We start from the raw sequence: 57671 nt of genomic DNA on the forward strand, positions 1-57671 counted from the left end.
CGGGCGGCCCGGCCCGCGCCCCCGCACGCACCGCTGCCGCGCTCCCGGGCCGCCTCCCTGCGCATTCCCTCCCTGGGCATCGACGCGCCGGTCATCGGTCTGAGGCTGGACCGCGAACGACGGCTCACCGCGCCGCCAGTGGACGATCCGAAACCCGTCGGCTGGTACACGGACGGACCCACGCCGGGCGAACGCGGCACGGCCCTGGTCGTCGGCCATCGCGACACCCGGACGGGACCCGCCGTCTTCGCCCCGATCGAACGGATCCGTACCGGAGCGCGTGTCGAGGCGCGGCGCGTGGACGGACGGACCGCCGTCTATACGGTGTATGCCGTACGCACGTACGCGAAGGCCCACTTCCCCGACCAGGAGGTGTACGGCGACCGGGGGCGCCCCGAACTCCGGCTGATCACCTGCGGCGGCGCCTACGACCACAAGGCCGGATACGTGGCGAACGTCATCGCCTTCGCCCACCTCACGGAGATCCGGGAGCGGGCCGGCGCCCGCTGAGACGGACCGCGGGACGGCGGGCCGGGGACGGACCGGGGGCCGCCGGTGCCGGACCCCGGTCCGACCGGTATCCGATCGTCCGTTTCCGCCCGTACCGAACCCGCCCGTCCGATACCGCCATGTGTCTTCCCCCGGACGTGTGCGGTCCGTTAGCTTCCGTGACTCAAGGTCCCGTACGACCCGTACGGGACGACCGGCCGCGGAGCACCAGCGCCTTGCACGCCCCCGGGGGCACCTGTCATGACACGCGCCATCTCCCTGCACCACGTCAGCAAGTCCTACGCCCGCGGGCCCCGTGTGGTGGAACGGCTGTCGCTGGACATCCGGCCCGGCGAATTCCTCGTGCTGCTCGGCCCCTCGGGCTGCGGCAAGTCGACCGTGCTGAGGATGATCGCGGGACTCGAGGAGGTCAGCGAGGGCGAGGTGCGGCTGGACGGCGAGTACGCCAACGACCTGCCGCCCTCCGAACGGAACATGGCGATGGTCTTCCAGAACTTCGCCCTCTATCCGAGCATGACCAGCCGCGACAACATCGGCTTCCCGCTGCGCATCGAGACACCCGGAGCGGACCCCCGGGCCCGGGTGGACGCCACCGCCCGGATGCTCGGCATCCAGGACCTCCTCGACCGCTTCCCCAACCAGCTCTCCGGCGGCGAGCGGCAGCGCGTCGCGATGGGCCGGGCGATAGCGCGCCACCCCTCCGCCTTCCTGATGGACGAACCGCTGTCCAACCTCGACGCCAAACTCCGCAACCACCTGCGGGCCGAGATCTCCAAGCTCACCAGGGACCTGGGCGCGACCACGGTCTACGTCACCCACGACCAGGCCGAGGCCATGTCGCTCGGCGACCGGGTCGCCGTGATGCGCGGCGGGGTCCTCCAGCAACTGGGCACGCCCCGCACGGTCTACGGGCTGCCCGCGAACGTCTTCGTCGCCGCCTTCATCGGCACCCCGCGCATCAATCTGCTGCGCGGAATCGTCCGGGCCCCGCTCGACGGCGCCATGACGATCAGTCTCGGCAAGCAGTTCCTGCGTCTGCCCGAACCCCTGTGCCTGGACCACCAGTTGCTCCGGGTGCAGCAGGGCCGCGAGGTCATCGTCGGACTGCGCTCGGAGGCCGTGCGGCTCGCCCGGGCGTCCGAGGCCCGGCCGGGCGAGGTGGCGATCACCGGTCTGGTCGAGCACGTGGAGTTCCAGGGGCACGAGGTCCTCGTCCACTTCGACACCGGTTCACGGCCCGCCCTCGTGCCCGAGCTGGAGTCCCCGCGCCCGTCCCGTCCGACGCGTCGGCGGCGCCGGGACGGCACCGTCCTGGACCGGCTGCGGGGACGCGCCGGGGCGCTGCGGGCCGGGCCGGTCGTGGTCCTCGACCGTCCCGCGGACGACGAGGCCGACCACCCCGGGCAGACGCCGCCCGAGGGGCGGCTGCCCGGCGATCTCGTCGTGCGCACCACGCCCGACATCGACCTCCGCCACGGCATGCAGATCCCGCTCCTCGTGGACCTCGCCCACCTGTTCGTCTTCGACCGGAACGGCGAACGGATCTGTCCGGCACCGGAGCGGCTGCCCGACCTGGACGAGTGACTTCCCGGGACGGGCGCGGCACGGACCGCCGGGGACACCGGGAGCCGCCGTGCGGCAGGTCACCCTGGCGCCGCAAAACTATCATCGCTAGTTTAGGTCCCGGACGACGCTGCCCCGCCCGGGAGGAACACGATGAAGGCACATGACGGCATGTACATCGGCGGGGCGTGGCGCCCCGCCGCCGGACGGGACACGATCGAGGTCGTGAACCCGGTCGACGAGCAGGTGATGGGCCACGTCCCGGCGGGCACGGCCGAGGACGTCGACGCCGCCGTACGCGCCGCCCGTGCCGCGTTCCCCGGCTGGGCCGCGACGGCGCCCGCCGAACGGGCCGCCCGCCTCGCGGCCCTCAGGGACGTCCTGGCCGCGCGCAAGGACGAGATCGCCGAGACCGTCACCGCCGAGCTCGGGGCGCCCCTCGCGTTCTCGCAGGCGGTGCACGCCGGTGTCCCGGTGCTGGTCGCCGGCTCCTACGCCGAGCTGGCGGCGGCGTACGCCTTCGAGGAGAAGGTCGGCAACTCGACCGTCTACCAGGAGCCCGTCGGGGTCGTCGGCGCGATCACGCCCTGGAACTACCCGCTCCACCAGATCGTCGCCAAGGTCGCCCCCGCCCTCGCCGCCGGCTGCACGGTGGTGCTGAAGCCCGCCGAGGACACCCCGCTGACCGCGCAGCTCTTCGCCGAGGCCGTGGCCGAGGCGGGCGTGCCGGCCGGTGTCTTCAACCTGGTCACCGGCCTCGGCCCGGTCGCGGGCCAGGCCCTCGCCGAGCACCCGGACGTCGACCTGGTCTCCTTCACCGGCTCCACCGCCGTCGGCCGGCGGATCGGCGCGACCGCGGGCGCCGCGGTCAAGCGCGTCGCCCTCGAACTCGGCGGCAAGTCCGCCAACGTCATCCTGCCGAGCGCCGACCTCGCCAAGGCGGTGAACGTCGGCGTCGCCAACGTGATGTCCAACTCCGGCCAGACGTGCAGTGCCTGGACCCGCATGCTGGTTCCCGCCGACCGCTACGACGAGGCGGTCGAGCTGGCAGCGGCCGCCGCCGCGAAGTACGGCGACCGCATCGGCCCCGTCGTCAACGCCAAGCAGCGCGACCGGGTGCGCGGTTACATCGAGAAGGGCGTCGCCGAGGGTGCGCGGCTCGTCGCCGGTGGCCCCGAATCCCCACGTGAACAGGGGTACTTCGTCAGCCCCACCGTCTTCGCCGACGTCACCGAGGAGATGACGATCGCGCAGGAGGAGATCTTCGGCCCGGTCCTCTCGATCCTGCGCTACGAGGACGAGGAGGACGCCCTGCGGATCGCCAACGGCACCGTGTACGGGCTCGCGGGCGCGGTGTGGGCGGGCGAGGAGTCCGAGGCGGTCGCCTTCGCGCGGCGGCTCGACACCGGTCAGGTCGACATCAACGGGGGGCGCTTCAACCCCCTGGCCCCCTTCGGGGGTTACAAGCAGTCGGGCGTGGGGCGCGAACTCGGCACCCACGGCCTGTCCGAGTACCTCCAGACCAAGTCCCTCCAGTTCTAGGAGCGTTCACGTGGTTCGCGCCGCCGTCCTGCCCGCCGTTGGTGCCCCGCTGGAGATCGCCGAGATCGAGCTCCCCGACCCCGGACCGGGTCAGGTCCGGGTGAGGCTCGCCGCCGCCGGGGTCTGCCACTCCGACCTGTCCCTGTCCAACGGCACGATGCGGGTGCCGGTACCCGCCGTGCTCGGCCACGAGGGCGCCGGTACCGTCGTCGCCGTCGGCGAGGGCGTGACCCAGGTCGCCCCCGGCTCCCGTGTCGTCCTCAACTGGGCTCCTTCCTGCGGGAGTTGTCACGCCTGTTCGCTGGGCGAGGTGTGGCTGTGCGCGAACGCGCTCACCGGCGCCGGAAACGTGTACGCCCGCCGCGCCTCCGACGGGAGCGATCTGCACCCCGGCCTGAACGTCGCCGCGTTCGCGGAGGAGACGGTGGTGCCGGTGTCCTGCGTCCTGCCCGCCCCCGACGGCATCCCGCTCACCGAGGCCGCCCTGCTCGGCTGCGCCGTCCTCACCGGCTACGGCGCCGTCCACCACTCCGCCCAGGTCCAGCCCGGCGAGAGCGTCGCCGTGTTCGGGGCCGGCGGGGTCGGGCTCGCCGTCCTGCAGGCCGCCCGGATCGCGGGCGCCGCGCAGATCGTCGCGGTCGACGTCTCGCCCGAGAAGGAGCCGCTCGCCCGGGAGGCCGGGGCCACCGACTACGTCGTCGCCTCCGAGGCCACCGCCCGCGAGGTCCGCGCCCTGACCGGCGGCAACGGCGTCGACGTGGCCGTCGAGTGCGTCGGCCGCGCCGTCACCATCCGCGCCGCCTGGGAGTCGACCCGGCGCGGCGGCCGCACCACCGTCGTCGGCATCGGCGGCAAGGACCAGCAGGTCACCTTCAACGCCCTGGAGATCTTCCACTGGGGCAGGACCCTCGCGGGCTGCGTGTACGGCAACTCCGACCCGGCACGCGATCTCCCGGTGCTCGCGGAGCACGTCCGCGCGGGCCGCCTCGACCTCGGCGGCCTGGTCACCGACCGCATCGCCCTGGACGGCATCCCGGCGGCCTTCGACAACATGATCGCGGGCAAGGGGGGCCGGGCGCTGGTGGTCTTCTAGGGGCGCCGGGCAGGCGCTTCGGGGCCGCCCGGGCGGGTGCGGACACCCGCCGGGGCGGCCGGCGCCGGTGCGGGCCGGAGTCAGGCCCGTTCGGCCCGTTCGCCGGTCTCCGCGGCCGTCGCCGGCTCCGGGGCGCCGGCGGGAGAGGTGGCCGTGACCGGCGCCGACGCGGGCGCCGTGCCGGGTGCCGCGGACGGGTCGGCGGCACCCGGCACGGGCGCCCCCGCCGACGCCGGTTCCCGGCGCGGCCGGGAGCGCGACACCGCGACGCCCGCCAGACACAGCGCCCCGCCCGCCAGCGTCAGCAGCCCCGGGACCTCGTCGAGGAAGAGCCAGGACATCAGCACCACCAGGGCGGGCACCGCGTACGTCGTCGCGCCCATGCGGCTGGCGCTCGTCCGCGCGAGGGCGTACCCCCAGGTCGTGAAGGCCAGCGCGGTCGGGAAGACGCCCAGGTAGACCATGTCGAGCGTGGCCGTGAGGGGAGCGGCGGCGGCGTCGTGGACGAGCTGCCCGGCGAACGGCAGGCACACCACGGCCCCGATCAGACAGCCGAACGTCGTCACCTGGAGCGAACTCGCCCGCCCGAGCGCCGGCTTCTGCGCGACCACCCCGGCGGCGTACGCGACGGCGGCGAGCAGGCACAGGACGACCCCGAGCACCGAAGAGCCGCCGCCGCCGGACATCGACAGCCCCACCGCGACCGCTCCCGCGAACGACACCGCCATTCCCGCCAGCAGCCGCGGCGGCATCGCGTCCCCCAGCAGCCTCGCGCCCAGCAGGGCGATCAGGATCGGGCCGATGTTCACCACCAGCGCCGCCGTACCGGCGTCCACCTGCTGTTCGCCCCAGTTCAGGGCCACCATGTAGAACCCGAACCACAGCACCCCGGATATCGCGATGCCGCGCCAGGCGCCGCGCGGCGGCAGCCCCTCACCCCGCACGGCGCAGACGACGCCGAGCACCAGGACTCCCGCCAGCAGTCGTCCGAGCGCGAGCGCTCCGGGTGAGTACGCGGCGCCCGCGCTGCGGATCGCGACGAACGCGGAGGCCCACAGTCCGACGGTGACGGCCGCCGCGCCGGCGGCGAGCGACTGCGCACGCCGACCGGGCGGCGCGATACGGGAGGTGTTCATCATGCTCCCGAGGCTATGCGGGGCGCGTCCGCAGGTCGCGCGGATTTCGGACCCGCAGGTGGACGTGCGTCCGGACCCGGTGGCGTGTCCGGTGCCGGGTCCGGAGGCGTGCCGGGAACCCGGCCCGGTGCCGTACCGGGGCCGCCCCGCTCAGCCCTCCCGTACCAGTTCCGCGTACTGCACCGCGAGACCGTCCAGCAGTGCTCCGAGCCCCGTCTCGAAGGCCCGCTCGTCGATCTTCTCCTGCTGTTCGGCGAGGAGGTGAGCCTGCCCCAGGTGCGGATAGTCGGCCGGGTCGTAGGCGCTCTCGTCGTCCACGAAGCCCCCGGCGAAGGACCCCAGCGCGGACCCCATGATGAAGTACCGCATCAGCGCCCCGATCGAGGTGGCCTGGGCCGGCGGCCAGCCGGCTCCGACCATGGCCCCGAAGACGGCGTCGGCGAGCCGGAGGCCGGCCGGTCTGCGGCCCGGGCCGCGCGCGAGGACCGGGACGATGTTCGGGTGGTCGCGCAGGGCGGTGCGGTAGGAGACGGCCCAGTCGTGCAGCGCGGTCCGCCAGTCGCGTCCGTCCTCGAACATCGACAGCTCCACCTGCGCGCTCACCGAGTCCGCGACCGCCTCCAGGATCTGGTCCTTGGTGCGGAAGTGGTTGTAGAGGGAGGGCCCGCTGACCCCCAGTTCCGCCGCGAGCCGGCGCGTCGAGACGGCCGCGAGGCCCTCGGCGTCCACCAGCGCCCGTGCCGTCTCGACGATGCGGTCGGTGCTGAGAAGGGGCTTGCGCGGTCGGGCCATGGCGCACATAGTAGGGCTGCACCGTGAAACTAGCAGTGCTAATTTAAATGTACGGCTTTCACAGTCCGTTGTCCGCAGGCCGTCGTCCGTAGGCCGCTATCTGTGGGGTGACCCGGCATGAACCTCGGGCTCAGCGATGAGCAGACCGCCGTCCGGCAGCTCGCCAAGGACTTCGTGCACCGCGAGATCGCCCCGCACGCCGTCGCGTGGGACCGCGCGGAGGACGTCGACCGGTCGATCGTGAAGAAGCTCGGCGAGGTCGGCTTCCTCGGCCTCACCATCGACGAGGAGTACGGCGGCAGCGGCGGCGACCACCTCGCGTACTGCCTGGTCACCGAGGAGCTCGGGCGCGGTGACTCCTCCGTGCGCGGGATCGTCTCCGTCTCGCTCGGGCTCGTCGCCAAGTCGATCGCGCACTGGGGGAGCGAGGAGCAGAAGCGGCGCTGGCTGCCGGGGCTGACCGCCGGCGAGTACGTCGGCTGCTTCGGGCTCACCGAACCGGGCACCGGCTCCGACGCGGGGCAGCTCTCGACCCGCGCCGTGCGCGACGGGGACGACTACGTCATCAACGGCAGCAAGATGTTCATCACGAACGGCACCTGGGCCGATGTCGTGCTGCTCTTCGCCCGTTCCACCGACGCCCCGGGCCACAAGGGCGTCTCCGCCTTCCTGGTGCCCACCGACACCCCCGGCCTGACCCGTCGTGCCGTCCACGGCAAGCTCGGGCTGCGCGGCCAGGCCACCGCCGAACTCGTCCTCGAGGACGTGCGCGTGCCGGCGAGCGCCATGATGGCGCCCGAGGGCAAGGGCTTCGCGGTGGCCATGTCGGCGCTCGCGAAGGGCCGGATGTCGGTGGCCGCGGGGTGCGTCGGCATCGCCCAGGCCGCGCTGGACGCGGCGGTGACGTACGCGACCGAGCGGGAGCAGTTCGGGAAGACGATCGCGCACCACCAGCTCGTCCAGGAACTGATCAGCGACATCGCCGTCGACGTGGACGCGGCACGGCTGCTGACCTGGCGGGTGGCCGATCTGGTGGACCGCGGGCTGCCGTTCGCGACCGAGTCCTCGAAGGCCAAGCTCTTCGCCTCCGAGGCCGCCGTGCGCGCGGCGAACAACGCCCTCCAGGTGTACGGCGGTTACGGCTACATCGACGAGTACCCGGTCGGCAAACTCCTGCGCGACGCCCGGGTGATGACCCTCTACGAGGGCACCAGCCAGATACAGAAGCTGGTCATCGGACGCGCCCTGACGGGTGTCTCGGCTTTCTGACCCTGAGTACGTCTCTGAGTACGACGGCGGATGTGGCGGGGGCCACATCCGCCGATCCTTGTGCCCATGAGTGAGACACCCGTCAAGCAGCAGAGCACGACCGCCTTCTACGGTCAGGCCGTCGCCTCCTTCGCCATCGCCATGGCGGCCACGTCCATCGGTATCTACCGGCTGGACACCGATGCCTGGGTCCGGGCCTTCCTGGCCATCGCGGTCCTGTACCTCGTCACCTCCGCCTTCACCCTGGCCAAGGTGATCAGGGACCGGCAGGAGGCCGGTCAGATCGTGAGCCGGGTCGACCAGGCGCGGCTGGAGAAGCTCCTCGCCGAGCACGACCCTTTCGAGAAGATCTGAGCAGGCACGCTAAGCGACCGCTCACCCTCGGCGGTATGGTGTAGCTCCTGTCACCGAGAAGGGCGAGTGAGCGATGAGCACGGCGCAGGAGACGCCCGGCGGCGAGATGCAGCCGTGGGCCGAGGTGACCCCGGACGCGGCGCGGCGGCTGCTGATCGCCGCGGTGGAGGCCTTCGCCGAGCGCGGGTACCACGCGACGACGACCCGGGACATCGCGGGCCGCGCGGGCATGAGCCCGGCCGCGCTGTACATCCACTACAAGACCAAGGAAGAGCTGCTCCACCGGATCAGCCGCATCGGCCACGACAAGGCGCTGGACATCGTGCGCACCGCGGCGGCGGGCGAGGGCACCCCCGCCGAGCGGCTCTCCGACGCCGTCCGGTCCTTCGTGCGGTGGCACGCGGGCCAGCACACCACCGCGCGCGTGGTCCAGTACGAGCTGGAGGCCCTCGGGCCCGACGCGCGCGCGGAGATCATCGGGCTGCGCCGCCAAGTCGACGCCGAGGTCCGCGGCATCATCCAGGACGGTGTCGCGACGGGCGAGTTCGACGTCCCGGACGTTCCCGGCACCACCGTCGCCGTGCTGTCCCTGTGCATCGACGTGGCCCGCTGGTTCAACGTCGAGGGCCCCCGCACGCCGGACGAGGTCGGAGCGCTCTACGCCGACCTGGTCCGGCGGATGGTGGGCTTCAAGGGGTAGCCCCGGCCCGTCCCGGACGCGCCGGGGCGGGACTTCGGGCCCCTGGCTCAGAGGTAGTAGCGCGAGACCGACTCCGCGACGCAGACCGGCTTGTCGCCGCCCTCGCGCTCCACGGTGAAGGCGACGGAGACCTGCACGCCGCCGGGCACGTCGTCCACCGCGGTGATCGTCCCGGTGGCGCGCAGCCGTGAGCCCACCGGGACGGGGGCGGGGAAGCGGACCTTGTTCGTCCCGTAGTTGACGCCCATCTTCACGCCTTCGACGCTGATGAGCTGCGGGCCGAAGAGCGGCAGCAGCGACAGGGTGAGATAGCCGTGCGCGATCGTGGTGCCGAACGGACCCGTCGCGGCCATCTCGGGGTCGACGTGGATCCACTGGTGGTCGCCGGTCGCCTCCGCGAAGAGGTCGATCCGCTTCTGCTCGATCTCGACCCAGTCCGTGTGTCCCAGCTGCTCGCCCACGGCGCTCCGCAGCTCCTCGACCGTCGCGAACGTCCTCGGCTCTGCCATGTCCCCGGCCTCCCGCATCTCATAGTCTAAGCGACTGCTTAGCATGGTCCGCCGGGCGGCGCATGTCAACGGACCGGACGGGTGACGCGGTAGGTAGGTTGGGGGAGTGCCCCAGATCCCCGAGACGGTTCACGAGCTGACCGTCGGACAGTTGTCGGCCCGCAGCGGCGCGGCCGTCTCCGCCCTGCACTTCTACGAGTCCAAGGGCCTGATCAGCAGCCGCCGCACCTCGGGCAACCAGCGCCGCTACCACCGTGACGCGCTGCGCCGTGTCGCCTTCGTGCGGGCCGCCCAGCGCGTCGGCATCCCGCTCGCCACCATCCGCGAGGCGCTCGCCGAACTCCCCGAGGAGCGCACCCCGACACGGGAGGACTGGGCCCGGCTCTCCCGGGCCTGGCGCTCCGAGCTGGACGAACGCATCAAGCAGCTCGGCCGGCTGCGCGACCACCTCACGGACTGCATCGGCTGCGGCTGCCTCTCCCTGGAGACCTGTGTGCTCTCCAATCCCGACGACGTCCTCGGCGAGCGCCGGGCCGGCTCCCGGCTCATGGTGGAACGGGCCGGCACGCAGCCGGCGCCGGCGCCGCGGGAGCGGGGGCCGGCGGCCGCGTGCGAGCCAGGTCCGGGCCGGGAACCGGCGGCGGGGGACCGCTGCTGACGCGCCGTCCCCACTCCTGGAACTCCGGGCGGGAGCGGGGCCCGCCGGGCCCCGCTCCCGCCCGGAGCCCCTTACTCGTACTCGGTGCCGCCCTTGCGGGTCAGGTAGGCCGGGCTGACCGCCTTGGCTATCGCCCGGCCGCCCGTCACCGGGCTGTACCGCTCGGCGGCGACGAAGGTCCCCTCCGGCCCGTCGGGGGCGGGAGCGCCGGGGCGGATCACGACCCCCTCGCGCAGATGCAGCGCGCGGCCGGACATGGTCTCCCGGCCGGAGGCGATCCCGAGGACGCGCTCGACGTCGTACGGCCCCTCGTACAGCCTCGGTACGAGCGGGAGTTCACCGGACAGCAGCTCCTCGGCGTCCAGCCAGCGGACCACACCGTCGATCTCCGCGGACACGTCGAAGACGGCGTAACCGATCGTGTCGCGGCGTCCGTCGGCGCCGTACGTCAGGTCCTGCACGCCCGCCCCGTACACCTCGCCGAAGATGCCGACGCGGCGCGCGTCGAGGCGTCCGGCGATACGGGCGGCGGCCTCGGCGACCCCGTGTCCGCGCACCGCGCGCCAGTACAGATTGCGCGGATCCTCCTTCAGGGCCAGGGACTTGGCGCCGAAGCCCTTCGAGGACACGTGGACGCGGTCCTCGTCGGCGAGGTAGGTCAGCAGACAGGCCGAGCCGTGCAGCTTCTCCGTCACGACGACGGGCTCGCCGGGCGTGAAGATGTCCGGGTGGCGCTGGATGTTCTCGATGTCGACCCAGGGCAGCAGATCGGGCGCCGCCTCCACGTCGCCGTTCATCGTGGGAGGGATCGGCGGGACCCACTTCACGATGCCGAGGAGCTCCGCGAAGTCCGTGCCCTCCTCGGCGGCCCGCGCCAGGTCCACGCCCGCCAGCGCCTCCGGACGGCACACGATGCCCTGCGACAGCTCGCCGCGCAGCCGCACCGCCCTGACCCGGTCCGCCGAGCTGCCCGCCAGACGCCCCGTCAGCCCCAGTTCCTCGATCAGCGGGGCCGGCAGCACGGACTGCTCCGGGATGTAGAGCGCCCACTCGCCGGTGCGGTACGCGCCCTTGGCGACCACGGCCCGGTACAGGCCCACCTGGGCCAGTTCGAGCGCGTCGGCGTTCGGGTGCTCGTGGACGGTCAGCGCTTCGGCGGTGACGCGCAGCGTCGACATGGGGGACTCCTCGGTTGCTCAGCCGTGTTCCATCGCCCCCAACTGTCCGCGGGAGAAACGGCTGGAACCAGCGGATTTACGGCTGCTACCGTCACCGCCCCACGATCCCGGCGCGAGCCGGTCCGCCCTTGCCGGACGAGCCCCCGCACCACCGGTCGTCCTCCGGGCGACTCCCGCTTCCCCGCGGGGTGGAAGGACGTCCCGGGCGGCATCGGCACGACGGTGCCGCCGTGCCGATCCGGGCTCCGTCCGGACGGACCCGCACCGAGTCCCTGAAGGCGCGGGACACTCCCGGCCGTCGTGGCACCGGGAACCGCGTACCCGGCCACGGGCCTTCCGCGGCCGACGGTTCACCCCTTGGTTCCGCCGCCCGGCACCGCCCGGCCGGGCGGGGTGTTCACGCGGACACGAGCAGCCGGCCGCGCCTGGCGCCGGCCAGTGCCACCGGGGTCAGGACGGGCCGCGGCACCACGATTCCGCAGCTCGTGCAGACGGGGCCCGACGACGGTTCGTGGGCCAGGTCGTGCATCCAGACGAGGCGCTCGCCGGAGCACACCGGGCAGACGGCGCCCGGCTCGCGCTCCAGTGCCGCGATCAGCCGGCGCAGCACCTCGGCCAGTGGTTCATGGGGGTGGACACGGGGGTCGTCGCACCAGGCGACGCCGAAGCCGCCCCAGGTCAGCCGGTGCCAGTCGTCGACACTGCCCGGTCTGCGCAGCCCGTCGTGCTTCTCCTTCTTGCGGCGCTCGGCGAACTCGGCCTCGTAGGCGAGCCAGACGGAGCGGGCCTCCTCCAGTTCGTCCAGTGCGGCCACGAGCCGCGCCGGATCGGGGGAACGGTCCTCGGGTTCGAATCCGGCCCGGGAACACAGATGGTCCCAGGTCGCCCGATGCCCGTAAGGGGCGAACCTCTCCAGGCACTTGCGCAGCGAGTACCGCCGCAGTGCCAGATCACACCTCGGATCTCGCGCCTGTCTCGCCAGACTTCGGAAACCGGCCATCGTCCTGCACCTCCGTCACACCTGCACCTGTACTCCGGTCACTTCGGCGCCGTCCGTACGGACGTCGTCGAGTAGACGTATCGACAAGCGATTCGGCTCCATCCAATTTTTCGACGACCCCCGCGAGCCACCCGCCGAGTGTCCTTGGCCTGCCCTCCGTCGCCGTCGGCCGGCCGTTCACCGGCCCTTCGGCGCACCGCCGTTCACTGTGAATCCCAAAAACTGACGCATGTTCATCTTCAAACTCGGGGATACCGGCGGTAACGTCCGGCCACCCCCATCGGTAGGAGCCGACATGCCACCGAGCACCCCACGCACCACCTCGGACAGACAGAGAACTCCCCGCGGATTCCCCAAGTTCCTCAAGGCAGCATCCCTATGCGTGCTCATTGCCGGTCTTTTGTCGCCGCTTTCCCCGGCGGCCGCCGCGGACACCTCGGCGGCGGCGGCCGCGAACGACTACTGCGGCGGCCAGTGCTCCGACATCCTGCCGCCCGGTGAGAACGGCAACGCCACCCTCGCCCAGATCCTGCTCAACCAGGTCTTCGGTACCCAGCCCGGTCACGCCGAGGACCAGCTCGGCCTCTACGGCAACCTGCCCTCCGGCTACTCGACCCTCACCGACGCCAAGATCAACGACTTCTTCAACGACGCCTCCTTCGGCGTCGCCTCGGGCCAGGTCGAGTCGACCACCAAGCCCGGCGGCCGCACCGACGTGACGATCGTCCGCGACAAGAAGACGGGCGTCCCGCACATCACCGGCACCACCCGCTACGGCACCGAGTACGGCGCCGGATACGCCGCCGCCCAGGACCGGCTGTGGCTGATGGACGTCTTCCGGCACGTCGGACGCGGCCAGCTGACCAGCTTCGCGGGCGGCGCGCCCTCCAACCAGGGCCTGGAGCAGGAGTTCTGGCGCAACGCGCCCTACACCGAGGCCGATCTCCAGGCCCAGATCGACGAGGCGACCGGCAGGGCCGGATCCCGGGGCACCCAGGCCCTCGCCGACGCCAACGCCTACATCGACGGCATCAACGCCTACATCGACGCCTCCGACAGCGGCCGGTACTTCCCCGGCGAGTACGTCCTGACCGGCCACAAGGACTCCATCACCAACGCCGGCACCATCGACCACTTCAAGCTCACCGACCTGGTCGCGCTGGCCTCCGTCATCGGCTCGCTCTTCGGCTCCGGAGGCGGCGGAGAGGTCAACAACGCCCTCTCCCTGCTCGCCGCCCAGTCCAAGTACGGCGTCACCGAGGGCACCAAGGTCTGGGAGTCCTTCCGCGAGCGCAACGACCCGGAAGCGGCGCTCACCGTGCACGGCGGCGAGAGCTTCCCGTACGCCTCCAAGCCCGACAGCGCGCAGGGCCAGGCCCTGCCCGACGCCGGATCGGTGACCCAGGAACCGCTGGTCTACGACCGCACCGGCAGCGCGGTCGGCGCGAGCGCCACCAGCGCCTCGGCGGCGGCCGCCAAGACCTCCCTCACGTCCGCCAGGCGCGGGATGTCCAACGCCCTCGTGGTGAGCGGGAAGCACACCGCCAGCGGCCACCCGATCGCCGTCTTCGGCCCGCAGACCGGCTATTTCGCGCCACAGCTGCTCATGCTCCAGGAGATCCAGGGACCGGGCATCAGCGCGCGCGGCGCCTCCTTCGCGGGCCTGAGCATGTACGTCGAGCTCGGCCGCGGCCAGGACTACTCCTGGAGCGCGACGACCTCCGGCCAGGACATCATCGACACCTACGCCGTCGAACTGTGCCAGGACGACTACCACTACCTGTACCACGGCACCTGCACGGCGATGGACAAGGTCGAGCGGACCAACTCCTGGAAGCCGACCACCGCCGACGGCACCGCCGCCGGCTCGTACCGGATGCAGGTCTACCGCACCAAGTACGGGCCCGTGGAGTACCGCGCGACGGTGGGCGGCAAGAAGGTCGCGTACACCACCCTGCGCACGTCCTTCATGCACGAGGCCGACTCGATCATCGGTTTCCAGATGCTCAACGACCCGGACTTCGTGAAGAACCCGGCGACCTTCCAGAGCGCGGTGCAGAACATCAACTACACCTTCAACTGGTTCTACGCCGACTCGGCGCACACCGCCTACTACAACAGCGGTGACAACCCGGTGCGGGCGAGCGGGGTCGACGCCGAGTTCCCCGTGTGGGCGCAGTCCGCGTACGAGTGGCGGAACTGGGACCCGGCCACGAACACCGCCTCCTACACCCCGGCGTCCGCGCACCCGAACTCGGTGGACCAGGACTACTACATCTCCTGGAACAACAAGCAGGCCAAGGACTACACCACGGCCTCCTGGGGCGACGGCTCGGTGCACCGCGGGGACCTGCTGGAGGACCGGGTCTCCAAACTGGTCGCGGCGGGCGGAGTGACCAGGTCCGCGCTGGTGAAGGCGATGGCCGACGCGGCACTGGCCGACCTGCGGGCCGAGGACGTGCTCCCGGAGCTCCTCAAGGTCGTCAACAGCTCCCCGGTCACGGACTCCACGGCGGCCGCGGCCGTGAGCAAGCTGTCCGCGTGGGTGACGGCGGGGGCCAGGCGCAAGGAGACCTCCTCGGGTTCGCACACCTACGCCGACGCCGACGCGATCCGCATCCTGGACGCCTGGTGGCCGCTGCTGGTCAAGGCGGAATTCCAGCCGGGGCTCGGGGGTGACCTGTACACCGCCTTCGGCAACAACCTCCCCGTCGACGAGGCGCCGTCCGCCGGCCACGGACCGACCGGCTCGCACGCCGGAAGCTCCTTCCAGTACGGCTGGTGGAGCTATGTCGACAAGGACATCCGGGCGGTGCTCGGGGAGCCCGTGCAGGGCGGCCTGTCGCAGAAGTACTGCGGCGGCGGCAGCCTCAGTGCCTGCCGGGACCTCCTGATCAGCTCGCTGAAGGAGGCGGCCGGCAAGACCGCGGCCACCGTCTACCCCGGCGACGACCAGTGCTCGGCGGGCGACCAGTGGTGCGCCGACTCGATCGTCCAGCGGACGCTCGGCGGCATCAAGCACGGCAAGATCACCTGGCAGAACCGGCCGACCTTCCAGCAGGTCGTCGAGTACACCTCGCACCGATGAGCGCGCAGCGGCGCCGCCGGGCCCGTCCCTAGGGGCGGGCGGCGCCGACCTGGCGGCGGGTCACCTGACGCGGCCCGCCGCCAGCACCAGCTGGGCCAGCTCGCGGTGGCAGATGTCGCTGTGCGCGCCCGCCGGGGCGCCGCCCCGGCACACCACCGAGGCGGCGTCGACGTTCACGCACCCCGAGGCGGGCAGCCGGGCGCGCAGGGCCTCGGCGAGCGTGAACGACTTCGTCCCCGGCACCGCCTGCACCCCGTCATGGCCCATCGCGCCCCACTGCGCGCCGAGCACGCCGCCGATGCCGAAGTCCGCCACGACGGACCGGTTGTCCCCCGCCATCCGCGAGGCCAGCGGGTAGACGCTGCCGAGCGCCGAGTCGAAGCGGGAGTAGCAGCACACCAGCGGGCCGTCGATGCGGTGGTACTGCCCGTCCAGCACCCCGCTCGCGCGCGGGTCGTGGGGCAGCCGCGGGGCGAACGCGTAGTGCGAGAAGGCCCCTTGGAGCAGCGTCACCGACTTCACCGCGCGCACCCCGGGGGGCAGGCCGCGCAGCGCGAAGGAGACCAGCCGGCCGCCGAAGCTGTGCCCGACCAGGTGCACGCGCACGCCCGGTGCCGCCGCCGCGAGCTGGCCGACCGCCCGTCCGAGCCCGCGCTCGCCGACGGTGCCCGCGCGTCTCTTCATGGCGTAGTACGTGGCCTGGCGCAGCAGTTCGAGGGCTCCGTCCCACAGCCGGGGCAGCGCGAACGCGGGCGCTTCCTCCCCGGCGAGCGCCTGCGCGAACTCGGCGCACACCGTCGCGGTGTCCCCGAAGAGCATCTCGGGATCGCTCTCCGGTACGCCCTCCGCGAGGGTGTCCGCCGCGAAGGAGGTCTGCGGACCCTGCGGCCGGACCTCGACGAGCAGCCGTACGAGACGGCCGAACTCCTCCAGCGAGGCTCCCTCGTCCGGTTGCTGGTCGAGCAGCCGGGCGATCTGCTCGACCACGGTGGCGCGTCCCGGGAACACCTCCAGGAGGGCGTGCCGGGTGTTCTTGCCGAGCGGCGAGGCGCTGTCGTCGGTGACGTCCGCGGCCGCCGACGGGGGGAAGCCGGGGATCGGTTCGTCCGAGAACCGCATCGACGGCCAGACCACCCCCACGTATCCGAGGCGCGCGGTGGGCGCGAGGCCGGGGACGGGTTCGAAGAACTGGCTGAACATACGGGTGGCCGTCGAACGGTCGTTGTTCCAGCCGTGCGCGAACACGATCAGGTCGCGGACACCCCGTCGCGGCACCTGGTCGAGCAGCCGGTCGCGTTCGCGGCCGTCCACGTCCCCGTCCGCGTCGAAGGTGAGCTCCCAGTAGGGAGAGACACTCACTGCCGGTTCCGTCATGTCAGGCCCCCTGACCCCGCGGGCGGTGCGATATGGGCGCATCGTCCACCCGGCGGGGAAAGTTGGCCATACGTCACGACCTATCCGTCACGCACAAGTCACTCGTTCGTGCAAGAGGGCCCCGGCTCACCTGTAGGTGAGGTAGTGCGCGCGCACCCTGCGGAACGCCTCCAGCTCGTCCCCCCAGGCCGCGACGATCTCGTCGGGGCCCGCGCCCGCATCGGTCATCGTGCGCACCAGCGTCGAGCCCGTCAGCTTGTCGATCCAGTTGTCGGAGCGCCAGGCGAAGCCGCTCCAGACCCTCTTCGCGGTCACCAGGAGGGCGATCCCGGTGCGGACGGGGTCGTACGCCGCCCGGTCGTGCACATGGATCTGGACGCCCCCGATGGTCTTTCCCTGGAACTTGGAGAAGGTGGGAGCGAAGTACGCCTCTCTGAAGTGCACGCCGGGCAGGCCCAGTTCACCGGCCGCCGCGGCCCAGCGCCCGTCGAGGCCCTCGGCGCCGAGCAGTTCGAACGGGCGCGTCGTGCCCCGCCCCTCCGACAGGTTCGTCCCCTCGAAGAGACAGGTCCCGGAGTACACCAGCGCCGTGTCCGCCGTCGGCATGTTCGGGCTCGGCGGCACCCAGGGCAGCCCCGAGGCGTCGTAGAAGTCCCCGCGCCTCCAGCCCGACATCAGCACGGTGTCCAGTTCCACCGGCGCCGTGAGGAACTCCCCGTTGAAGAGCCGGGCCAGCTCCGCCACCGTCATCCCGTGCGCCTGCGCGATCGGCTGCCGCCCGACGAACGTCGCGAACTCCTTGTGCAGGACCGGTCCCCGGGCCGCCCGCCCGGTGACCGGGTTCGGCCGGTCGAGCACCACGAACCGCCTGCCGGCGAGCCGCGCCGCCTCCATGCAGTCGTACAGCGTCCAGATGTACGTGTAGAAGCGCGCCCCCACGTCCTGGATGTCGAAGACGATCGTGTCCACGCCGGACGCGGCGAAGACGTCCGCGAGCGCCTGACCGCTCTTCAGGTACGTGTCGTAGACGGGCAGTCCGGTCGCCGGGTCGTCGTAACGGCCCTCGGACCCGCCCGCCTGGGCGGTGCCCCGGAAGCCGTGCTCGGGGCCGAAGACCGCCGTCAGGTCCACGCGGGCGTCGGCGTGCATGACGTCGACGACGTGCCGGACGTCGCGGGTGACGCCCGTGGGGTTGGTGACGATCCCGACGCGTCCGCCGCCGAGCCGGGCGTACCCGTCCTCCGCCAGGCGCTCGAAGCCGGTGTGCAGCCGGGTGCCGGGGTTCGCGGCCGCCGCGGCCCCGGCGGGCAGCGGGGCCAGGGCGGCCGCGGCGGTGCCGGCCGTGAGCAGTGACCGTCGGGACATGCGCATGGTGGAACCTCCGTGATCGCGGAAGGCTGGCACGGGCACGCTAAGGGCTCCCGGGGGAAGTTCACAGGCCGCGGATCCCGTCGGCCTGTCGCGGCCCGTCACGGGGACGCCCGCGCGGTGGCCGGGAGCCCTTCCCTTGTTACATACCGACTGGTTAGTCTGGTGCCGCAGCAGAGCCGTGTCACATCGCGTCGAAGGAGACCCGTGGTGGAAACCGTGCAGGGTGCGGGAGTCGTCGTCACCGGAGCGGGGGGCGGGATCGGGGCCGCGCTGGCCCGCCGGTTCGCCGCCGGGGGAGCGCGGGTCGTGGTCAACGACCTCGACGCCGACAGGGCGAAGGCCGTGGCCGACGAGATCGGCGGCATCGCGGTCGCGGGCGACGCCTCCCTGATCGTGGCCGAGGCCCGCGACGCCCTCGGCGGCACCGTCGACGTCTACTGCGCCAACGCGGGAGTCGGCTCGGGCGGCTCCGAGGCCGCCGACGAGAGCGTGTGGGCCCTGGCCTGGGACGTCAACGTGATGGCCCATGTGCGCGCCGCCCACGCCCTGCTCCCGGACTGGCTGGAGCGCGGCGGCGGCCGGTTCGTCTCGACCGTCTCGGCCGCCGGACTGCTCACGATGATCGGCGCCGCGCCGTACAGCGTCACCAAGCACGGCGCCTACGCCTTCGCCGAGTGGCTGTCCCTGACGTACCGCCACCGCGGCGTGAAGGTGCACGCGATCTGCCCCCAGGGCGTGCGCACCGACATGCTGGAGGCCACCGGAAGCGCGGGCGACCTGGTGCTCCAGCCCACCGCCATCGAGCCCGAGGCCGTCGCCGACGCGCTCATGAAGGGCATCGAGGAGGACCGCTTCCTGATCCTGCCGCACCCCGAGGTCGCCGCCTACTACCAGGCGCGGGCCGCCGACCCCGACCGCTGGATGACGAACATGAACCACCTCCAGCAGAAGTGGGAGACCGCCGAGTGACCCGCTACTCCGACCGGCCCTGGACGGCGCTGCTCAACGAGGCGCAGCGCGGCCCGGTGAACCCCGCCGACACCCTCGTGCACGCCCTCGCCGACGCGGTCGCCCGCACCCCGGACCGCACCGCGCTCGCCTACTTCGACGGGCGGATGGGCTACCGCGAGCTCGACGAGCTGAGCGGCTCCGTGGCCGGGCACCTCGCCGCCCGTGGCGTGGAGCGGGGCGACCGCGTGGCGGTCATGCTCCAGAACTCCCCGCACTTCGTGCTCGCCCTGTTCGGCGCGTGGAAGGCCGGCGCGACGGTCGTGCCGGTCAACCCGATGTACAAGTCCGGCGAGGTCCGGCACGTCCTGCACGACGCCGGGGCGGCCGCCCTCGTCTGCTCCGACCGCGCCTGGGACGGCTATCTGCGCGAGGCCGCCGCCGACTCGCCCGTGCGGGTCGTCCTGACGGCCTGCGAACGCGACCTCCAGACCCGCGACGACCCGCGCGTGCTGGCCTTCGAGCGCCTGCCCCTCGACGAGGGAGCCGACGACCTGGTCGCCGTCGCCCGGCAGGGACACGGGGCACCCGCCGACCGGGTCCTCGGCCCGTCCGACATCGCGCTGATCAGCTACACCTCGGGCACCAGCGGCACCCCCAAGGGGGCCACCAACACCCACGGCAACATCATGTACAACGCCGAGCGGCAGCGGACCGGCCTCGCGCTGCCCGAGGCACCCGTGTACTTCGCGCTGGCGCCCCTGTTCCACATCACGGGGATGGTCTGCCAGCTCGCCGCCTGTCTGAACAGCGCGGGCACCCTGGTCCTCGCCTACCGCTTCGAGGCCGGGGTCGTCCTCGAGGCCTTCGCCGAGCACCGGCCGCTCTACACCGTCGGCCCCTCGACCGCCTTCATGGCGCTGGCCGCCCACCCGGACGTCACGCCGGAGCACTTCTCGTCCTTCGCCAACATCTCCTCCGGCGGCGCTCCGCTGCCGCCCGCCCTCGTCGAGCGGTTCCGGGCCGGCTTCGGGCCGTACATACGCAACGGCTACGGGCTCACCGAGTGCACCGCGCCCTGCGCCTCCGTGCCCCCGGGGCTGGAGGCGCCGGTGGACCCGGCCTCCGGGACGCTCGCCGTGGGCGTGCCCGGCCCGGAGTCGGTGGTGCGCATCGTCGACGAGACGGGCCAGGAGGTCCCCTTCGGAGAGCAGGGCGAGATCCTCGTCAGCGGCCCGCAGGTGGTCCCCGGCTACTGGCGCCGCCCCGAGGCGACCGCCGAGACCTTCCCGGACGGCGAGCTGCGCACCGGCGACATCGGCTTCATGGACGAGGACGGCTGGCTCTACGTGGTCGACCGGAAGAAGGACATGATCAACGCGTCCGGCTTCAAGGTCTGGCCGCGCGAGGTCGAGGACGTCCTGCACACCCACCCCGCGGTCCGCGAGGCGGCCGTCGTCGGGATCCCGGACGGCTACCGGGGCGAGACCGTCATGGCGTACATCAGCCTGCGGCCGGGGGCCACCGAGGACCCCGGCGCGCTGGCCGCGTACTGCAAGGAGAGACTGGCCGCCTACAAGTATCCGCGGCGGGTGGAGATCCTGCCCGACCTGCCGAAGACGGCGAGTGGGAAGATCCTCCGTCGGGAACTGCGTTCCCGGTCCAAGGACTCCGGGTAGTCTCCAGGACTCCCCGCGGACGACTCACATCGAAGCGAACGCACGAAAGGCAGGTGGCGGCAGTGCCCAGGACGACGGACGGTGACGGGACCCCTGTTCCGCAGAGACTCCTTGCCGCCGCCACCCGGCTCTTCGCCGAGCAGGGCTACGACCGCACCTCGGTGCAGGAGATCGTCGAGGCGGCGGGCGTCACCAAGGGGGCGCTCTACCACTACTTCGGCTCCAAGGACGACCTCCTGCACGAGGTCTACGCCCGCGTGCTGCGCCTCCAGCAGGAGCGGCTGGACGCCTTCGCGGACGCGGACGCGCCCGTCGAGGAGCGGCTGCGGCGCGCCGCGGCCGACGTGGTCGTCACGACCATCGACAACCTCGACGACGCCTCGATCTTCTTCCGGTCGATGCACCACCTCGGCCCCGAGAAGCTCAAGCAGGTGCGCTCCGAGCGGCGCCGCTACCACGAGCGCTTCCGCGCCCTGGTCGAGGAGGGCCAGAAGAAGGGCGTCTTCTCCACGGCCACTCCCGCCGACCTGGTCGTCGACTACCACTTCGGCTCGGTCCACCACCTGTCGACGTGGTACCGCCCCGACGGCCCCCTCGCCCCCCAGCAGGTCGCCGACCACCTCGCCGACCTGCTGCTGCGCGCCCTGCGCCCGTAGGCAGGAACGCGGCTCGGGACAGCCCTTAGTCGATGATCTCCTTGAAGAAAAGAACGGCGGAGGCGGCCGAGCCACTGCCGACGCTCACCGCGACGGGCCACCCTTTGTCGGACAGCACCGTCAGGACGGTGGCGCCGATACCGACGAGCGCTGCCAGCAGGAACACGATCGCGGCGCGCTGGGTGAGCAGTGGCCCATCCCGGTCGGGCTGCGGGCGGTCGGGCTCCGACACTCGACTGCTCCTCAGCCGGTTTCACGGGATCGGGCGCCCACCGGTTCCCGGGCGGTCCAGCCGGCGTGGTCCGGCAGTTCCCACGGGTCCTGGGCGGGACGCAGGAGCGTGAACTCCGTGCGGCCGTCCCCGTCCACCCGGACGCCGTGAACGGCCGGTTCCGGCAGCGAGTTGTAGTGGAACGGCGTCGAGAAGTAGTAGGCGCCGGTGTCCGGGACGACGACGAGGTCGCCGGGTTCGAGCGACGGCAGCGCACGGTCGCGCGCCAGCAGGTCACCGGCGAAGCAGGCGGGGCCCGCGACGTCCTGGCGCACGAGCCGGCCCTGTTTGGCCCTTCCGCTGCCGTGGTGCGCCTCGATCCGTACGGGCCAGGCCTCGGGGCCGAACACGGTCCGGGTGGCGACGTGCACGCCGGCGTGGGTGATGGCGATCGGCCGGCCTCCCGCGCTCTTGGTGTACTCGACGTACGCCGCCATGAAGCCGTTCTTCGCGAGGACGGAGCGCCCGAACTCGGTGACCACCCGGTACCCGCGCTCGAAGAGCGCCGGGGCGTGCGCGCGCAGGTGCGCGACGTAGGTGTCGAAGGTGGGGCTGATCTCGTCGTCGGCGAAGTTGACGGGCAGCCCGCCGCCGATGTCGATGCCGACGATCCGACGCTCGCCGAGGACGGCGTCGACCTCCTCGGCGAACTCCACGGCCTGCGCCACCCCACGGGCCATGAGGTCGAGCGGGCAGCCCTGTGATCCGGCATGCGTGTGGATCCACGTCAGCCACGGGTAGTCCCGGAACGCCTGTAGCAATCGTCGCCGGACCCCCGGGTCCGACAATGGAACACCGAACTTCGAGGTGCTCGTGGCCGTGCTCATCGCGGCGATGGCACCGCCGCCGACCTGGGAGTTGATGCGCACCCCGAGGTGCGACAGGGGAGGCCGGCCGTCGAGCATCCGGTCGATCCTCGCCAGTTCCTGGAAGTTGTCCGCGTTGACGGCCACACCCAGGCCCAGGGCGCGCTCGAGTTCCCCGCGCGTCTTGGCGGGGGAGTCGAAGACGATCCGCTCGGGCGGGAAACCGGCTGCCAGCGCCCGTGCCAGCTCGCCCGCGGTGGCGACCTCGCAGCCCATGCCCGCGCGTTCCAGTTCCGCCAGGACGGGCACGAGGGAGTTCGCCTTGGCCGCGAAGGAGTGGAGGACGGGGACCGAGCCGGGAAAGGCACGGTGCAGGCCACCCACCGTCGCCTCGACGCCGTCCAGGTCGACGAAGGCGGCCAGCAGGGACTGCTCGGGGTCCAGCAGGCCCTGCCGCACGGCCGCCTGAAGAATGCGTTCACGCCGCACGGCGGCATGGGTCGGACCGGTCATGTGAGCCCTCCGGGGTCGGGTTCGCGGAGCCCGGGGAACCCCGGGCGGAGTACCAGGCTGCTCGCCGCGACCGGACGCCGTCTTCGGCGGGGCGTCAAACGATCCGCCGCGCAGGGCGCGACCGGACCCGCTGTCCGGGCACGAGGGGCCACGCCGTTGTGCGCACCGACGAAGACGACACCGCTCGGTGATGCCATCGGACAAGCGCCGGACCGGGCGGCCCCGCCTCACTGCCGCGGGGCCGGACCGCTTCCCGTCCCGTCGCCGGGGTCCAGCAGGCGCAGTTGCAGTTCCGCCAGCAAGCGGGCGCCGGAGTCGTCGAGGTCCAGTCCCGAGACCTCCGTGATCCGGCGCAGCCGGTGCCGCAGGCTGTTGGGGTGCACCGCGAGCACGCGTGAGGCGGCGGTCACGTCGCCGAAGTGGTCCAGGTACGCCCGCAGGCTCGGGACGAGTCGGCTGCCGCCGTGCTCGGCGTCGAACGCGGCCAGCCGCGCCACCGACGTCCCGGGCGGCAGCGTCACCGCCCCCAGCGCCTCGACGACCGCCATGATGCCGACCGTGTCCGCGACGTCCTCGGCGCGCGCGACAGTGCGCGGCCCCGCGGTCCGGGTGAGCGCTTTGAGGGCCAGCTCCGCCGACCGGCGGGACTCGGCAGCCTGTGCCGGCCCGGGGGCGACGTCTCCCAACCCGACCCTCACCGGGGCGTCCGTCGTGGACGACAGCTCTCTGGCCAGCGCTTCTCCCAGGCGTGCCAGCTGTTCACGGGAGCGGCGGGGGTTCTCGTCGAGCCGGCTCACCAGCACGAGGATTCTGCCGCCCGCCGGAACGACCACCGCCCGGTGTCCGAACACGGCGCAGCGCAGGGCGAGCAGCGCGTGGAGCCTCGGCAGGTCGTCGTCACCGTGGGTGCCGGACCCCAGGCCCACCGCCAGCACGGCGCAGGGCTCCCTCGCCGGCAGCGAGGCGCGTTCGGCCAGTACCTCGGGTGAGCCGCGGCCCTCCATCAGCGCGCGCGCCGCGTCCTCCGCCAGACGGTCGTCCGCACCGCGCGTGCGGGCGTGGAGCAGGTGTGCGGCGGCGGTGTGGGTCGCCGCGCGCAGGGCCTCGGAGGCTCCGGGGGGCAGCGGACGTCCCGCGACGGCGGCCACCCAGATGGATCCCAGCACCTCACCACCCGCCCTGACGGCACCGACCAGCCGCTCGGGGATCTCGTCCTGGGCTCGTCGGTGCAGGACGTCGTCCGTCCCCCACAGGGCCCGGAAGAACCCGGCTTCGCGCATGGCCGCCACCCGCCACGGGGGAACCCGCCGGCCGAGGATGGTGAGCCGGCGGATCTCGTCCACGTTCTCCTCGGTCGAGGAGTAGGCCAGCACCCGGGACTCGGTGTCCTCGATGGTCACCGCGCCTCCGACCAGCACGGCCACCGCGTCGGCGAGTCCATTGAGGTCACCCGGTACCAGGCCCCGGGTGGCGGGCACCGGCGGAGCACCCGCCGCGGCCAGCCCCGCTCGCAGCAGGCCGACCAGTTGGGCCCAGGTGCACCAGGCGGTGCGGGAAAGCACCGCGGTGCCGCTCTCCTCGGCGACCGTCCGCAGTTCCTTCGCCGCCCGCTCGGAGCGGCCCGGCCCGAACACCACGCCCGCCACGCCGGCGTCACCTGCCCGGCGCAGCAGGTCCACCGCGTGCGCCGACTCCGCGTCGACGCCGACCGCGAGGAGTAACTCCCGCGGCAGGAACTGGGGTTCCAGCACATCGAGGACGGCGACGCCGGCGACGGCCCCGGCCAGGCCGCCAGGAGCGGTGTCCAGCTCCAGCGCTCCGGGGCCCACGACGGACAGCAGTCGTTCCAGAGTCACCCGCGACTCCGCCGCAGCGCCCCACTCCGGCGCTTCCCGCAGGTTCGTCACCGTTCCCCCGATCCCTCGTACGAGCCGTCGGCCGCTGTCGGCCGATTCCGAGAGACGTACGACACCACATGCGCGGTCCGCACTCAACGGCGCACGAGGGCACGGGGAAGCACCGGCGCGTCACCGCGTCAGACGTACCTCTTGATCTCCCGGTGGGCCAGCGAGCGCTGGTGGACCTCGTCGGGACCGTCCGCGAGCTTCAGCGTCCGCGCCGAGGCCCACAGCTCGGCCAGCGGGAAGTCCTGACTGACACCGCCCGCGCCGTGCAGCTGGACCGCCTTGTCGAGGATGTCCACGACCGTCCGCGGAGTGGCGATCTTGATGGCCTGGATCTCGGTGTGGGCGCCCTTGTTGCCCACCGTGTCCATCATCCAGGCCGTCTTCAGCACCAGCAGCCGCAGCTGCTCGACGGCCACCCGGGCGTCGGCGATCCAGTTCTGCACGACACCCTGCTGGGCCAGCGGCTTGCCGAACGCCGTACGGGACACCGCCCGGCGGCACATCAGCTCGATGGCCCGCTCGGCCATGCCGATCAGCCGCATGCAGTGGTGGATCCGGCCCGGACCGAGCCGCGCCTGCGCGATGGCGAAACCGCCGCCCTCCTCGCCGACCAGGTTGCTCACCGGGACCCGGACGCGGTCGAGGACGACCTCCGCGTGCCCGCCGTGGGAGTGGTCCTCGTAGCCGTACACCTGCATCGCGCGCCGGACCTCCAGGCCCGGGGTGTCGCGCGGGACCAGGACCATCGACTGCTGGCGGCGGATGTCCGCGCCGTCCGGGTCGGTCTTGCCCATCACGATGAAGATCTTGCAGTCGGGGTTCATCGCCCCGGAGATGTACCACTTGCGGCCGGTGATGACGTAGTCGTCGCCGTCGCGCTCGATGAGCGTGGTGATGTTCGTGGCGTCGGAGGAGGCGACCTCGGGCTCCGTCATCGCGAACGCGGAGCGGATCTCCCCGGCGAGCAGCGGCTCCAGCCACTGCTTGCGCTGGCGCTCGTCACCGAACTGGGCGAGCACCTCCATGTTCCCGGTGTCCGGGGCGGCGCAGTTCAGCGCGGTGGGCGCCAGGTGCGGGCTGCGGCCGGTGATCTCGGCGAGCGGCGCGTACTGGAGGTTGGTCAGCCCGGCGCCGTACTCGGAGTCCGGCAGGAACAGGTTCCACAGACCCTGCCTGCGGGCCTCGGCCTTCAGCTCGCCCACCACGGCGGGCGTGTCCCACGGCGAGGCCAGCAGGGCGCGCTGCTCCTCCGCGACGGCCTCCGCCGGATAGACGTACTCGTCCATGAAGGCGAGCAGCTTCCCGCGCAGTTCTTCGGTGCGCGCGTCGAATGCGAAGTCCATGGCGGATCAGCCTTCCTGGAGGGTGGTCAGGCCGTGCTCGATGAAGACGGGCACCAGCTCGCCGATGCGGTCGAAGCCCGCGCCGACCGTCTGGCCCTTGGTGTAGCGGTAGTGGATGCCCTCCAGGATCACGGCCAGCTTGAACCAGGCGAAGGCCGTGTACCAGGAGACCGCGGAGACGTCGCGCCCCGAGCGCGCGGCGTACCGTTCGACGATCTCGCTCGCCGGCGGGTGGCCCGCGGCCGAGGCGGTCGTGCTGATGGGGGAGTTCGGCAGCTCCAGGCGCGTGCTGTACATGACGAGCAGCCCGAGGTCGGTGAGCGGGTCGCCGAGCGTGGACATCTCCCAGTCCAGGATCGCCCTGATCCGGTCGTCGGGCCCGATCAGCACGTTGTCGAGCCGGTAGTCGCCGTGCACGACGGTGGGCGCGGGGGAGGAGGGCAGTTCCCGGCCCAGCGCCGCGTGCAGTTCGTCGATGCCGGTGAGCTCGCGGTTGCGGGAGGCGTCCAGCTGCTTGCCCCAGCGCCGCAGCTGCCGGTCGAGGAAACCCTCGGGGCGGCCGAAGTCGGCGAGGCCGACCTCGGCGGGGTCCACCGCGTGCAGTTCGACCAGAGTGTCCACCAGGCCGAGCACCGCGTCGCGGGTGCGCTGCGGACCGAGCGGGGCGAGCTGGTCCGCGGTGCGGTAGGGGGTGCCCTCCATGAACTCCATGACGTAGAAGGGCGCGCCGAGCACCGACTCGTCCTCGCACAGGAGCACGGGGTCGGGGACCGGCACGGCCGTCGGGTGCAGCGCGCTGATCACCCGGTGCTCGCGCTTCATGTCGTGCGCCGTGGCCAGCACGTGGCCGAGCGGGGGCCGTCGTACGACCCAACGGCCGGTGCCGTCGGAGACCGCGTACGTGAGGTTCGACCGTCCGCCCTCGATCAGCCGGCCCGTCAGTGGGCCGTTCACGAGTCCGGGCCGCTCACGGTCGAGCAGTCCGCGCAGCCGGTCGAGATCGAGACCTGGCGGGTGGTCCGGGCTCATCATTGCTCCTCAGCACACGGGAACGGGACAGGACCATGATGCCGACCAGTCGGTATGTCGTCCAGCGGCTGCGCGAAACGTGATCGGCGTCTCGCCGGACGATCCGGACGGCACGCCCTAGAAAACCAGCGCCACCGCGAACACGGCCAGCGCCACCGTGCACAGCGCCGCCGCCGTGGCGTGCCGGGGCGCGAGCGCGGAGGGGCCCGCCGGGCCCGCGGCCGCCAGGATCCGGATGCGGCGGTGGGCGAGGGCCAGGAAGGCCAGCCAGAGGACGCAGCAGAACGCGAACGCCACGATCCCGGCGGCCGAGTCCCGCTCGTGCAGGGCCGCCTTCGCGGCGAGCACCGCGGCGACGGTGCAGGAGAGGGTCGTACGGCGCCAGGCCAGCCGGGTGCGTTCCGGCTGGAGGCCCGGGTCGCGCTCCTCCCGGAGGGGGGTGGTCATCCCGCCCAGCCGACGAGGACGACGACGACCATCGCGACCGCGACGACCGCGACGACGATGCTCAGCACCGCCGGGAAGCGCGACACCGGCAGGTCCTCGCCGCGCCGCATCGCCCGTTCGCAGCGTATCCAGTGGTTGACGGCCCGCAGCGCGCAGAGCACGCCCGCCGCCAGCAGCGCCAGGGCGAGGCCCGCCCGCCAGGCCCAGCGCAGGTCCGGCAGGAACTGGTCCACGGCGAAGCCGCCGCCGATGAGCGCGAGCGCGGTGCGCAGCCAGGCCAGGAAGGTCCGCTCGTTGGCCAGGGAGAACCGGTAGTCAGGGGTCTTGCCCTCGTGCCGGATCTCCTGCGGCGCGAACCACAGCCGGACATTGCGCACGAGCTCGATCACGCCCAGGACCCTACCGGGGAGCTTCGCGCGGGGCTCCCCGGGTACCGCCCGAGGGGGGCCGGACGGTTCAGTCCATCGCGCGGTAGTCCGTGAGCCGTTCGTAGGCCGCGAGGCCGTCCGGCACCCACGTCCACTCGTCCAGGCGGCGCTCCACCTCGTCCTCGGTGAGGAAGTCGTGCCAGGCGACCTCCTCCACCTGCGGGTTCACCTCGAGCTCGCAGCGGACCTCGTACACGGCCGACCACCAGGTCGCGCCGGCCCCGTTGTCGTACAGGAACTTGAACAGGGGGGTCGGCCGGGGGAGGCCGGAGACGCCGAGCTCCTCCTCGGCCTCGCGGAGCGCCGCGTCGTCGTAGGACTCGCCCGCGCCCACGACTCCGCCCACGAACATGTCGTAGAACGAGGGGAACACCAGCTTGGTGGGGGTACGCCGGTGGACGAAGAGCCGGCCCCGGGCGTCCCGGGCCTCGATGAACACGGCCCGGTGGCGCAGCCCGCGCGCGTACGCCTCCCCGCGCGGGGACTGCCCGATGACCTCGTCGTTCTCGTCCACGATGTCGAGGATCTCGTCAGCGGCACTCATGGGGTCCATCCAAGCAGTTTCCGGCCCCGCGCAGGGGCGCTCACGGCCGTCCGGGTGGTGCGCGGGGTGCCGGGGCGGCGCCGGAGGAAAACCGCCGACGGTGGTGCGCCGGGGGCCGTTCAGTGCGGCTGGAGGTCTCGCGAGTGTTCCGGTTCCGCCGTGCCCGAGGGCATCGCCGGGTGCATGCCCAGCAGGACGATCCCCGTCACGACGCCCGCGAGCCCCGCGGCCTGCCAGGCCAGCGCGCCGGGGTCGGTGCGGAGCTGGTCCCCGAGGAAGCCCACCCCGCAGGCGATGCCGGCCAGGGGCTGGGCGGCGGTGAGGGCGGGCAGCGACATCCGCAGCGGCGCGGTCTCGAAGGCGCTCTGGACGAGGATCAGCCCGGTCACCCCGAGGACGAGCACCGCGTACGGCTGCCAGCCCGTGAGCAGCTCGCCCAGTCCGCCGGCGCTGAACCGCTGCCCGCTGATGCGGGTGAGCGCGTCCTGCAGCCCGTACAGGAGCCCCGCGGCGGTGGCGAGCAACACGGGTCCGGCGCTGAGCCGGGACCGTTTCGCGAGGGTGGTGAGCAGGAGGGCGAGACCGACCACGATCCCGATGATCAGCCAGTGCCGCAGCGGGTCGCTGACCGCCTCGCCGCCCTGGGGCTGCCCGGCCACGATGAACGCCGTGACCCCGCCCGCGAGCAGCAGGAGTCCGGCCCAGCCCTGCCGGCCGAGCGGCTGTTTCGTCTGGTGGCGGGAGAGTGCGAGCGCGAACAGGAGGTTGGTCGCCAGGAGCGGTTCCACCAGCGAGAGCTCGCCGTTGCCGAGCGCGATCGCCCCGAGGACCATGCCGCACACCATGAGCCCGATGCCGCCCAGCCAGCGCGGTACCCGGATGAGGTCGAGCAGGATGCGGGGGGAGAGGAAGTCGCTCAGCGGCGCGTGCGAGGCGGCGTTCTGCTGGAGCACGAAGCCGAAGCCGAGGCAGCAGGCCGCGCTCACGGCGAGGACCAGAACCAGTACCGACACGCTGGGTACCTCGATGCGTCAGGAGTCGGGGCGGGCCAGTGGTGCGTATCCCGCCGACTGTAGTGCCATGGTCCGCGCGCCCGCCCCCGGGAACAACCGGAACCGGGCGGTTGACTCGGTCACCTTTCGTGCCGAAGGATTCGGACCGATCAGTAACAAGTGCTGGTCGGCCGCACGGCCGGCCGGTATCGATGTCCCACCAACCAGCGACGCCGCCGATCGGTCCGTGACAGACGTCATCAGGTCGTCCCCCGTGACGCCGGGCCCGACCGGGCCCGTCGGAATGCCGAGAGGACGGGCCCATGGCCTACGACGCAGATGTGATCGTCATCGGAGCGGGGCTCGCGGGCCTCGCGGCGACCGCGGAGCTCGTCGACGCCGGCCGCAAGGTGATCCTCCTCGACCAGGAGCCCGAGCAGTCGATCGGCGGCCAGGCGCACTGGTCCTTCGGCGGGCTCTTCTTCGTCGACTCGCCCGAGCAGCGCCGCATGCGGATCAAGGACACGCACGAGCTGGCCCTCCAGGACTGGATGGGCACGGCCGCCTTCGACCGGCCCGAGGACCACTGGCCGCGCCGGTGGGCCGAGGCCTACGTCGACTTCGCGGCCGGCGAGAAGCGGCCCTGGCTGCACGCGCAGGGCGTGCGCTTCTTCCCGGTGGTGGGCTGGGCCGAGCGCGGCGGCTACGACGCCAACGGGCACGGCAACTCGGTGCCGCGCTTCCACATCACCTGGGGGACCGGGCCCGGCCTCGTCGCGCCCTTCGAGCGGCGGGTGCGGGAGGGGGGCGCCCGCGGTCTGGTCGAGCTGCGGTTCCGGCACCGGGTCACCGGCCTGTCCCGCAGCGCGGGCTCCGTCGACACCGTCACCGGGGAGGTCCTGGAGCCGTCCGGCATCGAGCGCGGCCGGGCCAGCAGCCGTACGGTCACCGGCGCCTTCGAGCTCAGGGCCCAGGCGGTGATCGTGACCTCCGGCGGCATCGGCGGCAACCACGACCTCGTGCGCGCCAACTGGCCCGAGCGCCTCGGCACCCCGCCCGAGCGGATGATCTCCGGTGTCCCCGCGCACGTCGACGGCGCCATGCTCGGGATCACGGAGGAGGCCGGCGCCCGCCTCATCAACCGCGACCGGATGTGGCACTACACCGAGGGCATCCAGAACTGGAACCCCATCTGGGACAAGCACGGCATCCGCATCCTGCCGGGCCCCTCCTCCCTCTGGCTGGACGCGCGCGGCAACCGGCTGCCGGTACCGCTCTTCCCGGGCTTCGACACGCTCGGCACCCTCGAGCACATCATGAGGACCGGGTACGACTACACCTGGTTCGTGCTGGATCAGAAGATCATCGGCAAGGAGTTCGCGCTCTCCGGCTCCGAGCAGAACCCCGACCTGACCGGCAAGTCGGTCCGGGGCGTCCTCGGCCGGGCCCGCGCGGACGTGCCCGGACCGGTCAAGGCGTTCATGGACAACGGCGTCGACTTCGTCGTCGAGAAGGACCTGGGCGCGCTGGTGCGCGGGATGAACGCGCTCACCGAGAAGCCGCTCATCGACGAGGCGGCGCTGCGCCGCGAGATCGTCGCCCGGGACCGGGAGATCGCCAACCCCTTCACCAAGGACCTCCAGGTCATGTCGATCCGCGGGGCCCGCAACTACCTCGGCGACAAGCTGATCCGCACGGCGCCCCCGCACCGCATCCTCGACCCCGCTGCCGGCCCGCTGATCGCGGTGCGGCTCAACATCCTCACCCGCAAGACCCTCGGAGGTCTGGAGACGGACCTCTCCTCGCGGGTGCTGACCGAGGGCGGCGACCCGCTGGAGGGTGTGTACGCCGCCGGTGAGGCCGCCGGGTTCGGCGGCGGCGGAGTCCACGGATACCGGGCGCTGGAGGGCACCTTCCTCGGCGGCTGCCTCTTCTCCGGCCGCGCGGCGGGCCGGGCGGCGGCCGGGGCGGTGAGCTGACGCCTCCGGGGACCGGCGGCCGTCCGGCGGGTGACGCCGGGCGGCCGTTCAGGCCATCGCTCCGGGACGGCGGACCGGCACGCTCCGGCGCGGCCGCCGTCCAGGCGGAAAACGCAAGACGGCTGTTCACGTCGTGTGCAAGCGGCGGCCCTTCGGGGCGTTCACAGCGGGGTGCATTCAACTGTGGCGCACACAGAGGCAGTTGACACGTGTAGCGACTTGGCCGGAGCTTGACTTGAACCGGTGGCTCCGGGTTTGCTGTGCGTGATCACCCATTGACGAACCGCGCCTGTGAGGTTGAGCAGCGGTGTCACCACCCCCACCCCTGGGCCGCGGCCGCAAGCGGACGTCCCAGGCCTTCGACGCCGCCCTCGACGACGCCGAACTCGCAGTCGCACGTACCTCGTTGAACCAGGGGCGGTGGACCGACGTCCGCGACCTGCTCGCGGCGACCGGCGACGACTGGGACCGCCGCGGTCATCGCGTCACCGTCCTCGCGCAGGAGTCCGCGGCCCTCGCCTGGACCCGCGACTGGCAGCTCGCCGAACCGGAGTCCGTCGACGCGGCCGTGCTGCTCGGCTGCGCCACCGTCGAGCGCGCCCTGCACGGCAAGGAACGCCCGGACACCGCCCGCGAGGCCTGCCGCCGGGCGGCGGACCTGGCGCCGCACGACCCGACGCCCTGGCTCGGCCTCCTCCTCCTGGAGCGCATGCTGGGGGCCGAGGACGACGTGGTCCGCCTCTTCGACGAGGTGCGCCACCGGCACGCCGTCCACCACCACGCGCACCACCTGATGGTCGCCCGGCTCGCCGAGCGCCGCGCCGACGCGGGCCAGGACCCGCTCCACGAGGTGTACGACTTCGCCAACTGGTCGGCCGAGCAGGCGCCGGCCGACTCGCCGCTCGCGATCCTCCCGGTCGTCGCGCACGCCGAGCGCTTCCGTGTGCTCGCCGGCGCCGGGAACGGGCCCGCCGACCCGGTCGCCTCCGGACACTGGGCCGGACGCCGGGCCCGCCAGGTGATGAAGGCCGCCTTCGACTGGTGGCTGGAGTGGGAGCACGGCGACCATCCGCGCCGGCTCGTCGACCTCAACTTCCTCGCCCACGCCAAGATCTGCGAGGGCAGGGACGGCGAGGCCGCCGCCCTGTTCCTCCGCATCGCGGAGCATCCGACCGCGGCTCCGTGGTCCTACCCGGACCGCGACGGGTACCAAGCCTTCCGTGCCGCGCGCGACCGCGTGCTCGGCACGGTGTGAACGCCCCCCGAAGACCGACCATCCGAAAGGACGACCCCGCGATGACGACGGGCAGTTCGAGCACACCGAGTACGTCGAGCACGGGAAGACCGGACGCCGGCGGCGCCGGCATCAGCACGTTCAAGGGGCAGGACCGGGCCCTGCGCGCCGGCCGGCTGGGCACGGCCGGCCTGCTGCTGTCCGTCCTCGCGGCGACCGCCCCGCTCATGGTGGTCGCGGGTGTCATGCCCACCACATTCGCGGTGATGGGCATCGTCGGACAGCCGCTGCTCTTCGTCATCCTCGGCATCGTCCTCGTGCTCTTCAGCATCGGGTACGCCGAGATGAGCCGGCACGTCCACAACGCGGGCGCCTTCTACGCGTACATCTCGCGCGGACTCGGCGGCACCCCCGGAGCGGGCGCCGCCGCGGTCGCCCTCGTCGCCTACAGCGCGCTCCAGGTCGGCATCTACGGCCTCTTCGGCTTCGAGGTCTCCGGGCTGTTCGCCACCTACCTCGACACCGAGGTCGTCTGGTGGATACCGGCGTTGGCCGCCGTGCTCGTCGTGGGCGCGCTGGCCTGGCTCAAGATCGACGTCAACGCCTGGGTGCTCGGCGTGCTGCTGGTCATCGAGGTGACCCTCGTCGTCGTCTTCGACGTCGCGGCCGTCGGCGACCCGGCCGGGGCCGGCCTGTCGCTGCACGCCTTCAACCCGGACACGCTCACCGGGGCGGGCGTCGGCACCGCGCTGTGCTTCTGCATCGCGGCCTTCACCGGCTTCGAACAGGCCCCGGTGTACGCCGAGGAGACCAGCCGCCCGCACATCCTCGTGCCGCGCGTGATGTTCCTGGCGATCGGATTCGTCGCCGTCTTCTTCGCGATCAGCTCCTGGGCCCTCACCGTCGCCACCGGACCCTCCGCGATCGTGGGCACGTCCCAGAAGCAGAGCGCCGGACTCCTGTTCTTCCTCACCGAGTCGCGGCTCGGCTCCACCTTCACCGACGTCCTGCACGTGCTGTTCGTGACCGGCATGTTCGCGGCGCTGCTCAGCTTCCACAACGTCGTCGCCCGGTACGCCTTCGCCATGGGCCGCGAGGGTCTGCTGCCCAGGGCCTTCGGCCGCACCTCCGAGGCCAGCGGCGCCCCCGGCACCGGCTCGCTCCTGCACACCGTCGTCTCCCTGGTCGTGGTCGGCGGCTTCGCCCTGTCCGACGACAAGCCGGCCGGCGACCCGACCGCGCCCGTGCTCCGGCTGTTCACCTGGGGCGGCAACGTGGGAGCGCTCGGCGTCACCCTCCTGATGGCGGCCGCCTCGCTCTCGGTCGTCGTGTTCTTCGTCCGCCGCGGCGCGGCCCGCGCCCAGTCCTGGCGCCTGGTCACCTCCGCGCTCGCGGGCCTCGCCCTGCTCGTCATCGCGGTCTACACGGTCAAGGACTTCGACGTGCTCGTCGGCTCGGGCCCCGACTCCGTCCTGAACGTGCTGCTGCCCGCCGTCATCGGGGCCGCGCTGGTCGTCGGACTGGTCCAGGGTCTGGTGCTGCGCTCCCGCAAGCCCGAGGCGCACGCCCGGATCGGCCTCGGCAACGAGGCGTTCCAGTTGGACAAGGCGGCCGAGTCCGCCTCCTGACGGGGCCCCGCCGTCCTCTTCGCGGCCCACACCCCCGGACCGTGGGTGAGAAGAGATGACGGAACGCTGACGAGCACCCGCGACCCCTGGCTTTTTGGGGGTCGCGGGTGCTCGAATCAAGAGGTGAACACTGAAAGGTCCGGGGGATCGGACCCGGAGCGACCGAGGCCGGGAGAGCGGGAGCGGCCGGAGCCCCGCGAGCCGGAACGTCCCGAGCGGCGTGCTCCGGAAGACGGCGACGCCCGTGAAACCCGTGAAGCACGCGAGGACCGTGGGGCCGGTGAGGCCCACGGGGACCGCGGAGCCCACGAGGCCCGCGAAGTCCGTGCGGAGCGCGAGGAACACGAGGCGTTCGCGGAGCACGGCAGACCCATCGGCCGCCGGGTGCTGCTCGGCACGCTCGGGCTCGGCGCCCTCGGCGTCCTGACCGCCCCCGCGCTCCAGCGCGCGACGGACGCGTTCCTCGCCGGAGCCTCCCAGAAGGACCCCACGGGCCTGACGGGACTGCTGCCCAACGGCGGCGGTTTCCGCTACTACTCGGTGACCGCCTCCGTCCCCCACAAGAACGAGACGAACTACCGCCTCACCGTCGACGGCCTGGTCGACCGCCCCACCAGCTACACCCTCGCCGACCTGCGCGCCCTGCCCCAGACCCGTCTGGTGCACGATGTCCAGTGCGTCACCGGCTGGCGGGTGCCGAGCACCCCCTTCGAGGGCGTACGCCTGTCGCACCTCCTCGACGCCGCCGGAGTGCGTCCCTCGGCCGGGGCGATCCGCTTCACCTGCTTCGACGGGGCGTACACGGAGAGCCTCAGCCTGCGCCAGGCCTACCGCCCGGACGTCCTGGTGGCCCTGCGCATGCAGGACAAGCCCGTCGGCCACAACCACGGCGGTCCCGTCCGCCTCTACGTGGCCCCGATGTACTTCTACAAATCCGCCAAGTGGCTCTCCGGCATCACGGTCACCGAGGACGTCCGTCCCGGGTACTGGGAGAAGCGGGGGTACGACGTCGACGCCTGGGTCGGCCGCTCGAACGGACGCGACGATGAACCCACGAGCTGACGGGGTGCCGGCCGTGTCCGCGCACTCCTCCCGCGTACGGCGCTTCACCCGTGCCGAGCACTGGGTGCACCGGGTCACCGCCGCGCTGATGGGGGTGTGCGTGGCCACCGCGGCCTGCCTCTACATCCCCCAGTTCGCCGAACTCGTCGGCCGCCGCGAGCTCGTCGTCCGTGTCCACGAGCTGGCCGGTGTGGCGCTCCCGCTGCCGGTCCTGGCGGGTCTGGCCTCCCGCGCGTTCCGCCGCGACCTGGGTTTCCTGAACCGCTTCGGCCCGCACGACCGGGTGTGGCTGAAGGCGGCGCTGCGCCGCGACAAGGACCACGCCTCCCGCCCGGCGGGCAAGTTCAACGCCGGGCAGAAGATCTACGCGGCCTGGATCGCCGGGGCCACGCTGGTGATGCTGGGCACCGGCCTGCTGATGTGGTTCACCCATCTCGCCCCGCTGACGTGGCGCACGTCGGCGACCTTCGTCCACGACTGGCTGGCCCTCACCGTCGGCATCGTCCTCGGGGGCCACATCGGCATGGCGCTGGGCGACCCGGAGGCCCGGCGGGGCCTGCGCACGGGATCGGTGAGCCGTCAGTGGGCCGATCGCGAGCATCCGCTGTGGCGGCCGTGAGCGGACACCGACGACGACCGGGGTACGGCCGGGTGCCGGCGGCGACCGGGCCGTGACCGGACCCGAGGACGACGAGCGGGCCGTGGGGAGGGCCGGACCCGGCTCTCCCCACGGCCCGCCCGGTCACGGTCCGGGCGTCCCTAGATGACGAGGGACAGCAGCAGCACCAGTCCTCCGGCCACCACCGAGATGATCGTCTCCATGACGGACCAGGTCTTGACCGTCTGGCCGACGTCCAGGCCGAAGTACTCCTTCACCAGCCAGAAGCCGGCGTCGTTGACGTGGCTGAAGAAGAGCGAGCCCGCGCCGATCGCGAGGACGAGCAGCGAGGTGTGCGTGGTCGACATGTCGGCCGCGAGCGGCGCGACCAGACCGGCCGCCGAGATGGTGGCGACGGTCGCCGAACCGGTCGCGAGCCGGATCGCCACCGCGATCAGCCAGGCCAGCAGCAGCGCGGGGATCGACCAGTCCTCGGAGATCTCCAGGATCATCCGGCCCACACCGGAGTCGATCAGCGTCTGCTTGAAGCCGCCGCCCGCGCCGACGATGAGCAGGATGCCGGCGATGGGCGCGAGGGACTTCTCGGTGGTCTCCGCGATCCGGTCCTTGGTGAAGCCGGCCGCACGGCCCAGCGTGAACATGCCCACGATCACCGCCGCGAGCAGCGCGATCAGCGGCGCTCCGACGACGTCGAAGACGCGCTGCGTCATGTCCGCCGGATCGTCGACGACGATGTCCACCAGAGCCTTGGCCAGCATCAGCACCACCGGGAGCAGCATGGTGGCGAGGGTGGCGCCGAAGCTCGGACGCTTCTCCAGGTCCTCCGAGGCACGCGCCGGGACCATGCGGTCGGGAGCCTGGACGTCCACCCAGCGGGCCGCGTACCGGGAGAACACCGGACCGGCGACGATCACCGTGGGGACGGCGACCAGGACGCCGAGCGCGAGGGTGAGGCCCAGGTTCGCCTCGACCGCGTCGATCGCGACCAGCGGGCCGGGGTGCGGGGGAATCAGACCGTGCATCACCGACAGGCCCGCGAGCGCCGGGATGCCGATGCGCATCAGCGAGTAGTTGCCGCGCCTGGCGACCATCAGGACCACCGGGATCAGCAGCACGATGCCGACCTCGAAGAACAGCGGCAGGCCGATCACCGAGGCGATCAGCACCATCGCCCACGGCATGGCGCGCCCGCCCGCCTTCGCCAGGATCGTGTCGACGATCTGGTCGGCGCCGCCCGAGTCGGCGAGCAGCCTGCCGAGGATCGCGCCGAGGGCGATCAGGACACCGACGCCGGCCACGGTCGAGCCGAGTCCGGTGGTGAAGCTGACGATGGCCTTGTCGAGCGGGGCGCCGGCGAACGCGCCGAGGGCCAGCGAGCCGATGGTCAGGGCGAGGAAGGCGTGCAGCTTGAACCTGGTGATGAGCAGGACGATGACGGCTATGCCCAGCAGCACGGCTATGCCCAGTCGAGCGTGGCCCGCCGAGGTGATCGGTTCGACGGTGTCCGCTGCCAGCATCTCGACACTGAGTCTGGTCACGGTTGTTTCCTTGCTTGAGGAACGGACGAGGGGAGGATGGTGCGCGCTGCCGCCGGGGTGACAGCGTTGTCGTGGGTTACGGGGTAGGGGGGTGCGCCGCGGGCACGACGGCGGGGCCCGGGGTGCCGGGGCCCTGCGCGCGGGGTGCTACGGCCGGTCCGGCCCGAGGGCGCCGAGCGCCGCCACGGCCCGCTCGCTGATCTCGGCGGGCTCGCCGGACACGTCCACCTCGACGCCCGCCTCGTCCGCGGCCAGCGGCTGGAGCGTGGCGAACTGCGAGTCCAGGAGCGCCGTGGGCATGAAGTGCCCCGTGCGGTGCGACATCCGGTCCTCGATGAGTTCACGGGTACCGGTCAGGTGGACGAAGACGATCCCGGGCGCCGCCGCCCGCAGCCGGTCCCGGTAGGCGCGCTTGAGCGCCGAGCTGCTGACCACGCCGCCGAGCCCGGCCCGGTCGTGCGCCCAGTGCCCGATGGCGTCCAGCCACGGCCACCGGTCCTCGTCGGTCAGCGGCGTCCCGGCCGACATCTTGGCGATGTTGGCCCGCGGGTGGAAGTCGTCGCCCTCGGCGTAGGGCACGCCGAGCCGGGCCGCGAGCAACGGCCCGATGGTGGTCTTCCCGGTGCCTGCGACGCCCATGACCACGACGACATGGGGGGTGGGACTGTGCTGCATCACGTTCTCGCTGTCTTCGTCGACATCCGATGTCGACGACACTGAAACGCATTAGGTACGACGAATACAAGAGTGTGTGACATATAAGTCTGACTTTTTGTTCCCGGTGTCGACCTCGTACGCTGACTCCATGACCACAGGGGGCCGGGGGCTGCACGGACACGTACTGGAAACCCTCGGACCGGCGATCACGGCAGGCGACTACCCGCCGGGGAGCGTGCTGCGCACCGACGAACTCGCGCAGCGCTTCGAGGTGTCCCGTTCCGTGATGCGCGAGGCCGTCCGGGTGCTCGAATCCATGTACCTGGTCGAGTCCCGCCGCCGCGTGGGCGTGACGGTGCGCCCCAAGGCCGAGTGGAACGTCTACGACCCCCAGGTCATCCGCTGGCGGCTGGCCGGCGCCGACCGCCCCCACCAGCTGCGTTCCCTCACCGTCCTGCGCTCGGCGATCGAGCCCGTCGCCGCGGGACTGGCCGCCCGGCACGCCACCGCGGAGCAGTGCGCGGAACTCACCGAGTGCGCGCTCGGCATGGTCGCCACCTCACGCGGGCACCAGCTCGAGGGATATCTCGTCCACGACGTCGCCTTCCACCGGGTGATCCTCAAGGCGTCGGGCAACGAGATGTTCGCCCGTCTGGGAGACGTCGTCGCGGAGGTCCTGTCCGGCCGCACCCATCACGACGTCATGTTCGAGGACCCCGACCCCGCCGCCGTCACCCTGCACGTCCAGCTCGCCGAAGCCGTCCGCGAGGGCGACGCGGAGCGCGCCGAGCGGCTCACCCGCGAGATCACGGCCGGCGCCCTCCAGGAACTGGACGTCCTGGCTCCCTGACGGCCCGCCCCGGGGCGGGCCGGGTCAGTCCAGGAACTCCCCGTCCACGTACACCCAGGCCCCGTCCACCCGCTCGAACCGGCTCCGCTCGTGCAGCGAACCGCCCCGCCAGGAGGCCCGGAAGGTCACGGTCCCCGTGGTGTGGAACGCCGAGCCCTGGCCCGTGTCCAGGATCTCCAGGCCCGTCCACCGCGTCCCTGGGTCGAACTCCACCCGGGCCGGCCGCGTCCGCGGATGCCAGGTGCGCAGGAGGTACCCCTCGTCCTCCTTCACGAAGGCGCAGTAACGCGACCGCATGAGCGCCTCGGCGCTCGGCGCCGCGGCCTCGCCGCGATGGAAGCGCCCGCAGCAGCGCGCGTACGGCTCGGGGAGCCCGCAAGGGCAGGAACGGCTGGTCATCGCGTCATTCTCCCCGGACCCGGGCCGGGTCCGCGTTCGCGGGCGGATACGTGGGCGGGTGGGCGGGCCGGGCCGGCGGCTGCACGGCGGGCCCCGGCAGCGGCGGCAGTGCCGTCTCGTACAGCCACGCCGTGAACAGGTCGTCCAGCGGCTCGGCCGCGTAGCGCGAGACGTGCGAGGTGAAGACCGACGTGGTGACCGTGCCGCCCCGGTGCAGCGTCGCCCAGCCGCGCAGCATGCGGAAGAAGGCCTCGTCGCCCATCGCGCACCGGATCGCGTGCACCGTGAGCCCGCCGCGCTCGTAGAGCCGGTCGTCGAACATCAGCTTGCGGCCCGGGTCCGACAGCAGCAGATCCTGCGGCAGCGCGGCCAGCTTCCGGTGCGCGCCCGCCGCGAGCTGGTGCGCCGGGCGTCCGCCGGAGCGTTCCGACCACAGCCACTCGGCGTACTTCGCGAGCCCCTCGTTCAGCCAGATGTGCCGCCAGTCCGCGATCGTCACGCTGTTGCCGAACCACTGGTGCGCCAGCTCGTGCGCGATCAGCCGCTCCGAACCCCGCGCCCCGTCCACGTGATTGGAGCCGAACAGCGAAAGACCCTGCGCCTCGACCGGGACGTCGAGCTCCTCCTCGGTCACCACCACGGCGTACTCGCCGAACGGATACGGCCCGAACAGGTCCTGGAACAGCCCCATCATCGCGGGCTGGCGCGCGAAGTCCCGGGAGAACTCCGGAAGCAGCTGCGCGGGCAGGTACCCGGACTGCGGCACGCCCCCGAGGCCCGGGTCGCCGAGCAGCACCGTCTGGTACTTGCCGATCGACAGGCCCACCAGATAGCTGGAGGTCGGCGCGGGCTGCTCGTACACCCAGGTCGTCGTCGACGCCTTCGCCGTCCGCGTCAGCAGACGCCCGCCGGCCACCACCGCGTACGCGGACGGCGTGGTGACCGAGATCTGGTAAGCGGCCTTGTCGGCCGGCCGGTCGTTGCACGGGTACCAGGACGGCGAACCGACCGGCTGGCTCGCCACCAGCGCCCCGTCCTCCAGCTCCTCCCAGCCGAGCCCGCCCCAGGGGCTGCTCACCGGCCTGGGATTGCCCGACCAGTGCACCTCGACGGTGAACGCGGCGCCTGCCCGCACCGGCTTCGGCGGACGTATCCGCAGCCTGCCGCCCCGGTGCGTGTAGTGCGGGGCCTTGCCGTCGACCCGGACCCGGCCGATCCGGAAGTCGGCCAGGTTCAGCTGGAACTCGGTCAGCGCGGAACGGCCCGCTATGGCGTTGATCCGTGCGGTGCCGGAGAGCCGGTTCGGGCCGGGGCGGTAGTCCAGCGCGAGCTCGTACCGGTGCACCCGGTAACGGGGATCTCCGTTGGCCGGGAAATAGGGGTCCGGTCCCGCTGTCTGCTGAACGCTCACTGCCGCGACTGCTCCCTGCCCTGTGCTCGACGTGCCGCCGTACCGCCCTTCGTGTCCGATCAGGTCAATTCTGCTACGAACGCCAGGCCTCGATCGGGTTGCCCAGCCAGCGGGTGTCGTCGGGAACGGACTCCGCCGCCATCACCAGCGACGCGGGACCCAGGGTGGAACGGGCCCCGACGGTGCTGCCGGGCAGGACGATTCCGCCCGGACCCAGAGTGGCGCCCTCACGGAGGACCACAGTATCCGTCCGCAAGATCCGGTCGTGGAAGAGGTGGGTCTGCAGGACACAGCCCCGGTTCACCGTGGCCGCGTCCCCCAGCGTCACCAGATCCGACTCCGGCAGCCAGTAGCTCTCCACCCACGCACCCCTGCCGATCCGGGCGCCGAGCCCCCGCAGCCACGCCGTCATCAGCGGCGTACCGGGCACGGATCCCGCCAGCCACGGCACGGCCACGACCTCCACGAAGGTGTCCGCCAGCTCGTTGCGCCACACGAAACCGCTCCACAGCGGATGCTCGCCGGAACGGTGCCGGCCCACCAGCAGCCACTTCGCCACGACGGAGACCAGACACCCGAGCACACCCGCGGCGAGCAGCACCGTGCCCGAGAACACCCACGCCCACGGCCCCAGCGCGCACAGCGCGGCGACCGTCAGCACGGCCAGCGCCGCCGAGCAGAACACCGGAACCAGCCGGCACAGCTCCACCAGCCCCCGCGCCCACAGCAGCCGGGCCGGCGGTTCGTACGTACGGCTCCGGTCGCCGCCCTGCGCCGCGCGCGGCAGCCGCACCGGCGGCAGCCCCAGGTACGAACTGCCCTTCTTCGCCTTCTTCGGCGTCGCCGACAGCACACCGACCAGACCGCCGTCCGGCACACTGCGGCCCGGAGCCGTCATCCCCGAATTGCCGAGGAAGGCCCGCCGCCCGATCTCCGCCCGCCCGATGCGCATCCAGCCGCCACCGAGCTCGTACGGCGCCGTCAGCGTGTCGTCGGCGAGGAACGCGCCGTCGCCGACCGTCGTCAGACTCGGCAGCGCGAGCACGGTCGACACCTCGGCGCCCCGGCCGACCCGCATGCCGAGCAGCCGCAGCCACACCGGTGTGATCAGCCCCGCGTACAGCGGGAACAGCGTCTCCCGGGAGCGGTCCATCAGCTGGGTGACCGTCCACGCCTGCCAGCCGATCCGGCTGTGCGTCGGGTGCGTGCCCTCGCGCAGCCCGAGGCTCAGCAGCCGTACGGCGACCAGGAGCAGCAGCGCGTACGCCAGGCCGAACGCGAGCGTCGCCGGAACCAGGGCGAGCGCCGCCCCGCGCAGCGCCTCGCCGAGACCGGCGTCCGCGCCCACGAACACCCGGGCCACGAACAGCGCCGCGACGGCGGCCGGCACCGGCAGCACGCTCAGCCCGAACCCGGTCGCGCCGTACATCACCCGCCAGTACGTGCCCCGCTGCGGCCGGTCCCCCGGCCACGCCCGCTTCGCCTTGCCGAGCTTGACCGCCGGCGCCCCGGCCCAGCGCTGCCCGGTCGGGATCTGCCCCGTCACGGCGGAACCCGGCGCCACCTCGGCACGCTTGCCCACCCGGGACCCGGGGAAGAGGACGCTGCGCGTGCCGACCACGGCACCGGCGCCCACCTTCACCGCGCCGATCTCCAGCCGGTCGCCGTCCAGCCAGTACCCCGACAGGTCCACCTCGGACTCGACGGCGGCACCCCGGCCCATCTTGAGCAGGCCGGTCACCGGCGGCAGCGAGTGCAGGTCCACGTCCTGGCCGATCCGGGCGCCCAGGGCCCGCGCGTACCGCTCCAGCCAGGACCCGGTCAGCGAGGTCGCCCCGCTGAAGGCGGCGAGCCGCTCGGCCGTCCACAGCCGCAGATGGACGCTCCCGCCGCGCGGGTACCGGCCGGCCCTCACCCCGCGCAGCAACAGCCGCGCACCGCCCGCCGCGACGGCGAGCCGCCCCGGCGGGCTGTAGAGGACGAGCGCGCCGGCGCCCACCAGCCACCACGAGGCGCCCGGCGCCCACGGGTACGGGCCGAACCGGTGCAGCACGTTGCCGAGCGCGGCCAGCGCCACCGTCCAGCGCAGCCCGAGCAGCGCGAACAGCGGGACCAGCACGAGCAGCTGGACCAGCTTGGCGCGCAGCGGGACCGGCGCGACGACCCGCTCCGCGCCGTCGTCCTGGCCGGAGCGCTCCAGATGGCGGGCCAGCTTGCGCAGCACGGGCTGCTGGTAGATGTCGAGCACGGCGACGCTCGGGTAGCGGGTGCGCAGCCGCGTGGTCAGCTGGGCGGCTCCGAGACTGGAGCCGCCGATCGCGAAGAAGTCGTCGCCGGCGCTCCTGACGGGGACGCCGAGGACCTCGGCCCACTGCTCGGCGAGCCAGGCCTCCGTGCCGTACAGCTCCTCCTTCGCCCCGCCGCTCTCCAGGCCCTCCAGCGGCCAGGGCAGCGCGTCGCGGTCGACCTTGCCCGACGTCCGGGTCGGCAGGTCCTCGACCGGCGCGATCAGCGGAACCAGCGCGGCCGGCAGTTCGGCCCGCAGTTTCTCGACCGCCACAGCCTGGTCCCAGCCGTCCTGGGTGACCACATAGCCGACGAGCAGCTGATTGCCGCCGCGCGCGGTCCGCACGGCCGCCGCGGCGCCCGCGACCCCGGGCAGCGCCTGGAGCGCCGCGTCCACCTCGCCCAGCTCGATCCGGCGCCCGCCGAGCTTGATCTGCTCGTCGGCCCGCCCGAGGAAGACCAGCCCCTCGGGCTCGGCCTTCACCAGGTCACCGCTGCGGTACGCCCGCTCCCAGCCCAGTGACGTGAGCGGCGCGTACTTCTCGGCGTCCTTCTCCGCGTCCAGGTACCGGGCGAGCCCGACGCCGCCGATCACCAGCTGGCCGCTGCCGCCCATACGGACCGGCTCGCCCGCCTCGTCGACGACCGCGAGCTCCCAGCCGTTCAGCGGCAGCCCGATCCGGATGGGCTCCTCGCCGGTCAGCAGCGCGGCGCAGGCCACCACGGTCGCCTCGGTGGGCCCGTACGTGTTCCACACCTCCCGGCCCTCGGTCACCAGGCGCTGGGTCAGCTCGGGCGGGCAGGCCTCGCCGCCGAAGATCAGCAGCCGGACCTCGTTCAGGGTCTCCGGCTCCCACAGCGCGGCGAGCGTGGGTACGGTCGAGACGACGGTGATCTCCTGCTCGACCAGCCAGGGGCCGAGATCGGCGCCGCTGCGCACCTGGGAGCGCGGCACGGGCACCAGACAGGCCCCGTACCGCCAGGCCAGCCACATCTCCTCGCAGGAGGCGTCGAAGGCGACGGACAGACCCGCCATGACCCGGTCACCGGGGCCGATCGGCTCCTCGGTCAGGAACAGGCCCGCCTCCGCGTCCACGAAGGCGGCGGCGCTGCGGTGGCTCACGGCCACACCCTTGGGCCTGCCGGTGGAACCCGAGGTGAAGATGATCCACGCGTCGTGCTCGACGCCCGGCCGTCCGGCCGGGACCCCGGAGCGGCCGGTGACGGTCACCTCGTGCCCGGCGCCGACGACCGCGCGCACCCCGGCCTCGCCGAAGACCAGCTCGGCCCGTTCGTCCGGGTCCTCGGCGTCCACCGGCACGTAGGCGGCCCCGGCCGCGAGGACGCCGAGGATCGCCACGTACAGCTCGTTCGTGCCGGACGGCACCCGTACGCCGACCCGGTCGCCGAGACCGACCCCGGCCTCCGCGAGCCGTGACCGCATCGCGCCCACCTCGGCCGCCAGGGCCCGGTAGGTGAGGGCGCGCCGGCCGTCGTCGAGGGCGGGCTCGTCGGGGTACGCCCGTACGGAGGCGTCGAGGATGTCGACGAGCGTGCGCGGCGAGGCGGCGGAGGCGGCGGAGAAGCGGGCCTGGTCACCGAACTCCGCACGCACCTCGTCGTCGGACAACGCGAGTGCGGGGCTTTGCTGGAGGGCTGCCATCGGGTCCTCACGTGTTGTTCCCGGATGCTCCGGGGAGCCGGTGGGCCCGCAGGTACGCCTGGGGATATTCCGGTCCAGCTCCGAACAAGCCTGGAATTTTAGTACGACGCTAGCTTCGGACCTGGGGATCAGCGATGCGAGGCCCCTCCGAGCGAGGTGTCCGGCCCCTTGCCCCGGCGCTGTGACATGGGGCTACGTCAGCGTGACGAGATCTGTTTCACATCTTTGCGTGACGTCGCGAACACGGTGAGCGAAAGTCCTGGGCTGATGGCGGGGCCCTCGTCGTACCGGGCGGGTGAGGGCGGCGCGGCGGCTCGTGGCCGCCGCGCCGGGAGCGCTGTTCCTCGGTGCGGCGCGGTGGGTCAGCCCGCGGCGCAGGAGACCGTCGGCCACGTCCAGGTGCCGTTGGTCCGAACGGTGACGCCGAAGGTGTTGCCGCTGCCGTCGGGCTTGGCCGTCAGGACCTGCGCGGAGGGGTAGGCGGCCATGGTGTTCCAGGTGGCGATGATCTTCTCCGGGGACGGCACGTTCATCGTCACGGTCCAGTTGCTCGACCCGGTGACCGTGACGTTCAGGTTGTACCGGTCGCTCCACTGCTGTCCCGCGGACAGCGTCGCGGTGCACCCGCCACCGCCACCGCCGCCACCGCCCGTGCCGCCGTCGGGGGCCACGGCGCGGCCGGTCCCCGGGGAGATCATCCCGGCGCACAGGCCGCGGGCGGCCAGGCCCTGCGCGATGCGCGGGATCGCGGCGATCGTGTTGGCCGGCCAGTCGTGCATGAGGATGACCTGCCCGTTGGTGAGCCGGCCCGCCGCCTGCACGATCGCGTCGGTGCTCGCGCCGTTCCAGTCCTGCGAGTCGACGTCCCAGATGATCTCGGTCAGGCCGTACTTGGCCTCGACCGACTTCACCGTCGCGTCGGTCTCCCCGTACGGGGGACGGAACAGCTTCGGCGTCCCGCCCCCGGCGGCGGCGACGGCCTGCTGGGTCCGGGAGATCTCCGAGTCGATCTGCGCCTGGCTCTGCTGGACGAGATGCGGGTGGGTGTAGCTGTGGTTGCCCACCCACATTCCGGCGTCGACCTGGGCCCGTACCTGTGCGGGGTTGGAGGCCGCGTACTGGCCCTCGTTGAACATCGTGGCCCGCAGGCCGTTCTGCCGGAGGGCGGCGAGCAGGCTCGACGTGCTGCTCGACGGTCCGTCGTCGAAGGTGAGTCCGACGTACCCGGCGCAGGTCGCGGCGTGCGCCGCTCCGGTGCCGAGGGCGAGTGGCCCGGCGACCGCCGTCGCCGCGACGGCCAGTCCCGTGACCAGCGAGCGTAACGAGCGCCGCGGTCCGGAACGCGTGCGAAGTCTCGTGCGGAATCTCATGAGGTGGTCCTTCGGCCGTGTGGGGGGCGGGGGTCAGCTCGCGTTGCAGGAGACCGTGGGCCAGGTCCAGTTGCCGTTGGGCTGGATCGTGACGCCGAAGGTGTTGCCGCTGCCGTTGGGCTTGGCCGTCAGGACCTGCGCGCTGGGGTAACCGGCGCTGATGTTCCAGGTCGAGAGGATCTTCGCCGGGGACGGCACGTTCATCGTCACGGTCCAGTTGCTCGATCCGGTGACCGCGACGTTGAGGTTGTAGCGGTCGTTCCACTGCTGTCCCGCGGACAGGGCCGCCGAGCACCCGCCGGATCCTCCGCCGCCCCCGGAACCGCCGCCCGATCCCGCGTCACCCACGGTGATGTTGGAGTTCCCGCTGCTCTGGTAACCCTCGGTGGCGAGGATCATGTAGTAGTTGAAGCTGCCCAGGTTCATCCCGGCGCGGGCCCAGGCGTCGAAGTGGTTGCCGGTGGTGATGGTCCCGCCGGTGCGCTTCGACTGCCGGACGCTCCAGTACTGGTCGAAGGTGCGGGTTCCTTCGACGGAGGGCGCGTTGGTCCGCGTCGTCTTGTAGATGTCGTACGTGCCGCCGTCGGTGGTGACGGTGCCCTTGTACGTTCCCGTGGGCCGGTAGGTGCCCCAGTTGTCGACGATGTAGTACTCGACGAGCGGGTTGGACGTCCATCCGTAGAGCGCCAGGTAGGCGTTGCCGGACGGGTTGAAGGTGCCCGAGTAGGTCACGCTCCTGCGTCCCCCGTTGCTCCAGCCCTTGCCGGCGACGAAGTTCCCGGTGTTGCTCCAGGAGGTGCCGTAGTTGCCGCCGGAGCCCAGGTTCATGGACACCGTTCCGGCGCTGTCGGTCCAGAACGAGTAGTAGTACCCGTTGTTGGTGCCGGTCTGGTTCGAGGTGACGACCGTGTCGGCCTCGGCGGTCCCGGGCAGGGTCATCGCGGCCACGGCGACCAGCAGCATGGTGCAGACACCGCTGATGAGCAGCCTGAGGTGACGGAAGGTCCCCGGGCGAAGGCCGCGGCGGCCCGGCGGATGTGCGGATGCGTCGGTCATGTGCGTCTTTCCTCCTCGTTCTCGTGAGGCGGAGCGCGGGTGAAATCGCGAACAGTTTTGAACTGGGCCTGTCAACTGTCAATAGTTTCGACGTCTGATCCGAAACATTCGCGCAAACGATGAGGAGGGGTGGTTGCGTTTTGCCTGTTCAGATAGGTCGAATGGCCTGTCGCCGGAAGGGGTGATCGCTCACCGGGGTGTCGTCGAGATTTTCGAGAGGTCAATCCATCGAAAGATTTCGAGAATTTTCCCGATCGTGGACCCTCTCGTCCGCGAACCCGGAAACGCAAAAGACCCCACGTGAAGTGGGGTCTCAGCTGGTGTCCGAGGGGGGACTTGAACCCCCACGCCCGATAAAGGGCACTAGCACCTCAAGCTAGCGCGTCTGCCATTCCGCCACCCGGACAAGGTGTCTGTCGTGCGGGGTTTCCCTCGCGGCGACAGGTGAAACATTACCAGGCTTTCGAGGGGTCTCCGATCACCCCCGCCGCGGCGTGAAGTGTGTGTGGCGGGGCCGGGGCCGCCCTTGGGCAGGAGGACGGGTCGGAGAGAGGATGAGGGAGACCACCAGCGGCGACAGCGGGAGGAAGCGGCGTGAGCGAGAGCGGCACGACCAGGAACGTCACGGGCGAGGACGAGGTCGTGGACCTCTGCCGTGACCTGATCCGGATCGACACCAGCAACTACGGGGACCACTCGGGCCCGGGCGAGCGCGAGGCCGCGGAGTACGTCGCAGAGAAGCTCGCCGAGGTCGGACTGGAACCGCGGATCTTCGAGTCGCACAAGGGGCGCGCCTCCACGGTGGCCCGCATCGAGGGCGAGGACCCCTCGCGGCCGGCGCTGCTCATCCACGGCCACACCGATGTCGTACCGGCCAACGCGGCGGACTGGACCCACCACCCCTTCTCCGGCGAGATCGCCGACGGGATGGTCTGGGGCCGCGGCGCGGTCGACATGAAGGACATGGACGCCATGACCCTGGCGGTCGTACGGGAGCGGATGCGCACCGGCCGCAAGCCCCCGCGCGACATCGTCCTCGCCTTCCTCGCGGACGAGGAGGCGGGCGGGACGTTCGGCGCCCGGCACCTGGTCGACAACCACCCCGACCTCTTCGAGGGCGTCACCGAGGCGATCGGCGAGGTCGGCGGGTTCTCCTTCACGGTCAACGAGAAGCTGCGGCTGTACCTCGTCGAGACCGCGCAGAAGGGCATGCACTGGATGAAGCTGACCGTGGACGGCACCGCCGGGCACGGTTCGATGATCCACAAGGACAACGCGATCACCGAGCTGTCGGAGGCCGTCGGACGGCTCGGCCGGCACAAGTTCCCGGTGCGGGTGACGAAGACGCTGCGGCACTTCCTCGACGAGCTCGGCGACGCCCTGGGCACCGAGCTCGACCCGGAGAACATGGACGAGACGCTCGCCAAGCTCGGCGGCATCGCCAAGCTCATCGGCGCCTCCCTGCAGAACACCGCCAACCCGACCCAGCTGGGCGCCGGCTACAAGGTCAACGTCATTCCGGGGCAGGCCACCGCCCACGTCGACGGCCGCTACCTGCCGGGCTACGAGGAGGAGTTCCTCGCCGACCTCGACCGGATCCTCGGCCCCCGGGTCAAGCGCGAGGACGTGCACGCGGACAAGGCCCTGGAGACCGGCTTCGACGGCGCCCTCGTCGACGCCATGCAGACCGCTCTCTCGGCGGAGGACCCGATCGCGCGCGCGGTGCCCTACATGCTCTCGGCCGGCACCGACGCCAAGTCCTTCGCCGACCTCGGTATCCGCTGCTTCGGCTTCGCTCCGCTGAAGCTGCCCCCGGAGCTGGACTTCGCGGGCATGTTCCACGGGGTCGACGAGCGGGTGCCGGTGGACGCGCTCCAGTTCGGCGTTCGCGTACTGGACCGGTTCATCGACGCGTCGTGACGTGCCGACGGCGGCCGTCCCCGGCACGGCCTCGACGGGCCGTGCCGCCGTCCCGCCGTGCCGCCGTCCCGCCGACGGGTGCGGGGTGTTGACGCCCGCATTCGCCCGCGCGTGCGGGGATCGCCCGGGACGGGTGAATGCGACCATAAGCCCATAGCTCTAGTACTCCGTCCTCGTTACAGGTGTTGCGATCCGCTGCTTTGGACCGCATTTGCCTACGAGGAGGAACAATGATCAAGAAGATCGTCGCCGCCGCGGCCGCCACGGGTGGTCTGGTTCTCGCGGGTGCGGGTCTGGCCGTCGCCGACTCGGGCGCCCAGGGTGCCGCCGTGGGTTCCCCGGGCGTCGCCTCCGGCAACGTCGTTCAGGTGCCCGTCCACGTTCCCGTGAACGTCTGCGGCAACACGATCTCCGTGATCGGGCTGCTGAACCCCGCTTTCGGCAACGCCTGCCTCAACCACTGACGCCGCGCCCCGTCCCATGAGGGGGACCCCGGGGGTCACCTCATGAGGATCACTTCGTGAAGGTCCGAGTCCGTCGGCCCCGGAGCGCGCGCCATGCGCTCCGGGGCCGACCGGCTTTCCCCGCGCACGTCCCGCGGCGTGCGCGTGTTCTCGATGGTCCACGTCCCAAGGACTGAAGGCAGGATTTCAGCTATGCGACAGGTCACCCGCAAAGGCTTGATGACCGTGGCGGCGGCCGGTGGTGTGCTCGCGGTCACCGGCGTCTCCGCACACGCCGACTCGGGCGCGATCGGCTCCACGTCGGACTCTCCCGGCGTGCTGTCGGGCAACACGGTGCAGGCGCCGGTGCACGTGCCGGTCAACGTCTGCGGAAACACCGTGAACGTGGTCGGGCTGCTCAACCCGGCGTCGGGCAACACCTGCGTCGACCACGGCGGCCGGGGCGGTTCGTCCGGCGGCCGGGACGGCCACGGCGGCCACACCGGCCGAGGGGCCCGGTCGGGCGGCGGCTCGCACGCCGACGGCGGCGCCACCCACTCGCCGGGTGTGGGATCCGGGAACCACGTACAGGTGCCGGTCGACGTCCCGGTGAACGTCTGCGGCAACAGCGTGGACGTCGTGGGGATCGGCAACGCGGCGGCGGGCGACGACTGTGCGAACGGCGGGTCCACCGGCGGTCACGAGACCCGTCACCCGGGCCATCCCGGTCACCCGGGTCACCCCGGTCATCACGGTCACTGTGAGCACCCCGGTCACCCGGGCCAGCCGGGAACTCCCGGACAGCCTGGTCAGCCCGGAACCCCCGGAACCCCTGGTCACCCGGGCACCCCCGGAACCCCTGGTCACCCCGGCACCCCCCGAACCCCTGGTCACCCCGGCACGTCCACCTCGGGCGGGGGTGAGCACCGCGGTGGGACCGTGCAGGTCGGCCGGCCCGGCCCGGGGGCCGTCGTGCGGACACCGGCCACGGACTCCGCCGCCCAACTGGCCCACACGGGCAGTGAGCTGCCGGTCGGAGCGGCCGTGTCGGCGGGAGCCGCCGCGCTGCTGGCCGGCGCCGTGCTCTACCGCCGGGCGCGCTCCGCGGCGTGACGCGGCGACAGCGTGATGATCGTATCGAGATGATGATCGCATCGAGGGGCGAGGCGTGGACGTGGACAGATGCGCGCAGGTGTGATCGCCGCGCGGCACGGCTGCGACCGAGGCGCCACGGCCTTTCCCCGTGACGTGATGAGCGACGGTGGGGTCCCGCGACGGCGGGACCCCACCGTTCAGCGGTCTTCTGTCACCACGTGGCGCGTACCTGGCGGATGATCCGTCGGCGCAGCCGCACTCTGCGGCTGCCGTCACGGAGCAGGCTCAGGCGGTCCAACTCCCAGTGTCCGTACTCGGCATGGTCCGTCAGCAGACGTGTCGTCTCCTTGCGGGAGACCCCGCGAGGTACGTACACGTCGACAAATTCGTATTCCGGCATCGCATCTATTGTGCGGGCAGAGGCCCGGTACGGATAGCGTCTGCACTATGTCTGATGCTGTGCAGCCCACCGCTGCCGAGGTACGCGCCGCCGCAGAGGCTGTCAAAGCCGCACTCGACCGCCACCTGGCGGCGGTCGAGCGCAGGACGGGCGACGACGACCCGGACGTCTACGAGGCTTTCAACGAGCTCGCCGCGGCGGCCGAGGAGTACGACGAACTCCTCTACGACCGCTATGACGAGGTCACGCCCTTCGAGATCCCCGGCGGTGACGACACGCTGCCTCCTTACACCGGGCCCGAGGAGCCGAACGCCCTGAGCGTGGTGATCCGCCGGGACTACGCGGTGGTGGAGCCGCAGCGACTGCTGGCGCAGGCCCAGCGGGTGGAGGCGGTGGAGGAGGACGGCGCCACCGCCTCCGAGGGCTTCGACGCGGCGGCCGGCACCGTTCACGGCGCGCTCGGGATCCTCTTCGGGGAGTTCGAGCCGGACGAGATCGCCACCCGGCACAAGGAGTTCGGACTGGAGGAGGGCGACTCCACGCTCTGGGTGACCGCGGCGGACGAACCCGCCGAGCCGGGCGAATGGCTGGAGACGCCCTTCGAGTCGATCGACCCGCAGCGTGTCGTCTGCCGCTTCGACGTCAGCGCGGTGTTCGACGAGGAGTCGGACGACGACGATCTGGACGACGACCTCGGCCCCGACGGGGAGACCGACTCCCCGGGCCCGCTGGACGCGGATCGCTGAGACCGCCCGGCACGGAGCGGCTTGCACGGGTGGCGGTCACCGGGATCCGGTGACCGCCACCCGCGTGTTCCCGCCCCGGGGCGCACGGTCCGGCGACCGTACGACGGTGACCGTTCTGTCCGGCGATCACAGGGCTTCGGAGTCCGCACGGCCCGGCGACCCCCGGGCTTCGGAGTCCGCACGGCCCGGCGACCGCACGGTCCCGTGAACGCCAGGGCCGGGCGGCCGCGCGGGCCTGGCGTTCACAAGAACGCGGTGCCGATCAGTCCGCCGTCGGAGTCTGCGCCTTCAGCAGAGCCTGTAGACGCGTCGTGCGCGGCTTCTGCGGGACCTCCGCCACCGCGCGCGGCAGCGCCTGCTCCACCCCGTGCACGACGGACAGATGACGCTCGGCCCGCCCGAAGGCCGTGTAGACCCACGGCCGGGTCAGGGCCGCCGCGGCGTCGCCCGGGAGCACCACGACCACGGCGGGCCAGCGCAGCCCCACCGCCTGGTGGGCGGTGAGCGCCCAGCCGTGCCGCACGGTCCGCTCCACCTGCTCCCTCGGTACGACGACGGGGGTGCCCGAACAGTCCAGGTGCAGCCCCTCGGTATCGGCCCTCACCACACGGCCCGGCAGCGCCCGGCCCGGCGCGGGGGAGTGGACGATCCGGTCGCCCGGGTCGAAGCCGCCGAAACGGCCCGGACCGGGGTTCAGCCGCTCCTTGAGCGCGGTGTTCAGGGCGCGGGTGCCCACCGCGCCGCCGTGCCCCGGGGTGATGACCTGCGTCTGCTCGGCCGGGACGCCGATCGCGCGCGGCACCGAGTCCGCGACGAGCTGGACCGTCCGGTGGACCGCCTCGCCCGCGTCGCGCACCGGGACGATCACGACCTCCTTGCCGGGCGCCTCGACCTGGCCCAGCTCGCCGATGCCGATCCCGGAGACCAGCTCGCCGATGGGCCCGGGGTCGGGGGTCCGCGAGGCCACCTGCGGGCAGACGCGGGCGGCGAGCAGGTCCGCGAAGACCCGGCCGGGACCCGCCGACCACAGCACACCGGGATCACCGCTCAGCACGAGCCGCGCCCCGTCCGGCAGCGACTCGGCGAGCATCGCCGCCGTCTCGACGTCGAGCTGCGGCGCGTCGAGGACGACCAGGACGTCCAGGTCCAGGGCGCCGTCCGCGTCCCGGGCCGGCCCTTCGGCGCCGGAGAGCAGTCCGGCGACGGTGGCCGCACCGGTCGCCGTACCGGTCGCGGAGCCGTCCGCCGGCTCCTGCCGGGCCAGCCGGTCCGCGAAGCCGTCCCGTCCGCCGGAGGTGTGCGCGGCGGCCCAGCCGCGCAGGCCGAGCGCGCGTGCCGCGTGCAGCAGCGCCGCCGCCTCGGACCGCGAGGCCTCGCCGCCGGTGTGCAGCACCAGGCCGTGAGTGGCGGCCGTGCGGATCAGCTCCCCGGCCGAGCGGGGCGCCGAGGCCGCTTCCCGTTCCCAGTCGGCGGCCGAACCGTCCTCCTTCGGCACCGAGTTCATCAGCCGGGCGAGTCCGTCGGCGAGGCTCTCCTCGGCCAGCGCGTACCGCTCCAGGCCGATCAGGATCCGCACCGGACGCTCCTGCGGCTCCTCCGCGTCGTCCTGGGACGCGGGGGCCGGGGGAGCGGCGGCCGGGGCGTCCTGGAAGACCAGGGCCTCGCCCTCCGCGAGAGCGCTCTGCACGGCCGCGTCCGGGTCCGGCACCGAACGCTGGGAGAGCGCCGCGGTGAGGGCCGGGGCGTCCAGCGCGGTGTGCCCGGCGACGGCCGCCTGCTCCAGCAGCCACACGGTCAGCGCCGTGCCACGGCGTTCGTCGTCCGGGCCGCACTCCGCGCCGAGCAGCGCCCGGGCGAACCCGTCGGCCTGCTCGGGCCGCACCCCGGGCACCCGGAGCAGTTGCCAGGGGTCCTCCCGCAGCCGGTCGCCGGCGCCCTCGCCCAGGACCGCGACGACCGGTGCCGCGAGCGCTTCGGGAGCACCGGCCCCGGTCAGCACGGCACGGACGGCGGCGACGGCCTCCGGCGCGGCGGCCTGTGCCGGTGCGGCCGGCGCCGTGACCGGCCGCGGTTGCCGTACGGGCTCCGGCGCGGTCCCGCGGGGCGCGGGCTCCGGCTCGCGGAAGGCGGCGGCGACGGGCTTCTCGCCGCTCTCCACGGCCCGCACCGCCGCGAGCAGGTCCGCTGCCGTGCCGCTGAGCTTGCCCCCGGCCTCGATCGGGGCCTGCTTCTCCGCCTTCCGGCGCTCGATCCGCTCCCGCTCCACGCGCTGGGCCGCCAGCTCGGCGGCGGCCTCGGACAACTGGGCGGCGCCCTCGGCGGACCCGGTCCCCTCCGTGCCCGTACCACCGTCCGTGCCGGAGCTCTCGGAGCCCTCCCCGGAAACGTCCCCTTCCCCGGAGACGTCGCCCTCGCCGGAGGGACCGTCCACCCGGTCCACGCCCTCGCCCGCCGGCTCAGGGGCGACGGCGGCCGCGTCCGCGCCCGGCGTCCCCGGCTCCGCGTCCTGAGTGGTCTCGGGCTCCGTGCTCACAGCGTGCTCCAGTCGTGATCGGGATAGTGGTGCACCGGGGCCGACACGTCGTCGAGCGCCCGGCAGATCTCGTCAGGAAGACTAAGGGTCTCCACTGACAGAGCGGCCGTGAGCTGCTGCGCGTTGCGCGCGCCGACGATGGGGGCGACCACCCCGGGCCGGTCGCGGACCCAGGCGAGCGCCACCTGGAGCGCGGACACGGCGAGGCCGTCCGCCGCGGTCGTCACCGCCTCGACGACACCGCTCGCCGTGTCGTCGAGGTACGGCGCCACGAAGGGCGCGAGGTGCTCCGAGCCGCCACGGGAGTCGGCCGGGGTCCCGCCCCGGTACTTGCCGGTGAGCACACCGCGTCCGAGCGGCGAGGAGGGCAGCAGTCCGACGCCCAGGTCGAGGGCGGCCGGCAGCACCTCCCGCTCGATGCCGCGCTGCAACAGGGAGTACTCCATCTGCGTACTGGCCAGCCGGGTGCGTATGCCGGGCGCCGCGAGCTGCCAGGTGGCGGCCTTGGCGAGCTGCCAGCCGCAGAAGTTGGACACGCCCGCGTAGCGCGCGCGGCCGCTGCTGACGGCCAGGTCGAGGGCCTGGAGGGTCTCGTCGAGAGGAGTGTCGGGGTCGTAGGCGTGCACGTGCCACACGTCCACGTAGTCGGTGCCCAGGCGGGCGAGCGAGGCGTCCAGGGCCGACAGCAGATGACCGCGCGAACCGTCGAAGCGGCGGTCCGGGTCGCGCACGCTCCCCGCCTTCGTCGAGATGACCAGGTCCTGGCGCGGAACGAGTCCCTCCAGCAGCCGCCCGAGGAGGTACTCGGCCTCCCCGTCGCCGTACACGTCCGCCGTGTCGACGAGGTTCCCGCCCGCTTCCCAGAACGTCTTCAAGAGGTCCGCGGCGTCATGCTCGTCGGTGTCCCGGCCCCATGTGAGGGTGCCGAGTCCGATCCGGGAAACACGCAGGCCGGTACGGCCGAGATGCCTCTGCTCCATGGACGCCGAGATTACTGTCCGGCACCGGCGGTGTGGGGACCTGTGGACGACGGAAATCCCGGTGGGACCGCACGTGACGCCGGGCGCGGAGGGCCGGGGCGGCCCGCGCGGCGGAGCGCCGTACCCGTACCGGCGAGGAGAACGTGCCGCTCCCCGCCCGGGGCGCCCGCACGCTAGGGTCTCGGGCACAAGGGACGTTACTGATCGGTAAGGGGATCGGCCATGCAGCTCGGCATCAATCTCGGCTACTGGGGCGCCGGAATGGACGCGGACAACCTCGCCGTCGCCCAGGAGGCCGACCGGCTCGGATACGCCGTCTGCTGGGCCGCCGAGGCCTACGGCTCCGACGCGGCCACCGTGCTCAGCTGGGTCGCCGCCCAGACCGAGCGCATCGACGTCGGTTCGGCCATCTTCCAGATCCCGGCCCGCCAGCCGGCGATGACCGCGATGACCGCCGCGACGCTGGACTCGCTGTCGGGGGGCCGCTTCCGCCTCGGCCTCGGCGTCTCCGGACCGCAGGTGTCCGAGGGCTGGTACGGCGTCAAGTTCGACAGGCCGCTGGCCCGCACCCGCGAGTACGTGGAGATCGTCCGCAAGGCCATGACGCGCGAGCGGCTGTCCTACGAGGGCGAGCACTGGACCCTGCCGCTGCCGGGCGGTCCGGGCAAGCCGCTCAAGCTGACCGTGCACCCCGAGCGCGAGCACATCCCGCTGTACATCGCCGCGATCGGCCCGAAGAACCTGGAGCAGACCGGCGAGATCGCGGACGGCGCGCTGCTCATCTTCCCCTCGGCCGAGCACCTCGAGGACACCGCGGTCCGGCACCTGCGCGCGGGCCGCGAGAAGGCGGGGAAGACGATGGAGGGCTTCGACGTCTGCCCGACCCTTCCGCTCGCCGTCGGCGCCGACAAGGACGTCCCCGCGCTCGCCGACATGTTCCGCCCGTACACCGCGCTGTACGTCGGCGGCATGGGCAGCTTCAAGCAGAACTTCTACAACCAGCTCGCCCGGCGCATGGGCTACGAGAAGGAAGCCGCCGAGATCCAGGAGAAGTACCTGGCCGGCGACAAGGAGGGCGCGGCCGCCGCGATCCCGCACAGCCTGATCGACCAGACGACCCTGCTCGGTTCCGTGGACCGCATCGCCGACCGCATGAAGGCGTACGCCGCGGCCGGCGTCACCACGCTCACGCTGGCCCCCGCGGGCTTCACCCTGGAGGACCGGATCGCCTCGCTGCGGGCCGGCACCGACGCCCTGGAGCGGGCCGGACTCGCGTAACCCGGCCGGAGGAGCAGCTCGGAAAGTTCTGCGGCCGTGGTGGGGGCTCGGGGGTCTTCCCCGCCACGGCCGTCACGAGGAACAACGCGCAGCGGAGCCCTTGGTTACGCGCCCGGACCCGCCGCGCCGTCCGTCGTTCGGCGGATTTGTCGGACACATCGGGTTGCCTGGTGGCAAGCAACCCATTTGACTCGTTTTCTGCACAACTCTGCAGAGAGGGTGTCAAAGATGTTGTCCGCCAAGAGCCTGTTCCAGGAAATCCTCGACAACGACGAGTCGTACCGCCTCTTCTGCTCCATCGCCGCCAGCGGGGAGTCGCAGGGCGGCTGGGAGAACGCCCGGATCGCCGCACTGGTCCCGGCGGACGAACGCGCCCTCGCCCCCAAGATCGCCCGGCACGGCGCCGACGAGGACAAGCACGGCCGGATCTTCAACGCCCTCCTGAGGAGGCGCGGCCTCGAACCCGTCGAGGTGCCGCCCGACACCGACTACACGATGCTCCTGGAACGGCACGGCATCGGCCTGGCGCACGACAAGCTCAAGGACGACCAGCCGCTCACCGTCCAGGACATCGTCACCTACCTGGCCCACAGCAGGGTCACCGAACAGCGCGCCTCCGAGCAGATGGACCTGCTGCGCAGGCACTTCGCCGGCCACCCCGACATCGGCCGCGCGGTGCGGATGATCTCGGCCGACGAGGACAACCACCTCGCCTACTGCCACGAGGAACTGCTGCGCTTCGCCCACGCCGGCCACGGCCGCGCCATCCAGCGCGCCCTGCGCGAGTGCGCGCTCGCCGAGATCCGCATCTACCGGGACGTCAG

50 protein-coding genes and 1 tRNA gene (1 of these 51 running past the window's edge) are annotated in these 57671 nt (G+C 72.4%); 24 read left to right on the forward strand and 27 right to left on the reverse strand.

Translation table 11 applies throughout. The features are described from left to right. From CW362_RS22960 to CW362_RS22975, 4 genes are all read left to right on the forward strand, one after another. Nucleotides 1-510, forward strand: a 510-nt coding sequence (locus CW362_RS22960; protein WP_103551409.1) for a class F sortase, incomplete at its 5' end; no start/stop codon positions are given. A gap of 240 nt (nt 511-750) precedes the next feature. Continuing rightward, nucleotides 751-2094 carry an ABC transporter ATP-binding protein gene (locus CW362_RS22965; RefSeq protein WP_103551410.1) on the forward strand — a complete coding sequence of 448 codons (1344 nt, stop codon included), beginning with the start codon at nt 751-753 and terminating at the stop codon, nt 2092-2094. Nucleotides 2095-2226: 132 nt separating this feature from the next. Then, a complete protein-coding gene (locus CW362_RS22970) occupies nt 2227-3615 on the forward strand; it encodes an aldehyde dehydrogenase family protein (protein WP_103551411.1) in 1389 nt (462 codons plus the stop codon). Nucleotides 3616-3625: 10 nt separating this feature from the next. Beyond that, entirely contained in the window at nt 3626-4708 is a 1083-nt protein-coding gene (locus CW362_RS22975) for a Zn-dependent alcohol dehydrogenase (protein ID WP_103551412.1), read from the forward strand. 80 nt (nt 4709-4788) lie between these two features. On the opposite strand, the gene CW362_RS22980 is transcribed toward CW362_RS22975, so the two are convergent. Both CW362_RS22980 and CW362_RS22985 read right to left on the reverse strand, forming a co-directional pair. Next, nucleotides 4789-5847 (reverse strand): DMT family transporter, encoded by a 1059-nt coding sequence (locus CW362_RS22980; RefSeq protein ID WP_103551413.1) that lies wholly within the window; start codon nt 5845-5847, stop codon nt 4789-4791. Nucleotides 5848-5994: 147 nt separating this feature from the next. Further along, nucleotides 5995-6645 (reverse strand): TetR/AcrR family transcriptional regulator, encoded by a 651-nt coding sequence (locus CW362_RS22985; protein WP_206301026.1) that lies wholly within the window; start codon nt 6643-6645, stop codon nt 5995-5997. 108 nt (nt 6646-6753) lie between these two features. Between CW362_RS22985 and CW362_RS22990 the strand changes: the two genes are divergently transcribed. From CW362_RS22990 to CW362_RS23000, 3 genes are all read left to right on the forward strand, one after another. Then, on the forward strand, nt 6754-7905 hold the full coding sequence (locus CW362_RS22990) for an acyl-CoA dehydrogenase family protein (RefSeq protein ID WP_103551414.1): 1152 nt from the start codon (nt 6754-6756) through the stop codon (nt 7903-7905). A 66-nt stretch (nt 7906-7971) separates the two neighbouring features. After that, the gene (locus CW362_RS22995) at nt 7972-8259 is read left to right on the forward strand and encodes a YiaA/YiaB family inner membrane protein (RefSeq protein ID WP_103551415.1); all 288 of its coding nucleotides are present in this window, start codon (nt 7972-7974) and stop codon (nt 8257-8259) included. A 73-nt stretch (nt 8260-8332) separates the two neighbouring features. Beyond that, complete coding sequence (locus tag CW362_RS23000) at nt 8333-8959, forward strand: TetR/AcrR family transcriptional regulator (RefSeq protein WP_103551416.1); 627 nt, start codon at nt 8333-8335, stop codon at nt 8957-8959. 47 nt (nt 8960-9006) lie between these two features. Here the strand turns inward: CW362_RS23000 and CW362_RS23005 are convergent, their stop codons facing one another. Then, nucleotides 9007-9468, reverse strand: coding sequence for a MaoC family dehydratase (locus CW362_RS23005; RefSeq protein WP_103551458.1), 462 nt, complete (start codon nt 9466-9468; stop codon nt 9007-9009). A 106-nt stretch (nt 9469-9574) separates the two neighbouring features. Between CW362_RS23005 and soxR the strand changes: the two genes are divergently transcribed. After that, on the forward strand, nt 9575-10126 hold the full coding sequence (gene soxR, locus CW362_RS23010; RefSeq protein ID WP_240657980.1) for a redox-sensitive transcriptional activator SoxR: 552 nt from the start codon (nt 9575-9577) through the stop codon (nt 10124-10126). A 71-nt stretch (nt 10127-10197) separates the two neighbouring features. Here the strand turns inward: soxR and CW362_RS23015 are convergent, their stop codons facing one another. Together CW362_RS23015 and CW362_RS23020 are read right to left on the reverse strand one after the other, a co-directional pair. Then, on the reverse strand, nt 10198-11304 hold the full coding sequence (locus CW362_RS23015; RefSeq protein ID WP_103551417.1) for an RNA ligase (ATP): 1107 nt from the start codon (nt 11302-11304) through the stop codon (nt 10198-10200). Between the two features lie 397 nt (nt 11305-11701). Then, on the reverse strand, nt 11702-12304 hold the full coding sequence (locus CW362_RS23020; protein ID WP_103551418.1) for a hypothetical protein: 603 nt from the start codon (nt 12302-12304) through the stop codon (nt 11702-11704). 295 nt (nt 12305-12599) lie between these two features. Here CW362_RS23020 and CW362_RS23030 point away from each other — a divergent pair, with 295 nt between their 5' ends. Further along, on the forward strand, nt 12600-15392 hold the full coding sequence (locus tag CW362_RS23030) for a penicillin acylase family protein (RefSeq protein ID WP_103551419.1): 2793 nt from the start codon (nt 12600-12602) through the stop codon (nt 15390-15392). Nucleotides 15393-15452: 60 nt separating this feature from the next. Here CW362_RS23030 and CW362_RS23035 read toward each other — a convergent pair whose 3' ends face one another. Further along, the gene (locus tag CW362_RS23035; protein ID WP_103551420.1) at nt 15453-16766 is read right to left on the reverse strand and encodes a serine-threonine protein kinase; all 1314 of its coding nucleotides are present in this window, start codon (nt 16764-16766) and stop codon (nt 15453-15455) included. A 126-nt stretch (nt 16767-16892) separates the two neighbouring features. Then, nucleotides 16893-18137, reverse strand: coding sequence for an exo-beta-N-acetylmuramidase NamZ family protein (locus tag CW362_RS23040; protein ID WP_103551421.1), 1245 nt, complete (start codon nt 18135-18137; stop codon nt 16893-16895). 204 nt (nt 18138-18341) lie between these two features. Between CW362_RS23040 and CW362_RS23045 the strand changes: the two genes are divergently transcribed. From CW362_RS23045 to CW362_RS23055, 3 genes are all read left to right on the forward strand, one after another. Continuing rightward, a complete protein-coding gene (locus CW362_RS23045; RefSeq protein WP_103551422.1) occupies nt 18342-19106 on the forward strand; it encodes an SDR family oxidoreductase in 765 nt (254 codons plus the stop codon). After that, nucleotides 19103-20764, forward strand: a complete 1662-nt coding sequence (locus tag CW362_RS23050; RefSeq protein WP_103551423.1) for an AMP-binding protein — start codon at nt 19103-19105, stop codon at nt 20762-20764. The genes CW362_RS23045 and CW362_RS23050 overlap by 4 nt, the downstream gene beginning before the upstream one ends. 62 nt (nt 20765-20826) lie before the next feature. Then, on the forward strand, nt 20827-21420 hold the full coding sequence (locus tag CW362_RS23055; RefSeq protein WP_037628516.1) for a TetR/AcrR family transcriptional regulator: 594 nt from the start codon (nt 20827-20829) through the stop codon (nt 21418-21420). A gap of 25 nt (nt 21421-21445) precedes the next feature. Here the strand turns inward: CW362_RS23055 and CW362_RS23060 are convergent, their stop codons facing one another. The 9 genes from CW362_RS23060 to CW362_RS23100 all read right to left on the reverse strand — a co-directional run bounded on the left by CW362_RS23060 (nt 21446) and on the right by CW362_RS23100 (nt 29721). Beyond that, nucleotides 21446-21652: a hypothetical protein gene (locus tag CW362_RS23060; protein ID WP_103551424.1), complete on the reverse strand. Its 207-nt coding sequence runs from the start codon at nt 21650-21652 to the stop codon at nt 21446-21448. An 11-nt stretch (nt 21653-21663) separates the two neighbouring features. Further along, nucleotides 21664-23010 carry a type III PLP-dependent enzyme domain-containing protein gene (locus tag CW362_RS23065; protein ID WP_103551425.1) on the reverse strand — a complete coding sequence of 449 codons (1347 nt, stop codon included), beginning with the start codon at nt 23008-23010 and terminating at the stop codon, nt 21664-21666. A gap of 227 nt (nt 23011-23237) precedes the next feature. Continuing rightward, on the reverse strand, nt 23238-24866 hold the full coding sequence (locus CW362_RS23070; protein WP_162684186.1) for a PucR family transcriptional regulator: 1629 nt from the start codon (nt 24864-24866) through the stop codon (nt 23238-23240). Between the two features lie 179 nt (nt 24867-25045). Next, nucleotides 25046-26260: an acyl-CoA dehydrogenase family protein gene (locus tag CW362_RS23075; RefSeq protein WP_103551427.1), complete on the reverse strand. Its 1215-nt coding sequence runs from the start codon at nt 26258-26260 to the stop codon at nt 25046-25048. Nucleotides 26261-26266: 6 nt separating this feature from the next. After that, nucleotides 26267-27289, reverse strand: a complete 1023-nt coding sequence (locus CW362_RS23080; protein ID WP_103551428.1) for a phosphotransferase family protein — start codon at nt 27287-27289, stop codon at nt 26267-26269. A 117-nt stretch (nt 27290-27406) separates the two neighbouring features. Next, nucleotides 27407-27736 (reverse strand): DUF202 domain-containing protein, encoded by a 330-nt coding sequence (locus tag CW362_RS23085; protein WP_103551429.1) that lies wholly within the window; start codon nt 27734-27736, stop codon nt 27407-27409. After that, nucleotides 27733-28125 (reverse strand): YidH family protein, encoded by a 393-nt coding sequence (locus CW362_RS23090; RefSeq protein WP_103551430.1) that lies wholly within the window; start codon nt 28123-28125, stop codon nt 27733-27735. Before CW362_RS23090 ends, CW362_RS23085 begins: the two co-directional genes overlap by 4 nt. Nucleotides 28126-28192: 67 nt before the next feature. Beyond that, nucleotides 28193-28708, reverse strand: coding sequence for an NUDIX hydrolase (locus CW362_RS23095; RefSeq protein WP_103551459.1), 516 nt, complete (start codon nt 28706-28708; stop codon nt 28193-28195). Nucleotides 28709-28827: 119 nt separating this feature from the next. After that, nucleotides 28828-29721, reverse strand: a complete 894-nt coding sequence (locus CW362_RS23100) for a DMT family transporter (protein WP_103551431.1) — start codon at nt 29719-29721, stop codon at nt 28828-28830. Nucleotides 29722-30023: 302 nt separating this feature from the next. Here CW362_RS23100 and CW362_RS23105 point away from each other — a divergent pair, with 302 nt between their 5' ends. The 5 genes from CW362_RS23105 (at nt 30024) to CW362_RS23125 (ending at nt 36222) form a co-directional block, all read left to right on the forward strand. Next, entirely contained in the window at nt 30024-31679 is a 1656-nt protein-coding gene (locus tag CW362_RS23105; protein WP_103551432.1) for an FAD-binding dehydrogenase, read from the forward strand. A gap of 307 nt (nt 31680-31986) precedes the next feature. Next, a complete protein-coding gene (locus tag CW362_RS23110; RefSeq protein WP_103551433.1) occupies nt 31987-32934 on the forward strand; it encodes a hypothetical protein in 948 nt (315 codons plus the stop codon). A 41-nt stretch (nt 32935-32975) separates the two neighbouring features. Continuing rightward, a complete protein-coding gene (locus tag CW362_RS23115) occupies nt 32976-34541 on the forward strand; it encodes an APC family permease (RefSeq protein WP_103551434.1) in 1566 nt (521 codons plus the stop codon). Between the two features lie 372 nt (nt 34542-34913). Continuing rightward, nucleotides 34914-35603 (forward strand): molybdopterin-dependent oxidoreductase, encoded by a 690-nt coding sequence (locus CW362_RS23120; RefSeq protein ID WP_103551460.1) that lies wholly within the window; start codon nt 34914-34916, stop codon nt 35601-35603. After that, the gene (locus CW362_RS23125; RefSeq protein ID WP_103551435.1) at nt 35587-36222 is read left to right on the forward strand and encodes a cytochrome b/b6 domain-containing protein; all 636 of its coding nucleotides are present in this window, start codon (nt 35587-35589) and stop codon (nt 36220-36222) included. The genes CW362_RS23120 and CW362_RS23125 overlap by 17 nt, the downstream gene beginning before the upstream one ends. Before the next feature lie 140 nt (nt 36223-36362). Here CW362_RS23125 and CW362_RS23130 read toward each other — a convergent pair whose 3' ends face one another. Both CW362_RS23130 and CW362_RS23135 read right to left on the reverse strand, forming a co-directional pair. Continuing rightward, nucleotides 36363-37760, reverse strand: coding sequence for a GntP family permease (locus tag CW362_RS23130; RefSeq protein WP_103551436.1), 1398 nt, complete (start codon nt 37758-37760; stop codon nt 36363-36365). A gap of 147 nt (nt 37761-37907) precedes the next feature. After that, complete coding sequence (locus CW362_RS23135) at nt 37908-38435, reverse strand: gluconokinase (RefSeq protein WP_103551437.1); 528 nt, start codon at nt 38433-38435, stop codon at nt 37908-37910. A 130-nt stretch (nt 38436-38565) separates the two neighbouring features. Here CW362_RS23135 and CW362_RS23140 point away from each other — a divergent pair, with 130 nt between their 5' ends. Then, nucleotides 38566-39267, forward strand: coding sequence for a FadR/GntR family transcriptional regulator (locus tag CW362_RS23140; RefSeq protein WP_103551461.1), 702 nt, complete (start codon nt 38566-38568; stop codon nt 39265-39267). 24 nt (nt 39268-39291) lie between these two features. Here CW362_RS23140 and CW362_RS23145 read toward each other — a convergent pair whose 3' ends face one another. The 6 genes from CW362_RS23145 to CW362_RS23170 all read right to left on the reverse strand — a co-directional run bounded on the left by CW362_RS23145 (nt 39292) and on the right by CW362_RS23170 (nt 47858). Beyond that, nucleotides 39292-39666, reverse strand: a complete 375-nt coding sequence (locus CW362_RS23145; RefSeq protein WP_103551438.1) for a YchJ family protein — start codon at nt 39664-39666, stop codon at nt 39292-39294. Nucleotides 39667-39670: 4 nt separating this feature from the next. Beyond that, nucleotides 39671-41077: a M1 family metallopeptidase gene (locus CW362_RS23150; RefSeq protein ID WP_103551439.1), complete on the reverse strand. Its 1407-nt coding sequence runs from the start codon at nt 41075-41077 to the stop codon at nt 39671-39673. 73 nt (nt 41078-41150) lie between these two features. After that, entirely contained in the window at nt 41151-45026 is a 3876-nt protein-coding gene (locus tag CW362_RS23155) for a Pls/PosA family non-ribosomal peptide synthetase (protein WP_103551440.1), read from the reverse strand. Between the two features lie 362 nt (nt 45027-45388). After that, complete coding sequence (locus CW362_RS23160) at nt 45389-46396, reverse strand: polysaccharide deacetylase family protein (RefSeq protein WP_103551441.1); 1008 nt, start codon at nt 46394-46396, stop codon at nt 45389-45391. 33 nt (nt 46397-46429) lie between these two features. Continuing rightward, nucleotides 46430-47452, reverse strand: coding sequence for a glycoside hydrolase family 11 protein (locus tag CW362_RS23165; RefSeq protein WP_376454264.1), 1023 nt, complete (start codon nt 47450-47452; stop codon nt 46430-46432). Between the two features lie 318 nt (nt 47453-47770). Further along, nucleotides 47771-47858, reverse strand: a tRNA-Leu gene (locus CW362_RS23170). Nucleotides 47859-48046: 188 nt separating this feature from the next. On the opposite strand from CW362_RS23170, the gene CW362_RS23175 reads away from it, so the two are divergent. From CW362_RS23175 to CW362_RS23185, 3 genes are all read left to right on the forward strand, one after another. Further along, the gene (locus CW362_RS23175; protein WP_103551442.1) at nt 48047-49372 is read left to right on the forward strand and encodes a M20/M25/M40 family metallo-hydrolase; all 1326 of its coding nucleotides are present in this window, start codon (nt 48047-48049) and stop codon (nt 49370-49372) included. A gap of 230 nt (nt 49373-49602) precedes the next feature. After that, nucleotides 49603-49836, forward strand: a complete 234-nt coding sequence (chpH, locus tag CW362_RS23180; RefSeq protein WP_103551443.1) for a chaplin ChpH — start codon at nt 49603-49605, stop codon at nt 49834-49836. 192 nt (nt 49837-50028) lie between these two features. Next, a complete protein-coding gene (locus CW362_RS23185) occupies nt 50029-50928 on the forward strand; it encodes a chaplin (RefSeq protein WP_103551444.1) in 900 nt (299 codons plus the stop codon). Nucleotides 50929-51121: 193 nt separating this feature from the next. On the opposite strand, the gene CW362_RS23190 is transcribed toward CW362_RS23185, so the two are convergent. Beyond that, entirely contained in the window at nt 51122-51310 is a 189-nt protein-coding gene (locus CW362_RS23190; protein WP_081223519.1) for a DUF5703 family protein, read from the reverse strand. A gap of 47 nt (nt 51311-51357) precedes the next feature. Here CW362_RS23190 and CW362_RS23195 point away from each other — a divergent pair, with 47 nt between their 5' ends. Continuing rightward, nucleotides 51358-52056: a hypothetical protein gene (locus tag CW362_RS23195; RefSeq protein WP_103551445.1), complete on the forward strand. Its 699-nt coding sequence runs from the start codon at nt 51358-51360 to the stop codon at nt 52054-52056. Between the two features lie 262 nt (nt 52057-52318). Here CW362_RS23195 and CW362_RS23200 read toward each other — a convergent pair whose 3' ends face one another. Both CW362_RS23200 and CW362_RS23205 read right to left on the reverse strand, forming a co-directional pair. Then, nucleotides 52319-54589 (reverse strand): helix-hairpin-helix domain-containing protein, encoded by a 2271-nt coding sequence (locus CW362_RS23200; RefSeq protein ID WP_103551446.1) that lies wholly within the window; start codon nt 54587-54589, stop codon nt 52319-52321. Next, nucleotides 54586-55569: an aldo/keto reductase gene (locus tag CW362_RS23205; protein ID WP_103551447.1), complete on the reverse strand. Its 984-nt coding sequence runs from the start codon at nt 55567-55569 to the stop codon at nt 54586-54588. The genes CW362_RS23200 and CW362_RS23205 overlap by 4 nt, the downstream gene beginning before the upstream one ends. 222 nt (nt 55570-55791) lie before the next feature. On the opposite strand from CW362_RS23205, the gene CW362_RS23210 reads away from it, so the two are divergent. Both CW362_RS23210 and CW362_RS23215 read left to right on the forward strand, forming a co-directional pair. After that, a complete protein-coding gene (locus CW362_RS23210) occupies nt 55792-56847 on the forward strand; it encodes an LLM class F420-dependent oxidoreductase (RefSeq protein WP_103551448.1) in 1056 nt (351 codons plus the stop codon). A 228-nt stretch (nt 56848-57075) separates the two neighbouring features. Next, a protein-coding gene (locus CW362_RS23215; protein ID WP_103551449.1) for a hypothetical protein crosses the window boundary here: on the forward strand, nt 57076-57671 show its 5' portion. Its footprint extends 193 nt past the window's final position; the window shows 596 of its 789 coding nt (coding positions 1-596); its start codon is at nt 57076-57078; its stop codon lies beyond the right edge, outside the window.

Origin of the sequence: Streptomyces populi, from assembly GCF_002911015.1 — a bacterium.
In the GTDB taxonomy this organism is placed as follows: Bacteria; Actinomycetota; Actinomycetes; order Streptomycetales; family Streptomycetaceae; genus Streptomyces; species Streptomyces populi.

Excerpts from the sequence above, each read along its gene's own strand:
- CW362_RS22965 (WP_103551410.1), top strand. The coding sequence starts at position 751 with ATGACACGCGCCATCTCCCTGCACCACGTCAGCAAGTCCTACGCCCGC.
- CW362_RS22970 (WP_103551411.1), top strand. The coding sequence starts at position 2,227 with ATGAAGGCACATGACGGCATGTACATCGGCGGGGCGTGGCGCCCCGCC.
- CW362_RS22980 (WP_103551413.1), bottom strand. The coding sequence starts at position 5,847 with ATGATGAACACCTCCCGTATCGCGCCGCCCGGTCGGCGTGCGCAGTCG.
- CW362_RS22985 (WP_206301026.1), bottom strand. The coding sequence starts at position 6,645 with ATGTGCGCCATGGCCCGACCGCGCAAGCCCCTTCTCAGCACCGACCGC.
- CW362_RS22990 (WP_103551414.1), top strand. The coding sequence starts at position 6,754 with ATGAACCTCGGGCTCAGCGATGAGCAGACCGCCGTCCGGCAGCTCGCC.
- CW362_RS22995 (WP_103551415.1), top strand. The coding sequence starts at position 7,972 with ATGAGTGAGACACCCGTCAAGCAGCAGAGCACGACCGCCTTCTACGGT.
- CW362_RS23000 (WP_103551416.1), top strand. The coding sequence starts at position 8,333 with ATGAGCACGGCGCAGGAGACGCCCGGCGGCGAGATGCAGCCGTGGGCC.
- CW362_RS23005 (WP_103551458.1), bottom strand. The coding sequence starts at position 9,468 with ATGGCAGAGCCGAGGACGTTCGCGACGGTCGAGGAGCTGCGGAGCGCC.
- CW362_RS23015 (WP_103551417.1), bottom strand. The coding sequence starts at position 11,304 with ATGTCGACGCTGCGCGTCACCGCCGAAGCGCTGACCGTCCACGAGCAC.
- CW362_RS23020 (WP_103551418.1), bottom strand. The coding sequence starts at position 12,304 with ATGGCCGGTTTCCGAAGTCTGGCGAGACAGGCGCGAGATCCGAGGTGT.
- CW362_RS23030 (WP_103551419.1), top strand. The coding sequence starts at position 12,600 with ATGCCACCGAGCACCCCACGCACCACCTCGGACAGACAGAGAACTCCC.
- CW362_RS23035 (WP_103551420.1), bottom strand. The coding sequence starts at position 16,766 with ATGACGGAACCGGCAGTGAGTGTCTCTCCCTACTGGGAGCTCACCTTC.
- CW362_RS23040 (WP_103551421.1), bottom strand. The coding sequence starts at position 18,137 with ATGCGCATGTCCCGACGGTCACTGCTCACGGCCGGCACCGCCGCGGCC.
- CW362_RS23065 (WP_103551425.1), bottom strand. The coding sequence starts at position 23,010 with ATGACCGGTCCGACCCATGCCGCCGTGCGGCGTGAACGCATTCTTCAG.
- CW362_RS23075 (WP_103551427.1), bottom strand. The coding sequence starts at position 26,260 with ATGGACTTCGCATTCGACGCGCGCACCGAAGAACTGCGCGGGAAGCTG.
- CW362_RS23080 (WP_103551428.1), bottom strand. The coding sequence starts at position 27,289 with ATGAGCCCGGACCACCCGCCAGGTCTCGATCTCGACCGGCTGCGCGGA.
- CW362_RS23085 (WP_103551429.1), bottom strand. The coding sequence starts at position 27,736 with ATGACCACCCCCCTCCGGGAGGAGCGCGACCCGGGCCTCCAGCCGGAA.
- CW362_RS23095 (WP_103551459.1), bottom strand. The coding sequence starts at position 28,708 with ATGAGTGCCGCTGACGAGATCCTCGACATCGTGGACGAGAACGACGAG.
- CW362_RS23105 (WP_103551432.1), top strand. The coding sequence starts at position 30,024 with ATGGCCTACGACGCAGATGTGATCGTCATCGGAGCGGGGCTCGCGGGC.
- CW362_RS23115 (WP_103551434.1), top strand. The coding sequence starts at position 32,976 with ATGACGACGGGCAGTTCGAGCACACCGAGTACGTCGAGCACGGGAAGA.
- CW362_RS23125 (WP_103551435.1), top strand. The coding sequence starts at position 35,587 with ATGAACCCACGAGCTGACGGGGTGCCGGCCGTGTCCGCGCACTCCTCC.
- CW362_RS23135 (WP_103551437.1), bottom strand. The coding sequence starts at position 38,435 with ATGCAGCACAGTCCCACCCCCCATGTCGTCGTGGTCATGGGCGTCGCA.
- CW362_RS23140 (WP_103551461.1), top strand. The coding sequence starts at position 38,566 with ATGACCACAGGGGGCCGGGGGCTGCACGGACACGTACTGGAAACCCTC.
- CW362_RS23145 (WP_103551438.1), bottom strand. The coding sequence starts at position 39,666 with ATGACCAGCCGTTCCTGCCCTTGCGGGCTCCCCGAGCCGTACGCGCGC.
- CW362_RS23155 (WP_103551440.1), bottom strand. The coding sequence starts at position 45,026 with ATGGCAGCCCTCCAGCAAAGCCCCGCACTCGCGTTGTCCGACGACGAG.
- CW362_RS23160 (WP_103551441.1), bottom strand. The coding sequence starts at position 46,396 with ATGAGATTCCGCACGAGACTTCGCACGCGTTCCGGACCGCGGCGCTCG.
- CW362_RS23165 (WP_376454264.1), bottom strand. The coding sequence starts at position 47,452 with ATGACCGACGCATCCGCACATCCGCCGGGCCGCCGCGGCCTTCGCCCG.
- chpH (WP_103551443.1), top strand. The coding sequence starts at position 49,603 with ATGATCAAGAAGATCGTCGCCGCCGCGGCCGCCACGGGTGGTCTGGTT.
- CW362_RS23185 (WP_103551444.1), top strand. The coding sequence starts at position 50,029 with ATGCGACAGGTCACCCGCAAAGGCTTGATGACCGTGGCGGCGGCCGGT.
- CW362_RS23190 (WP_081223519.1), bottom strand. The coding sequence starts at position 51,310 with ATGCCGGAATACGAATTTGTCGACGTGTACGTACCTCGCGGGGTCTCC.
- CW362_RS23195 (WP_103551445.1), top strand. The coding sequence starts at position 51,358 with ATGTCTGATGCTGTGCAGCCCACCGCTGCCGAGGTACGCGCCGCCGCA.
- CW362_RS23205 (WP_103551447.1), bottom strand. The coding sequence starts at position 55,569 with ATGGAGCAGAGGCATCTCGGCCGTACCGGCCTGCGTGTTTCCCGGATC.
- CW362_RS23210 (WP_103551448.1), top strand. The coding sequence starts at position 55,792 with ATGCAGCTCGGCATCAATCTCGGCTACTGGGGCGCCGGAATGGACGCG.